Here is a 55,763-nt window from a genome sequence, read left to right as displayed (position 1 = left end):
GCAGAAGGCGTACGCCGAGGGCATGCGCGCCCTGGTCCTGCACACCGCCGCGATCCAGGACGAGATCCAGGTCCTGGAGGCGGCCGGCGAGGACACCGCCGCCGCCGAGGCCCTGAACGACCTCCTCCTGCCGATCGTGAAGGGCTACGGCTCCGAGAAGGGCTACGAGCTGCTCGCCCAGTCGCTCCAGATCTTCGGCGGCTCCGGCTTCCTGCAGGAGTACCCGATCGAGCAGTACATCCGCGACGCCAAGATCGACACGCTGTACGAGGGCACCACCGCGATCCAGGGCCAGGACTACTTCTTCCGGAAGATCGTCCGCAACCAGGGCGCCGCGCTGAACTCCCTCGCCGAGGACATCAAGAAGTTCCTGGCCCTCGGCACCGGCGGCGAGGAGCTGTCCGCCGCCCGCGAGCAGCTCGCCAAGGCCGCCGTCGAGCTGGAGGCCATCGTCGGCCTGATGCTGACCGACCTCGCCGCCACCGAGCAGGACGTCAAGAACATCTACAAGGTGGGCCTCAACACCACCCGCCTCCTGATGGCCTCCGGTGACGTGGTCGTCGGCTACCTGCTGCTGCGCGGTGCCGCCGTCGCCGCGGAGAAGCTGGAGACCGCCTCCGCGAAGGACAAGCCCTTCTACACCGGCAAGATCGCGGCCGCGAAGTTCTTCGCCGCCAACGTGCTGCCGGGCGTCACCGGAGCGCGCAAGCTCGCCGAGGGCGTCGACCTGGACCTGATGGAGCTGGACGAAGCCGCCTTCTAGGGCGTGTCCGCAAAGTCGCGTCGTCCGCCCGAAGGGCGGGCCCGGCGGCGTCTGGTGCGTGCTCTCGGCGTGCCGGGCGCAGACCCTCGTACTGGACGTACTTGGGTCTTCGCCCGGTGCGGCGAGAGTACGTGCCAGGCGTCGCCGGGCAGGCGCGACTTTGCGGACACGACCTAGGCCCCGGCGGCCCCTGTACGGACGGACGGGCACCCGCCCGGCGCCTGTCCGGCCGTTCAGGTGTCCCAAGGTGTCCACCCTTCACATCCCCCTTACGAAGGCCCGTTCCCAACCCCGGGAGCGGGCCTTCGTGCGTCGTTAAGGTGAACCCATGAGTGCACCCACCCGGTTCGACCGCAGCCACACCGACGACCTCATGTCCTTCCTCGCGGCGAGCCCGACGCCGTACCACGCCGTGGCCACCGCCGCCGAGCGGCTGGAGAAGGCCGGGTTCCGTCAGGTCGCCGAGACCGACGCGTGGGAGGGGACCGCCGGCGGGAAGTACGTGCTGCGCGGAGGGGCGATCATCGCCTGGTACGTGCCGGAGGGCGCCGAGCCGCACACCCCGTTCCGGATCATCGGCGCGCACACCGACTCCCCGAACCTGCGGGTCAAGCCGCTGCCCGACACCGGGGCGCACGGCTGGCGGCAGGTCGCCGTGGAGATCTACGGCGGGCCCCTGCTGAACTCCTGGCTCGACCGGGACCTCGGCCTGGCCGGACGCCTGTCGCTGCGGGACGGCTCGACCCGCCTGGTCAACGTGGACCGGCCCCTGCTGCGCGTACCGCAGCTCGCCATCCACCTCGACCGCTCCGTCAGCAGCGAGGGACTCAAGCTCGACAAGCAGCGCCACCTCCAGCCCGTCTGGGGACTCGGCGACGCCCGCGAGGGCGACCTGATCTCCTTCCTGGAGGAGGAGTCGGGGCTGCCCGCGGGCCAGGTCACCGGCTGGGACCTCATGACCCACTCCGTCGAGCCCCCCGCCTACCTGGGCCGCGACAAGGAACTGCTCGCCGGGCCCCGCATGGACAACCTGCTGTCCGTGCACGCGGCCACGGCCGCGCTGGCCGCGGTCGCGACGGCCGGCTCCGCCCTGCCCTACATCCCGGTCCTCGCCGCCTTCGACCACGAGGAGAACGGCTCGCAGAGCGACACGGGCGCCGACGGACCGCTGCTCGGCGGAGTGCTGGAACGTTCTGTCTTCGCCCGCGGCGGTTCCTACGAGGACCGGGCGCGCGCCTTCGCCGGCACCGTCTGCCTGTCCTGCGACACCGGCCACGCGGTGCACCCCAACTACGCCGAGCGGCACGACCCGACGCACCACCCGCGCGCCGGCGGCGGCCCCATCCTCAAGGTCAACGTCAACAACCGCTACGCCACCGACGGTTCGGGCCGCTCCGTGTTCGCCGCCGCCTGCGAGAAGGCCGGCGTGCCGTTCCAGTCCTTCGTCTCCAACAACGCCATGCCCTGCGGCACCACCATCGGCCCCATCACGGCGGCACGGCACGGCATCCGGACGGTCGACATCGGCGTGGCGATCCTGTCCATGCACAGCGCCCGCGAACTCTGCGCCGCGGACGACCCGTTCCTGCTGACGAACGCGCTGGTGGCGTTCCTGGAGGGGTAGTTCTCCGGGCTGTCAGGACAACGGCACGCCGTCGCGAGCGACGGCGTGCCGTTTCGTGTGAGGGATCGCCTCCGCATGTACCGCGAGGTCCCGGGTACCCGGAACGGGTCCGGAACTACTCGGAGTTGCTATTCAAGGAGACGACACCCATGGGCCTGGGCGGATGCATCATCCTGATCGCCGCGGGGGCGATCCTCACGTTCGCGACCGACTGGCACATGCAGGGGGTCAACCTTCATCTGGTCGGCGTGATCCTCATGATCGTCGGACTGATCGGCGTGACGACCTTCAGCAGCATCGCGCGGCGCAGGCGCGTCGTCGTACCGCCGACCGCGACCGTCGTGGACGACGACCGGCGCCGCCGTGACGGGTACACGGACGGCTACGGCGTCTGATCCGGATCAGCCGTCCATGCCGGCAAGGACCAGGGGCAGCCGGTCCGTGCCGGTCTCCGTGAGGCGGAGCGGAACGCCCCAGTCCTGCTGATGGACATGGCAGGCCGGGTACTCGTTGGCCGGATCGTCGTCGCAGGACGCGGCCATCGCCGAGACGTGCAGCACGCCCTCGGGGACGGCCGGGTTCAGCTCGACGTCCCGGGAGAGATCGGTACCGGCGCCCTCGCCCGCGAGCAGCAGCTCGGGCGGGGTGGCGGACACCAGGAGCCGGGTGGACGGGCCGTAGCGGGTGTCCAGCTTCTGTCCGGCCGGCGCCTGGAAGATCACGTCCAGCCGGACGGCTCCGGGGGTGACGTCGGTGGCCGCGCGCTGTGTGCGGTGGGCGACCGACTCCACCCGTACCGCCTCCTCCGGCAGCCGCAGCCGGGTCAGCCGGTGCCGGGCCGACTCCACCACCACGATGTCGTCCCCGACGAGCACGGCGTCGCTGGGCTCCCGCAGGTCCGTGGCCAGCGTGGTCACCTCACCCGTCGCCGGGTCGTACCGGCGCAGCGCGTGGTTGTACGTGTCGCTGACCGCGACCGAACCGTCCGGCAGCGCGGTGACCCCCAGCGGGTGCTGGAGCAGGGCCTGTGCGGCGGCACCGTCGCGGTGCCCGAAGTCGAAGAGCCCCGTGCCGACGGCGGTGTGCACACTCCCGTCCGGGTCCACCCAGCGCAGCGCCGAGGTCTCGGAGTCGGCGAGCCAGAGCCGGTCCTCGGTGGCGGCGAGCCCCGACGGCTGCGCGAACCAGGCCTCGGGACCCGGTCCGTCGACCAGCCCCTCGTTCGTCGTGCCCGCGGTGACCCCGACGGTCCCCGTCCCCGGGTCGTACGCCCAGAGCTGGTGCACACCCGCCATGGCGATCCAGACCTTGCCGCCGAACAGGGCCACGTCCCACGGCGAGGACAGATCGATCTCGCGCGCCGGTCCCGACGTCGGCGAGCCCTGCCACCACTGGCGACCGGTGCCCGCGAGCGTGGTGACCGCGCCGGTCGCGAGATCGACCCGGCGCAGCGCGTGGTTCACGGTGTCGGCGACGACGACCGCGCCCTCGTCCAGCAGCGCGAGCCCCTGCGGCTCGCTGAACCCCGCCTCCTCGGCGCCGCCGTCCACGAGGCCCCGGACACCCGATCCGATGCGCCGGACGACCGTCTCGCCGTCCTCCTCCAGCTCCACGAGCTGATGCCGGGTCGTGTCGCTGACCAGCAGATTGCCGTTCGGCAGGGCGAGCGCCTTGCCGGGGAAGCGCAGAGCGGTCGGCGCGGGCTCGGGCGCCACGTACGGCCCGTCGCCACGGCGCAGGGTCCCCTTCGCCGTGTGCTCGGCCTCCAGCTCCTCCACCAGCCGCTCGATGGCGTGGGCGTGCCCCTCACCGGCGTGCTGCGCGACGACGTATCCCTCGGGGTCGATCACCACGAGCGTCGGCCAGGCCCGTACGGCGTACTGCTTCCAGGTCACGAGCTCCGGGTCGTCGAGCACCGGGTGCTCCACCCCGTAGCGCTCCACCGCGTCGACGACCGCCTGGTGCTCGGCCTCGTGCGCGAACTTAGGCGAGTGCACCCCGACGATCACCACGGTGTCCCGGTGCTTCTCCTCCAACTCCCGCAACTCGTCCAGGACGTGCAGGCAGTTGATGCAGCAGAAGGTCCAGAAGTCGAGGATCAGGACGCGGCCCCGGAAGTCGGCGAGCGCCAGGTCCTTCCCTCCGGTGTTGAGCCACCCGCCCTTTCCGACGAGCTCGGGAGCGCGGACACGGACACGGCGCGGGGCGGGAGACGCGTTCATGTGATCAAGGGTGCCACCCGGGCGTGACGCTCCGGAAATCCCGGACCGGCGCGGCCGGCGGTCAGTCCAGCGCGTGCCCCGTCGTCGCGTCCACGTGGGCGGGGATCTCGTCGTGGCGGTCGCCGACCGTGAGGGTGCCGGTCGGTTCGAAGAGGAGGATCGACGCGCCGGCGGGGGCGTACGGCTTGTGCTCGGTGCCGCGCGGGACGGTGCAGACGGACCCCTTGGGCAGGACGACGGTCCGCTCACCGGCCGGCTCCCTGAGCGTGATGCTCAGTTCGCCCTCCAGGACCAGGAAGAACTCGTCGGTGTGGTCGTGCACGTGCCAGACGTGCTCGCCCTCGACCTTGGCGACGCGGACGTCGTAGTCGTTGACGGTGGTGACGATGCGGGGGCTCCACAGCTCGTCGAAGGAGGCGAGGGCGGAGGAGAGGGAGACGGGTTCGCCGCGTCGGGCGGATGCGCTGGTCATGGATTCATCGTCCGCGCCTGCCGGGGGACCGGCGAGTGCTAGAAATCGCTCATGCCGCAAGGATCCTCGCACCGTGCCGTCCGCCCGGCCCCCTCGGACGGGCGGGGACCGGCGTCTCGGCCCCACCGCGTCGCCGTCATCGTCGACGAGGGCACGAACCCCTTCGAAGTGGGCGTCGCAACCGAGCTGTTCGGGCTCCCCCGGCCCGAACTGGGGCGCCCCGAACCGCTCTACGAGCTGACCCTGTGCACGCCGACGCCCGGCGTCCGGATGAACCACGGGTTCTTCACGCTCGGCGGAGTGCCCGGCCTCGACGCGGCGGACGACGCCGACACCCTCGTGGTCCCGGGCCGTCCCGACAACGTCGTCCCGCGCCGGGCCGTCGTCCTGGACGCCATCCGGCGCGGCCACGCACGCGGCGCCCGGGTGGTGAGCTTCTGCACCGGATCCTTCGCGCTCGCCGAGGCGGGACTGCTCGACGGGCGCCGCGCCACCACGCACTGGCACTGGACGGACGTCTTCCGGGAACTGCACCCGGACGTGCTGCTGGACCCGGACGTGCTGTTCGTGGACGAGGGGGACGTGCTGACGGCGGCGGGCAGCGCGGCCGCGCTCGACCTCGGGCTGCACCTGGTGCGCCGGGACCACGGCGCGGAGATCGCCGACGCCGTGTCGCGCCGGCTGGTGTTCGCCGCACACCGCGACGGGGGCCAGCGCCAGTTCGTACGACAGCCGCTGCCCGACGTGCCCGACGTGTCGCTCGCACCCCTGCTGGCCTGGGCGCAGGAACGGATCGGGGAGCCGGTGACGGTCGGGGACCTCGCCGCGCACGCCGCGGTCAGCCCGGCGACCCTGCACCGCCGCTTCCGCGCCCAGCTCGGCACGACACCGCTGGCCTGGCTGACGGCGCAGCGCGTCGCCCTCGCCTGCCGGCTCATCGAACGCGGCGAGGTCCGGCTCGACGTGGTGGCGGACCGCAGCGGGCTCGGGACGGCGGCGAACCTGCGCGAGCGGGTGCGCCGGGCGACCGGACTCAGCCCGTCGGCCTACCGGCGGCGTTTCGGAACGCCCACCGGGGAACCGGTGACGGCATGAGATACCTCGTACGCGACCGGCTGCTCGGTTTCGGTGACGACTACTGGATCGAGGACGACCACGGCAACAAGGTCTTCCTCGTCGACGGCAAGGCCATGCGGCTGCGGGACACCTTCCAGCTCAAGGACACCCGCGGACGGGTCCTGATCGACATCCACCAGAAGATGCTCGCGCTGCGCGACACGATGATCATCGAGCGGGACGGCGATCCGCTCGCGACCATCAAACGCAAGCGGCTGTCCCTGCTCCGCAATCACTATCGCGTGTCGCTGGTCGACGGCACCGAACTCGACGTCAGCGGCAAGATCCTCGACCGCGAGTTCGCCGTGGACTACGACGACGAACTCCTCGCGCAGATCTCCCGGCGCTGGCTGCACCTGCGGGACACGTACGGCGTCGACGTCGTACGGGAGGACGCCGATCCGGCGCTGCTGATCGCGGTCGCGGTGTGCGTGATCCACCTGGCCGAGAAGGAACGGGGGGACGACTGAGGACACGGCCGGCCGACGGCGGCACGGACGTCCACCGGTCTACGGCGGCACGGGCGTCCTCCGGTCCACGGCGGGGCGGGCGCCGGCCGGTCCCGCCGTGTGGCGGGCGCCGGCCGGTCCGTGGCGGGGCGCGGGTCAGCGGGTGTCGGCGGGTCGGCGGGTGTCAGCGGGTCGGGGTGTCCAGGCCTAGCAGGCGGTCCTTGAGGGCCGGGAACTGCTCGCGGGTCTCCGCGACCTTCGCCGGGTCGAACTCCACGGTGAGGATCTCCTCGCCCGGACCCGCCTCGGCGAGGACCTCGCCCCACGGGTCGACCACGATCGAGTGACCGGCCTGGGGAACTCCCGCGTGCGTACCGGCCGTTCCGCAGGCGAGGACGTACGCCTGGTTCTCGACGGCGCGGGCCTGGGCGAGCAGGGTCCAGTGGGAGCGGCGCCGCTCGGGCCAGCCGGCCGGGAGGACGAAGGTCTGCGCCCCGGCGTCGACGAGTCCGCGGAAGAGTTCGGGGAACCGCAGGTCGTAGCAGGTGGCGACGCCGATGACGGTCTCCGGCAGCCGCACGGTCACCAGCTCCGTGCCCGCGCCCATCAGCACGGCCTCGCCCTTGTCGAAGCCGAAGCGGTGGATCTTGCGGTAGGCGGCGACGCGTTCGCCGGCGGGGGAGTAGACGAGCGAGGTGTTGTAGAGGGGGGCCTCGGTGCCGGGGCCGGTCCCGGAGGCGGCGCGCTCGGGGATCGAGCCGGCGTGCAGCCACACGCCCGCGTCGCTCGCGGCCTTGCTCATCGCATCGTGGGTCGGCCCGTCCAGCGGCTCGGCCTGCGCCCCGAACGCCTCGTAGGCGAAGGCGCCGGTGGTCCACAGCTCGGGGAGCACGACGAGATCGACTCCGGCTTGATCGCGTACCAGGTCGGCCACGCGGTGTCTGCGGTCCGCGACCGATTCGTCGTCGTTTACGTCGATCTGGAGGAGCGAGGCGCGCACACTACCACCGTCCTGGCATTCGAGCCGTCCATACGGGCCTACGATCGTCACACGAAAGCACTGCCGGGGTGCCTCACAGCAGCGTAACTTAGCGTCCCAAGACACCCGCTGCCTGTGAAATGCCCGCGTCCAACCGCCCGAGGGGTCCCGTTCCGTGAGTCTGCATCCGAGTCTTCAGTCCTACGCCGACGCCTGGGCCCACTCGATCGAAGCGATATCCGAGCTGGTGCAGCCGCTTGTGGAGGGCGAGTGGAACCGGCGGACTCCGTGCCCCGGCTGGTCGGTCCGCGACATCGTCTCGCACGTCATCGGGCTGGACTGCGAGATGCTCGGCGACCCGCGGCCGATCCACACGCTTCCCCGCGACCTCTACCACGTGACGAACGAACACCAGCGGTACATGGAGATGCAGGTCGACGTGCGCCGTCACCACACGGCGCCGGAGATGACCTCCGAGCTCGAGTACACGATCATCCGCCGCAACCGGCAGCTCCGGAACGAGTCGCGGCAGCCCGACGCGAAGGTGCGCGGCCCGCTCGGCACCGAGGTCACCCTGGAACACGCCATGCGCAACCGCGCGTTCGACGTGTGGGTGCACGAGCAGGACCTGCGGTACACGCTGGGCCGGCCGGGCAACCTCGACTCCCCCGGCTCACTGATCGTGCGGGACCAGCTCCTGGCCGCGCTGCCGAAGATCGTCGCCAAGGACGCGGGGGCGCCGGCGAACTCCGCGGTCGTCTTCGACGTGCACGGCCCCGTCGAGTTCCTCCGCACCGTCCGCGTGGACGCCGACGGCCGCGGCTCGATAGACGGTTCGCCCTCCCTCGGTCCCGCCGTCAGTCTCGCCCTGGACTGGGAGACCTTCGTCCGGCTGGCCTGTGGCCGCGTCAGCCCCGAGGCCGTGTCCGACCGCATCAAGGCCGAGGGCGACCCGGAACTGACCACGGCGATCCTGCGCAGCCTGGCCGTCACGCCGTAGTGCCGTCACGGCGTGGCCCGTGGGGGTCACGCCGGTACGTGCACCGTCTCCACCCGGCTGGCCACGAGACGCTCCCGCTCCCGGCGGGCCGCCTCCTTGCGCAGCCGGAAGATCTGGCTGAGCCCGAGCGCCTGGAGCACGAACACGCTGGAGAAGGCGATCCGGTAGTCGTCGCCGGTGGCGTCGAGCAGGACACCGATGGCCAGCAGCGTCGTCATCGAGGCGACGAAACCGCCCATGTTGGTGATCCCGGACGCGGTCCCCTGACGCTCCGGCGGGTTGGCCGGGCGCGCGAAGTCGAAGCCGAGCATCGAGGCCGGCCCGCAGAACCCGAGCACCACGCACAGCACGACCAGCAGCCACATCGGCGCGACGCCCGGGTACACCAGCACCGCCGCCCACACGACGGCCGTCGCCGCGACCGTGCCCAGGGCCAGCGGCAGCCGCGCGGTGTGGTGCCGGGCGACGATCTGCCCGTACACCAGCCCGGCGCCCATGTTGGCCAGCACCACGAGTGTCAGCAGCTCACCGGCCGTGGCGCGGGTGAGGCCCTGTGCCTGGACGAGGAACGGCATCCCCCACAGCAGCAGGAACACCATCGCCGGGAACTGGGTGGTGAAGTGCACCCACAGACCCAGCCGGGTGCCGGGCTCCCGCCAGGACGCGAGGATCTGGCGGCGGACGTAGGCGGCGCCCCGGTGCGGGAACGGCTCGGGCCGGTGGCCTTCGGGGTGGTCCCGCAGGAACAGCAGCAGCAGGACGAGGACGACCACACCGGCGGCCGCGCTGCCGGCGAACGCCGCCGTCCAGCCGACGCCGTGCAGCAGCCGCGCGATCACGAGCGTCGAGACGAGGTTGCCCGCCATGCCGACCAGGCCCGCGAGCTGCGCGACGAGCGGTCCGCGCCGGGCGGGGAACCACCGGGTGCCCAGCCGCAGCACGCTGATGAACGTCATCGCGTCGCCGCAGCCCAGCAGGGCGCGCGAGGCGAGCGCCATGCCGTACGACGAGGAGAACGCGAAGCCCAGTTGTCCCGCCGTGAACAGCAGGACGCCGATGGTCAGCACCTTCTTGGTGCCGAGCCGGTCGACGAGGAGCCCGACCGGTATCTGCATGCCCGCGTACACGAGGAGCTGGAGGATGGAGAAGGTGGACAGGGCGGAGGCGCCCACGTGGAAGCGGTTCGCCGCGTCGAGTCCGGCCACCCCCAGGGACGTACGGAAGATGACGGCGACGAAGTAGACCGAGACGCCGATGCCCCAGACGGCGATCGCGCGCCGGCCGCCGGGCGGGTCGCCGGGCAGGGTGGCCGGGGAGCTCATCGGACCTCGCCCCGCGCCAGGTTGGAGAACCAGCTCACGTGCCCGTGGATGAGGCCGACGACCGCGTCGGCGTCACCGGCGCGCAGCGCCTGGAGAATCTGTTCGTGCTCGATCAGCGTCTTGGTGATCCGGTCGGGGTGGGCGTGCATGACGGCGACTCCCATCCGGAGCTGCCGGTCGCGGAGCTGATCGTAGAGCCGGGAGAGGATCTCGTTGCCGCCGCTGCGGACGATCTCGGCGTGGAAACAGCGGTCGGTGACGGCGGCTCCGGCCAGGTCCCCGGCGGCGGCCTGCTCCTTCTGCCGGTCGAGCAGTTCCTCAAGACGGGCCAGGAGCTGCGGCGACGCCGGTACGGCCTTGCGCGCGGCGTGCTCCTCGACGAGCTGGCGGGTCTCGACCACGTCGGCGATCTCCTGGGCGGAGACCGGCAGGACGAGCGCGCCCTTCTTCGGGTAGAGCCTGATCAGCCCTTCGGCCTCCAGGCGGAGGAGCGCCTCACGGACCGGGGTGCGCGACACGCCCACCGCGTCGGCGAGTTCGCCCTCGGTGAGCAGGGCCCCGCCCTCGTAGCGGCGCTCCAGGACCCCGTCCTTGACGTGGGCGTAGACACGGTCGGCTGCCGGGGGCTGCTTCACGGGGGGCCGCGTCGGCGCGGGAGGGGCTGAAGGCATGCGCACATCATAGATACAACACGTACGCATGCCCGGGGGCATTTCAGCATGCGGACCCCAACAGCCGCCGCCTGTAACCCAGGTCACATGAATTTCATGCGTTTGCCGCACATCCCTTTGGGCGACCCGGGAGTCTGAACGTGGGACGGCACTCCCATGTGCTGTTCTCCCAGGGGCATTTCGCGCATACGGAGCGTTCATTTTGATTACCGGCATTAAGGGCACGCGTTTCCGCAGGGCCGCCGCTGTGACCCTCACGACCGGCGCCGTGCTGGCAGCCGGAGCCTTCGGCGCCGCGCCCGCGGGCGCGGTCGCCACCCCCTCGATCGTCGCCAAGGGCGGCTATCTGATGAACAACGGGACCGCCGCGACCGTCTACAAGAAGGCTGCGGACACCCGGCTTTCCACGGGTTCCACCACGAAGATCATGACGGCCAAGGTGGTCCTGGCCCAGGCGAACCTGAACCTGGACGCCAAGGTCACGATCCAGAAGGCCTACAGCGACTACGTGGTCGCCAACAACGCCTCGCAGGCTCACCTGATCGTCGGTGACAAGGTCACCGTCCGTCAGCTCCTCTACGGTCTGATGCTGCCGTCCGGCTGCGACGCCGCCTACGCGCTCGCCGACAAGTTCGGCTCGGGCACCACCCGCGCCGCGCGCGTGAAGTCGTTCATCGGCAAGATGAACGCCGCCGCGACCAGCCTGCACCTGACGAACACGCACTTCGACTCGTTCGACGGCATCGGCAACGGCAACAACTACTCGACGCCGCGCGACCTGACGAAGATCGCCAGCAGCGCCATGAAGAGCACCACGTTCAAGACGATCGTGAAGACCAAGTCGTACACGGCGAAGACCGTGACGAGCAGTGGCACCACGCGCACCATGGCGGCGTGGACCAACACGAACGGGCTGCTCAGCAGCTACAGCGGCACCATCGGCGTGAAGACCGGCTCCGGCCCCGAGGCGAAGTACTGCCTCGTCTTCGCCGCCACCCGCAACGGCAAGACGCTGATCGGGACGGTGCTCGCCTCGACGTCCATCCCGAACCGTGAGGCGGACGCCAAGAAGCTCCTGAACTACGGCTTCGCGAGCTGACACACGCGAAAGGGGCCTGCCGCGCGGTGCGCGCCAGGCCCCTTTTTCGTCGGCGTCCGGGCTCGGACCCCGGCCGGTCGGGCTACGCCCAGGTGATCAGCCGCTTGGGCTGCTCCAGGACGGCCGCCGTGTCGGCGAGGACCTTGGAGCCGAGCTCTCCGTCGACCAGGCGGTGGTCGAAGGACAGCGCCAGCGTGGTGACCTGACGGGGCTTGACCTTGCCCTTGTGGACCCAGGGCTGCGGCTTGATCGCGCCCACCGCGAGGATCGCGGACTCGCCGGGGTTGAGGATCGGCGTGCCCGTGTCGACGCCGAAGACGCCGACGTTGGTGATCGTCACCGTGCCGCCCTGCATCGCGGCCGGCGAGGTCTTGCCCTCACGGGCCGTGGCCACCAGTTCGCCCAGCGACTCCGCGAGCTGCGGAAGCGTCTTGCCGTGGGCGTCCTTGATGTTCGGCACGATCAGACCGCGCGGGGTGGCCGCGGCGATGCCCAGATTCACGTAGTGCTTCCGGACGATCTCCTGGTTGGCCTCGTCCCAGGACGCGTTGACGTCCGGGTTGCGCTTGATCGCGACCAGCAGGGCCTTGGCCACGAGCAGCAGCGGATTGACCCGCAGCCCCTGCATGTCCTTGTCCTGCTTGAGCTCCTCGACCAGCCGCATCGTGCGCGTCACGTCGACCGTCACGAACTCGGTGACGTGCGGCGCGGTGAACGCCGAGCCGACCATCGCGTTGGCCGTGGCCTTGCGGACACCCTTGACCGGGATCCGGGTCTCGCGCGCGCCGTCATAGGACGCGGCCGGGGCCGGGACCTGCGGCTGGACGCGGGCCGGGGCCTGCGGGACCTCGGCGGGGGCCGGGGCCGCCACCGGGGCGGGCGCCTGCGCCGGAGCGGCCGCCGCGTGCACGTCCTCACGCGTGATGACGCCGTCCGGGCCCGTCGGGGTGACCGTCGTCAGGTCGACACCCAGGTCCTTGGCGAGCTTGCGGACCGGGGGCTTGGCGAGCGGCCGCTGCCCGCCGGGCGCGGTGCCGTGGCCGTGGCCGTTGAGCTCGCCCTGGATCGCGGTGGCCGCGTAGAGCGTCTCGGTCTGCTGGACGGGGGCCTCGGCACCCTTGCGGGGGCGCCGCTTGGTGGAGGACTCCGCCACGCCGTACCCCACGAGGACCGGCTTGCGGCCCTCGGGCTTGGCCTCCTCGGCGGGGGCCTCCGCGGGGACGGCGGGAGCGGCGGGGGCCTGCTCGGCGGCCGGGGCCGCCGGAGCGGGCGCCGCGCCACCGGACACGTCCACCGCGATGATCACCTGGCCGACGTCCACCGTCGTGCCCTCGGGGAAGCGGAGCTCGCTCACCACACCGTCGTACGGGATCGGCAGTTCGACCGCGGCCTTGGCGGTCTCGACCTCGCAGACGACCTGCCCGTCGGTGACCTTGTCACCCGGCTGGACGTACCACTTGAGGATCTCCGCCTCGGTGAGTCCCTCGCCCACATCGGGCATCTTGAACTCGCGGAGTCCCGACGCGTTCTCAGTCATCGTCGTCACGACTCTCTCCTAGTACGCCAGCGAGCGGTCGACGGCGTCGAGCACCCGGTCCAGGCCCGGAAGGTACTCCTCCTCCAGGCGGGCCGGCGGGTACGGGGCGTGGTAGCCGCCGACCCGCAGAACGGGCGCCTCCAGGTGGTAGAAGCACCGCTCCGTGATGCGGGCCGCGATCTCCGCGCCCGTGCCCAGGAACACCGGCGCCTCGTGCACGACGACCAGGCGGCGGGTCTTCTCGACCGAGGCCTGGATCGAGTCGAAGTCGATCGGGGACATCGAGCGCAGGTCCAGGACCTCGATCGACTTGCCCTCCTCCTGGGCGGCCGCGGCGGCCTCCAGGCAGACCTTCACCATCGGGCCGTACGCGACCAGGGTGAGGTCGCCGCCCTCGCGCGCCACCCGCGCCTTGTGCAGCGGACCGGGGATGGCGTCCTTGTTGACCTCGGCCTTGTCCCAGTAGCGCCGCTTGGGCTCGAAGAAGATCACCGGGTCGTCGCTCTGGATGGCCTGCTGCATCATCCAGTAGGCGTCTCCCGCGTTCGAGGGAGAGACCACCTTCAGGCCCGCCACGTGCGCGAACAGCGCCTCCGGGGACTCCGAGTGGTGCTCGACCGCGCCGATGCCGCCGCCGTACGGGATGCGGATGACGACGGGGAGCTTGATCTTGCCGAGGGCCCGCGCGTGCATCTTCGCGAGCTGCGTGACGATCTGGTCGTACGCCGGGAAGACGAATCCGTCGAACTGGATCTCCACGACCGGGCGGTAGCCGCGCAGGGCCAGGCCGATCGCGGTGCCGACGATGCCCGACTCGGCGAGCGGGGTGTCGATGACCCGCTCCTCGCCGAAGTCCTTCTGGAGACCGTCGGTGACCCGGAAGACACCGCCGAGCTTGCCGACGTCCTCGCCCATGATGAGGACCTTGGGGTCGGCTTCGAGAGCCGTGCGCAGCGATTCGTTGATCGCCTTGGCCAGCGCCATCTTTTCCGTCGTCATGGCTACTTGCCCTCCCCGGCGTCCGCGAACGACGCCTGGTAGGCGGCGAACTGGGCGCGCTCCTCGTCGACGAGCGCGTGCCCGTCCGCGTACACGTTCTCGAAGATGGCGAAGTGGTCCGGGTCAGGCATGGCCCGCACGACATCGCGCACCCGCTTGCCCAACGTCTCGCTCTCGGCCTCGAGTTCCGCGAAGAATCCCTCGTCCGCGTGGTTCGCGGACTCCAGGTAGGCGCGCAGGCGCAGGATCGGGTCCTTGGCCTCCCACGCCTCGCGCTCCTCGTCGGCCCGGTACTTGGTCGGGTCGTCGGAGGTGGTGTGCGCGCCCATGCGGTAGGTGAAGGCCTCCACCAGGGTGGGGCCCTCGCCGCTGCGGGCCCGCTCCAGCGCCCACTTGGTGACCGCGAGGCAGGCCAGGACGTCGTTGCCGTCGACGCGGACGCCGGGGAAGCCGAAGCCCTGGGCGCGCTGGTAGAGCGGCACGCGCATCTGGCGCTCGGTGGGCTCGGAGATCGCCCACTGGTTGTTCTGGCAGAAGAACACGACCGGCGCGTTGTAGACGGCGCCGAAGTTGAAGGCCTCCATGACGTCGCCCTGGCTGGAGGCGCCGTCACCGAAGTACGCGATCACGGCCGAGTCCGCGCCGTCCTTGGCGATGCCCATGGCGTAGCCGGTGGCGTGCAGCGTCTGCGAGCCGATGACGATCGTGTACAGGTGGAAGTTGTTGCCGTTCGGGTCCCAGCCGCCGTTGTTCACACCCCGGAACATGCCCAGCAGGTTGGTCGGGTCGACCCCGCGGCACCAGGCGACGCCGTGCTCGCGGTAGGTCGGGAAGACGTAGTCGTCGTCGCGGGTGGCGCGGCCGGAGCCGATCTGGGCGGCCTCCTGGCCGAGCATCGAGGCCCACAGGCCCAGCTCGCCCTGGCGCTGCAGGGAGGTGGCCTCCGCGTCGAAGCGGCGGCTCAGGACCATGTCGCGGTAGAGGCCGCGCAGCTCCTCGGGGGTGATGTCGGCGACGTACGGGTCGTACGTGGCGTCCTTGACCCGCTTGCCTTCCGGGGTCAGCAGCTGAACGAGCTCGGGCTCGCCGCCCGTCGCCCCGGGCGACTTCTTGGCGGCCGCGCCGGCGCTCCTGCTCGCGGCGCTCTTGGTACCGGTCGTACTGGCGCTCGCGGCGCTCTTCGTACCGGCGCTGCGTCGCGGCTTGCGCGCGGCAGTGCTCTCCACGGTCACGTGTGCTCCTCCGTCGGTCCGGCCCCCGGGGTTGCCGGAAGGCTGGGGTCCCCCTCGCTCGCGGTTCGAGCTCGGGAGAGCGGCTCGCCTGTTCCGGCACCCGTGCACGGGGTGGGTGCCACTCGGCCGGGAACAGGCGTGACAGGTGCCCCGGCGAGCGCCCTGCAACTGCCACGTTACCCAGTGCTTCACATTTCTGTGAAACCCCTCCTGACCTGCGATTTTGATAGGAAATCCAAGTACTTGGAAACGTGGATTTCCTACTAGATCGAGCAGATCGGAACAGTTGCTGGTCACAGCACTGGTCACAGCCTTGCAGGGGGCCGGAACCCTGGCACGTTATCCCGGCCACCCCGGCCTCGGGAAGACTTCACCTGGCGCAATGCCGAGGGCCGTGTGTGAGACTGACAGGGTGCGTGAAATCGGGAAAATCACGGTATTCCTCCTCGATGACCACGAAGTGGTCCGCCGTGGCGTCCACGAACTCATCTCGGTCGAGGACGACCTCGAGGTGGTGGGGGAAGCGGGTACGGCGGCCGACGCACTGGTACGGATCCCGGCCACCCGTCCGGACGTGGCGGTCCTGGACGTGCGTCTCCCGGACGGCAGCGGCGTGGAGGTCTGCCGCGAGATCCGCTCCGCGGACGAGCACATCAAATGCCTGATGCTGACCTCGTACGCCGACGACGAGGCCCTGTTCGACGCGATCATGGCGGGGGCCTCGGGCTATGTCCTCAAGGCGATCCGCGGCCACGAGCTGCTCACGGCCGTACGGGACGTCGCGGCCGGAAAGTCCCTGCTGGACCCGGTGGCCACCGCGCGCGTCCTGGAGAGGCTGCGGGACGGCGGCACCAAGGACGACAGCCGGCTCTCCCGTCTCACCGACCAGGAACGCAGAATCCTCGACCTGATCGGCGAAGGGCTGACCAATCGCCAGATCGGGGAGCGCCTGCACCTCGCCGAGAAAACGATCAAGAATTACGTGTCGAGCCTGCTGTCCAAACTGGGAATGCAGCGCAGGTCGCAGGCGGCCGCCTATGTGGCCCGCAAACAGGCGGAACAGCGGCATCCTTGAATGATCAGGGGCTCGCGGCCCCTTTTACGGCTCATGGGCTCTTACGGCTGTCAGCTTGTCGGCCCCTTACGGAGAGCCGAAAGCCGCGAGCAGCGAGCGGACCGAAAGAACGCGAGCAGCGAGCGGACCGAAAGAAGCGGACGTGAAGAATCCGCCTCCCGGGTCCGTTCGGACCCGGGAGGAACAGGGAAGATCCGGGGAGGTCAGCCCCCGACCCCCGCGGCGGGGGACTCGGTGCCGCCGCCGGCCGGCTCGCTGGACTGCGGCTCGTCCGTCGGCGTCGCCGGAGTGCTCGGTTCCGTCGTGGTCGGCGCGGTCTTCGTCGGCTCGCCGGTCGGCTCGTCCGTCGGCTGCGGGGTGGTGGGGTTCCCCGTCGGCTCGTACGTCGGGGGGTTGTCCGTGGTGTCGCCGGTGTTGGTCGAGTCGTCCGACGTGTCGTCGCCCGTGGACTGGTCCGTCGAGCTGTCGCTGGGCTGGTCGGTGGAGTCGTCGTGCTTGCTGGAGTGCGAGACGGTCGGCGTCGGCGTGGTGCCGGTCCCCGAACCCGTGCCGTTCCCGGTGTTGTGCAGCGCCAGCGCGACACCACCGGCGATGGCGATCAGCGCGAAGACCGCGAGGATCCACAGCTTGCCGCGGCCGCTGCCCCGGTTGCCGTGCCCCTCGAAGCCGCCGTCGTCACCGGCCCCGTAGGCCGGGATGAGCGGCGCCGGGATCTGCGTGGTGCCGTAGTCGCCGGGGTGCGGCAGCGAGGCCGTGCCGGCGAAACCGGCTCCCTGGCCGTGCCCCTCGTGCATGGTGACCGGGCCGGTGTTCCAGGTGCCGGTGTGGCTGCCCTGGTCGTACAGCATCTGGAGCGCGTACTGGACGAGGCCGCGCATCTCCTCCGCGGTCTGGAACCGGTCGTCCGGGTCCTTCGCGAGGGCGCGCATGACGAGCCCGTCGAGCTCGGGCGGCACCTCGTGCGAGACCTCCGAGGGAGGCAGCGGGATGTCCTGGACGTGCTGGTAGACCACCGACAGCGGGGTCTCGCCGGTGAACGGGGGCCGCAGCGCGAGGAGTTCGTAGAGCAGACAGCCGGTGGCGTACAGGTCGGAACGGTGGTCGACGGCCTTGCCGAGCGCCTGCTCCGGGGAGAGGTACTGCGGGGTGCCCATGACCATGCCGGTCTGGGTCATCGTCGACTGCGCGCCGTGCAGGGCACGCGCGATGCCGAAGTCCATCACCTTGACCGCGCCGGTCTCGGTGATGATCACGTTCGCGGGCTTGATGTCGCGGTGCACGATCCCGTGCTGGTGCGAGTAGGCCAGCGCCTCCAGCACCCCGGAGACGATGATCAGCGCCTGCTCGGGCCCGGGGGCCTCGGCGTTGATCAGCAGATCGCGGATCGTGTGACCCTCGACGATCTCCATGACGATGTACGGCACGACGCCGTGCCCGACCACGTCCTCGCCGGAGTCGTACACGGCCACGACCGCGTGGTGGTTGAGCCCCGCGACCGACTGGGCCTCGCGCGTGAAGCGGGCCTTGGACACCGGGTCCTCGGCCAGATCGGCACGGAGCAGCTTCACCGCCACGGTCCGTCCCAGGCGCACGTCCTCGGCGGCGAACACCTCGGCCATGCCGCCCCGGCCGAGCCGGTGTGTCAGCCGATACCGGCCGTCGCCGACCAGCCCGCCGTTACCCCACATCTCCGGCGCATCTGACATACCGCCGCCAGTCGCCTCGGGGTCGGACGGGCCCTGAGCGCGCTGCTGCTGTGCCATCAGTCCTCGCCGTCGTTTCTGCCCGCGGTCTGCGCGGTGGTTGTTACGGTCTCCGTCGGGCCACGCTACAGGCTCCACGCCGGGCGCCGGTCCGAGATGAGCGTGAGATGGACCGGCCGTGACGTCCGCCGAAGTCCGTCGGTGCACATTCCGTGTACCGGGCGTACGTCACCTGTAACGCTTCCGCGACGCTTCTTTCTCAGACGGTCACGGAACGGGCACCGAGCTTGACGTGTCCGTGCCCTCGGGCAGACTTGGCCCGGAATAAGCCAATCGATCACCGATGCCGCGGGGGACGCAGAAGATGAGTCAGGACGGCGCACAGGGCCGGTACGCGGGGCGCGCGGTCGCCGGCGGCCGCTACCAGTTGCGCGATCTGCTCGGCGAGGGCGGTATGGCCTCGGTGCATCTCGCCTACGACTCGGTGCTCGACCGGCAGGTCGCCATCAAGACGCTGCACACCGAACTCGGCCGGGAACAGGCCTTCCGCGAGCGCTTCCGCCGCGAGGCCCAGTCGGTGGCCAAGCTCACCCACACGAACATCGTCTCGGTGTTCGACACCGGCGAGGACGACCTCGACGGCATGACGACGCCGTACATCGTCATGGAGTACATCGAGGGCAAGCCGCTCGGCTCGGTCCTCGACGCGGACATCCGGCAGTACGGCGCGATGCCCGCCGACAAGGCCCTGAAGATCACCGCGGACGTCCTGGCCGCGCTGGAGATCAGCCACGAGATGGGCCTGGTCCACCGGGACATCAAGCCCGGCAACGTGATGATGACCAAGCGCAACGTCGTCAAGGTCATGGACTTCGGCATCGCCCGCGCCATGCAGTCCGGCGTCACCTCCATGACGCAGACCGGCATGGTCGTCGGCACCCCGCAGTACCTCTCCCCGGAGCAGGCCCTCGGCCGGGGCGTCGACGCCCGGTCCGACCTGTACTCGGTCGGCATCATGCTGTTCCAGCTCGTCACCGGGCGGCTGCCGTTCGAGGCGGACTCCCCGCTGGCGATCGCCTACGCGCACGTCCAGGAGGAGCCGGTCGCGCCCTCCTCGGTCAACCGCTCACTGCCCCCGGCCGTGGACGCGCTGATCGCCCGCGCGCTGAAGAAGAACCCGAACGAGCGCTTCCCGAGCGCCGAGATCATGCGCGACGAGTGCCTCCGGGTCGCCCAGTCGTTCCAGGCCGCCGCCCCGAACATCGTGCCGGGCGCCCAGACGCCGAGCGGTTCGGGCGTCGGTTCCGCCGTCTTCCCGCCGGTCGACCAGGGCACCCCGGCCCCCGGCCCCGTGCAGACGCCGTACCAGCCGAACCCGTACGGCACGCCGGCCCCCTCCCCGGCCTACGGCTACCCGCAGCAGGGCGGCTACCCGACCCCGCCGCAGACCTCCGCGTACTCCGGGCAGCACGGCACCTCCACGCCTCCCCCGTACAACCTCTCGCCCCAGCCCGCGGCCGGCGGCCAGGGCGGCGCCAGGAGCAACAAGGCGGTCGTGATCGGCTCGGTCCTGGTCGCGCTCATCGCGATCGGCGGCCTGATCACGGCGCTCAGCCTGAACGGCGGGAGCGGCGACGACAACAAGGGCGGCGGCGACACCACCGCCAGTTCGTCGACCACCGCGGTCGCGGGCCACAAGGGTCCGGACACGTCGAAGACGATCGACACCGAGAAGTGCACGGACCCGACGGAGTCGTACGACGACCCGAAGAAGATCATGGTCCCGGACTTCCACTTCAAGAACCTCACCTCGGTGAAGTCCTGCTTCCAGGCCGCCGGTTGGCGGATGAAGGAAGTACCCGTGGACGAGAACACCTACGGCGAGGACACGATCATGGACCAGTTCCCCGCCGCCGGAACGGACGTCGACCCCAAGAACATGCCCGAGATCGAGCTCAAGGTGTCCACGGGCAACCCCTCGTAGGGGTCGGCCCCCCGGGGGGCCCGCGCACCTGGTCACCCGGGCGACCGGGGAGTCCGGGCACGGGTGAGGAATCGGGAACGGAATCGGGAACGGGCCCGGCACTTGAGTGCCGGGCCCGCTTCTTGTCGGTGGTGACCGCGCGACGCCGGGGTGACGGGGGCGGTGGCTCGATGACCCGCGCGGTTACAGGTACGGCCCGCCCGAACGGCCACCCGTACGGGGGTCCTCGTCGCCCTCCAGACCGCCGACACCCGGCGGGAGCGCACGGCGCATCTGCTCCAACTGCGCCCTGGCCGCCATCTGCTGGGCGAACAGGGTCGTCTGGATCCCGTGGAAGAGCCCTTCCAGCCAGCCCACCAACTGAGCCTGCGCGATCCGCAGTTCGGCGTCGCTGGGAGTCCCCTCGTCCGTGAACGGCAACGAGAGCCGCTCCAGCTCCTCCACGAGCTCCGGAGCGAGACCGTCCTCCAGCTCCTTCACGGAACTCGCGTGGATCTCCTTGAGGCGGACCCTGCTGGCCTCGTCCAGGGGAGCGGCGCGCACTTCCTCCAGCAGCTGCTTGATCATGCTGCCGATGCGCATCACCTTGGCAGGCTGTTCCACCATCTCCGTCACCGGGATCTCGCGGGAGTCCTCGTCCCCGGTGCCGCCGAGAGCCATTCCGTCCTGTCCGACGACCAGGATCTGAGGGTTCTCCTGCGACCGTTCGTTCCTCGGCATCTCCATGCCGCCATTCTCTCGCACCCACGTACTCCATCACGGTGGTGCCCCCCGTACACGGTGATCCACCACGTAGGTGGGCCCAGTTGGCGAAATCAGGGGGCGTCACGGCCTCTGAAGTGCGCGAATGACGTCACTTTCGGTCGAGATGCCGGGATCACGACGTCATGTGAGGCTGGTTGCGTCGATCACGGCACCCGTCTTGGCGAACCGTTCCGGGAGGGGGTCACCGACGTGACTCCAAGGCTGCGCACCCTGCCCACGGCCGGACTCCTCGCGGCGGCCCTGCTGACCGGCGCCGCCCCCGTCGCCCATGCCGCTCCCGCGGTCTTCGGGAGCCTCTCGTCGACGGCCGCGGCCAGGTCGGGGAGCCCCGCGTCCACCGGCGCCCTCGCATCCACGGCCCTGGGCGGCTCCGGGGGCCTCGCGTCCACCGCCCTGGCCCGTTCCGGGGTCCTCCTCGCGCCCCTCGTCCCGGCCGGTTCCGTGGATCTCGCGCCCACCGCCCGGGCCGGCTACCGGGGCGATGCGGCCGCCGTCTCGCGGGGGCCTTCGGCTCCCGCCGACAGCTCACCAGCCACGCCGCCCGGCCGTGGCAGCGGCTCGCCCGCTCCCTCCGGCGGGGTGACCACCGAGCCCACCCCGTCGACCTCTCCCGTGCCGTCCGCCCCGGGGACCGGATCACCCCGTCCGTCACCCGGACGGACCACCCCGCCCGTTCCGTCCGCGCAGGGGCCCACCGCCTCGGACGCGGCCGGTCCCACGGCCACCGATCCGGCCCGCCCCACCCCCACGGACGACCCCTCCCGCGCGGGCAGCTACGCGGGCGAGGGACGCGACCGTCCCGGCCGCGCGGAGCAGGACACCCCGGACGGGCGGGACAGCCAGAACTCCGACAGCCCCGACCTGCAGGACACGGCCCCCGCCGCTGACACCGCGATCACGGAGCCGAGCCAGGTCCCCGACCCCTCGGGCGACAACGCGGCCCCCGTCCAGCAGAGCGTCGTGGGCCCCGGCTCCACGCCCGACGGGAACCTGGCGATCCTGCCGCTGGGCAGCGGCCTGATCCTCATCGGCCTGGGCCTGGCCCTGGCCTTCCTGGGCCTGCGGGTGCGCAACGGCTGAGCCGGGCCCTGGGAACCGGCCGGTACGCGGCGGCTGAGCCGAGTTCCGCGAACCGGCCGGTACCCAACGGCCGAGCGCGCCCTAGGGGGCGACGAGCAGCACCTTTCCGATGTGGCTGCTCTCCTCCAGGACCCGGTGCGCGCCCGCCGCGTCGCTCATGGGCAGCTCGCGGTCGACGACCGGACGGACATGGCCGGAGTCGATCAGGGGCCACACGTGCTCCCGTACGGCCGCCACGATGGCGGCCTTCTCGCCGAGCGGCCTGGCCCGCAGCGAGGTCGCGCTGATCGCGGCCCGCTTGTTCAGGAGGGCGGCGATGTTCAGCTCCGCCGTGATGCCGCCCTGCATGCCGATGATGGCGAGCCGGCCGTTGACGGCGAGGGCGCGCACGTTCCGGTCGAGGTACTTGGCGCCCATGTTGTCGAGGATGACGTCGGCGCCCGCCCCCTCGGTGGCCTTCTTGATCTCCTCGACGAAGTCCTGCTCGCGGTAGTTGATCAGGACGTCCGCGCCCAGCTCCGCGCAGAAGTCGAGCTTCTCCTTGGTGCCCGCCGTCACCGCGACCTTCGCGCCCACGGCCTTCGCGAGCTGGATCGCCATGGTGCCGATGCCGCTGGAGCCGCCGTGCACGAGCAGGGTCTCGCCGGGGCGCAGGTGGGCGACCATGAAGACGTTCGACCAGACCGTGCACGTCACCTCGGGCAGCGCCGCCGCCTGCCGGACGTCCAGCCCCGCGGGCACGGGCAGCAACTGCCCGGCCGGGACGGCGACCTTCTGGGCGTATCCGCCGCCCGAGAGCAGCGCGCAGACCTCGTCGCCGGCCGACCAGCCGATGACGCCCGGGCCGACCGCGGCGATGCGCCCCGAGCATTCGAGTCCGGGGTAGGGGGAGGCACCGGGCGGCGGGTTGTACAGGCCCTGCCGTTGCAGCAGATCGGCGCGGTTGACGGCACTGGCCACCACCTCGATCAGCACTTCGCCCTCGGCCGGAACCGGATCGGGAACCTCGTCCCACACCAGCGCCTCGGGCCCACCAGGTTCAGGAATCGTGATCGCGTACATGAGAGGGACGCTACTCCTGGGAGGTGCCGCCTAGTCCTGCGGCAGGGGCCGGACGTCCGGCGCCTTCCACGTGGTGCGCGAGACCCGCACGATCGTGATCAGCCGGTCCGTCAGCTCCAGCGTGCCGACGTCCGGATCGTCGTATCCGAGCACGCGATGACCTCGTACGACGCTGACCACCAGGTCGGTGGTGTCGCGGGCGTTCATGCCCACCTCGGCCTTCGTGACGGGCCGCTCCACGATGTCGAGCCCGCTGCCCTGATGGATCAGGTCCTCCATGACCATGCCCGCGGCCGGGCTGAGCACGGACAGTCCGAGCAGCCGGCCGGCCGCGCTGGCGCTGGTGATGACCGCGTCGGCACCGGACTGCCGCAGCAGCGGCGCGTTCTCCTCCTCGCGGACGGCGGCGACGATCTTCGCCCCGCGGTTGAGCTGCCGCGCCGTCAGGGTGACCAGGACCGCCGTGTCGTCCCGCTGGGTGGCGATGATGACCTGCCGTGCCTTGTGCAGCTCGGCACGCATCAGCACATCGCTGCGCGTCGCGTCCCCGATCACTCCCGCGTACCCCTCGGCCGTCGCCGCGTCGACCACCCGGGCACTCGGGTCGACGACCACGACCTGCTCCTTCCTGAGCCCGCTCGCGCAGACGGTCTCGATGGCCGACCGCCCCTTGGTCCCGAACCCGACGACAACGGTGTGCTCCCTCAAGGCCGCCCTCCAGCGGTTCAGTCGCCACTCCTCGCGGGTGCGTTCCGTGAGGACCTCCAGCGTGGTGCCGACCAGGATGATCAGGAACAGCACCCGCAGGGGCGTGATGACCAGGATGTTGATGAGCCGGGCGACGTCACTGGTCGGGGTGATGTCGCCGTATCCGGTGGTGGAGAGGGTGACCGTCGCGTAGTAGAACGCGTCGAGCATGTCGACGCTGCCGTCGGAGTTGTCGGTGTAGCCACCCCGGTCGACCCAGACGATGAGCGCGGTGAGCACGAGCAGCAGCAGCGCCATCGACAGCCGCTTGGCCACCTGCCGGATCGGGCGCTGCACCACCTTCTGCGGCAGCTTCACCTGGTAGGTCACGAGGTGTTCGTCCGCCTGGCGGGCGATCGTGTCGTCACCCGGAAGTTTCACGTGAAACACTCCCCGCTCGCGTCCATGCCCACGGGCACTCCTCGCCCGCCTTCATGCCCCTCAGGCACGCCTCGCCCGGACACACGCCCCTCACGCCCTCGGCCGGTTCAGGCGAAGCACGCGTCGATCCCCGTGACGGCCCAGGGCAGATCGATGAGGTCCAGCTCCTGCCCGGCACGGGCGCCGCCCGGCGGTACGACCGCGAGCGCGTCGGCGGCCGCGATACCGCGCAGCATCGCCGGGCCGTTGTAGTGCAGCGGCGTGGCCCGTTCGCCGCGCAGTGAGACGGGGATGAGCCGGGTGTCGTACGGGTGCCCCTGCACGGCGTCCCCCAGCGGCAGCGTGTACGGCTCCGGGGCCGCGCGCCCGGCCAGCGTGCGCAGCAGCGGCTCGGCCAGCGTGAGCAGGCCGGAGACGGCGGCGAGGGGGTTGCCGGGCAGCCCGACGAGGTGCTGGTTCTCCCGGGTGCGGGCCAGCAGCATCGGGTGTCCCGGCCGCACCTTGACGCCGTCCACCAGCAGTTCGGCGCCGATGCGGCGCAGGGTGGGGTGGACGTGGTCGACGGGGCCGCCGGCCGTGCCGCCGGTGGTGACGATCAGATCGGCCCGGGAGCCGGTGATCGCCTTGTGCAGCGCCTTGGCGTCGTCGCCGAGCCGGCGCACCGCGACGACCTCGGCGCCCAGCGCCCGCAGCCACGGCGGCAGCATCGGACCGAGTGCGTCCCGGATGAGCCCTTCCCTGGGCAGTCCCTCGGTGAGCAGCTCGTCGCCGAGCACGAGAACCTCGACGCGCGGCCGGGGGACGACGGCGAGCGTGTCGTAGCCGGCGGCCGCCGCGAGACCCAGCACGGCGGGGGTGACCAGGGCTCCGAGCGGCAGCAGTTGGTCGCCGCTGCGGCACTCCTGGCCGCGCGGGCGGATGTCCTGCCCGTGCGCGAGCGCCAGGACGCCCCGGGAACGGGCGGGTGAGGACTCCTGCGCGACGCCCGCGTGAAGCCGGCCCTTGTCGTCGAGGCGGCCGTGCTCGCTGCGCAGGACGGCGGTGGCGTCCCGCGGGACCCGTGCCCCGGTGGCGATCCGGACGGCCTCGCCGTCGCTGAGCCGCTCCGGTTCCGCGTGCCCGGCGAGGACGCCGTCCTCCCGCACCTCCCAGGGGCCGGGTCCGGCGACCGCCCAGCCGTCCATGGCGGAGGTGTCGAAGGAGGGGAGGTCGGTGAGCGCGGTCAGGGGTGCGGCGAGGACGAGGCCGAGGGAGGCCTCCAGGGGGACCGGGACGGGGGTGCGGCGGGCCAGGGAGCGGGCGGCCCGCTCGGCGACGGCCCGGGCCTCCGGCCACGGGGTGGCCCGGTGCCGGGTGTGCTTGCCCTCGCCACCGTCCTGCCCGGGCGACGGGACCGCCGCCGGGTCGGCCGCCTGAGGGCCCGGGACGGCGCGCTCCGCCCGGCCGGGCTCGCCGGACGGTCGGGGGCTCGGGCCCTTGACCAGGGCGAGCGCCTCCTCGACGTCGAAGTCGTCGGTGTCCTGGCCGTCCCGGCTGTCCTGGCTGTCCCGGGTGGAGCGGGCGGCGGTCATCCGGCGTCCGGCTCGGTGGCGGTCGGGGAGGCGGGCGGCGTGGCGGCCGGTGGCGTGGCTTCGGGCGCGTCCTCGTCGGCCCAACGCAGCGCGAGCGCGGCGGCCTTGCGGGAGGCTTCGGCGACCGCTTCCGGGCCTCCTCCGGCCAGCGCGGCCGCGTATCCGACGAGGAACGTGGTCAGGGGCGCGGCCGGCCTGGCGACGCCGTGCGCGGCGTCACGGGCCAGGTCGAGCAGCACACCGGTGTCGACGTCCAGGTCGATGCCCAGTTCGTCCTTGACTGCGGAAATCCATTCATCCAGCACGTGCCCATGCTCCCTGATGCGTGCGCGAGCGGCGGCGATGTCGTCCCAGGTGTCGCAGTCGAAGGACGCGACGGGATCGGCGATGCGTGTGAGGTCGAGTGCGGCGACGAGCCGCCGCAGCGGCAGCCCGGTGAGGCTCCCGTGGGCGGCGGCGAGCACGCCCAGCTCGCGGCGCAGCGCGTCGGCGCGGTAGATGGCCACGAGCGGCTGGTCCCGGCCCTCGGGATCGACGAGAAGGGCGCCGTCGAAACGGGTGCCGGGGCGGTCGGCGGGGGTGGCCGGCCGGTCCGGACGGGTTCCGGGCCGCTCCGCGCGGGCGTCTGCCACCTCGTCACGGGCGTCTGCCGTCTCGTCACGGGTGTCGGGCCCCTGCGCGGGGGTGCCGGGCCCGGCACGGTTCGGGTCCGGTGCTTCGGGAAGGGGCGGGGGCTCGGCCGGGCCGGTGGTGCGAAGGGTGTCCAGCAGGCGCCGGACCGTCTTCTCCTCCAGGAACGGCAGGTCGGCCGAGAGCAGGAGGACGTACGGCGCCGTGGTGTGCCGCAGCCCGGCGTCCAGCGCGGCGAGCGGTCCCCCGCCGGGCGGGTCCTCGCGGGCCCACTCCACGGGGCGTGCCGTGGGCCGGGGCCCGGCCACGACCACCGTGCGGGCGGCGTCGGCACAGGCGGCCAGCACCCGGTCCAGCAGGGTCCGGCCACCCACCCGTACGCCGGGCTTGTCCTCGCCGCCGAGCCGCCGGGCGGCCCCGCCCGCGAGCACGACGGCGTCGTACCCGGCATCGGCGCCGGGGGCGCCGCGCGGATCACGGCTGCCCGGCCGCCCGGTCGCGCCCTCGGGCTCGTACGCGGTCATGCCCCCGAGTATGGGCGCCCGGGGGATCGGTGCCACCCCCGGGGCACGGCACGGTCCGGGGGTGACGGGACCCCGCGTTCTACAGGGTCCGCAGCAGCACCGCCGGCTGTTCGACGCAGTCCGCCACGTACCGCAGGAAGCCGCCCGCCGTACCGCCGTCGCAGACACGGTGGTCGAAGGAGAGCGAGAGCTGGACGATCTGACGCACCGCCAACTCGCCTTCGTGCACCCACGGCTTGGGGATGATGCGGCCGACACCGAGCATGGCGGCCTCGGGGTGGTTGATGATCGGTGTCGAGCCGTCGACGCCGAACACTCCGTAGTTGTTGAGCGTGAACGTGCCGCCCGTGAGGTCCGCCGGTGTCAGCGTCCCGGTCCGGGCCGCCTCGGTCAGCCGGCCGAACTCCGCGCTCAGACCCTCCGCGTCCCGGGCGTGCGCGTCCCGCACGACGGGGACGACGAGCCCGCGCTCGGTCTGGGCCGCGAAGCCCAGGTGCACCTGGTCGAACCGGACGATCTCGCGGGCGTCCATGTCGACCGTCGAGTTCAGCTCCGGGAAACGGGCCAGTGCCGCCGTGCAGATCCGGGCCAGCAGCGCCAGCAGGGAGATCTTCGGGTCGCCGGCCGCGTTCATCGCCCGGCGGGCCCGCATGAGCTCCGTCGCGTCGGCGTCCACCCAGCAGGTCGCGTCCGGGATCTCGCGCCGGCTGCGCGAGAGCTTGTCGGCGACGGCGCCGCGCACCCCCTTGAGGGGGACACGGACACCCGCGGGTGTCGCGCCCCGGGAGACGCCGGACGCGCCGGGCACCACCGACGCGATGTCCGCGTACGAGGTCATCCGATCGGTTGGTGCGTCGAACGCGGGCGCCGTGGCGGGCACGGCGGAGCCGGCGGGCGCGGTCTGCGACTCATGGCCGCCGGTCGACCGCAGCCGGCCGGTCGCCGCCGCGCGCAGCGCGTACTCGACGTCGGCGCGCAGGATGAGCCCTTCGGGGCCGGAGCCCTCCAGCTCCCGCAGGTCCACGCCGTTCTCCCGGGCGAGCCGGCGCACGAGCGGCGAGATGACCGGCACGGGTCCGTCGCCCCGCGACGGCGCCACGCCGTCGCTGTCGGCCCGCGGTGTGCCCGCCGTGGACGGCGGCACCGCGCCGACGGGTTCGGGGCGGCTCTGCGCGGGCCGGGCGGCTGACGTGCCGGGGCCGGGCCGGGACGGTGCCCCGGCCGGCGCGGCGGCTCCGCCCGAGGGGCGCACCCTCCGGCGCCGCGCGGGGGGCGCTCCGGTGCCGTACCCCACGAGCACGTTCCCGGAGCCCTCGTCGCTCCGCTCGTCCGTACCGGATCCGCTGTCCTCGGCGGGGGCAGGGGCGCCGACGGCGACGGTCAGCAGGGGTGCCCCGACGGGCAGTTCGGTGCCCTCCTCGCCGAAGCGGGCGGTGACCACACCGCCGTAGGGGCAGGGGACCTCGACCATCGCCTTGGCCGTCTCGACCTCGACGACGAGCTGGTCGACGGCGACGACGTCACCGACTTCCACCAGCCAGCGGACGATCTCCGCCTCGGTGAGTCCCTCCCCGAGGTCGGGGAGCTTGAACTCCAGCACCTGTGCCATCAGCTCTGCGCCTCCCATTGCAGACGTCCCACGGCGTCCAGGATCCGGTCGACGCCGGGCAGGTGGTGCCGCTCCAGCATCGGCGGCGGATACGGGATGTCGAACCCGGCGACGCGCAGCACCGGCGCCTCCAGGTGGTGGAAGCAGCGCTCCGTGACGCGGGCCGCGATCTCCCCGCCCGGTCCTCCGAACCCGCCCGACTCGTGCACGACGACCGCTCGTCCGGTCCGCCGCACCGACGCCGCGACCGTCTCGTCGTCGAACGGCACCATCGAGCGCAGGTCGACGACTTCGAGGTCCCAGCCCTCGGCCCGCGCCGCCTCGGCGGCTTCGAGGCAGACGGGCACGGACGGCCCGTACGTGATCAGCGTGGCGCTGCGGCCCGGGCGCCGCACCACGGCGCGGCCTATCGGCTCAACGGCCGGCGGCTCGTCCGGGTTCCAGGAATCCTTCGACCAGTACAGCCGCTTGGGCTCCAGGAAGACGACCGGGTCGTCCGAGGCGATGGCCTCGCGCAGCAGTCCGTAGGCGTCGGAGACGGTCGCGGGCATGACGACGTGCAGGCCCGGGGTCGCCATGTAGTACGCCTCGGAGGAGTCGCTGTGGTGCTCGACGCCGCCGATGCCGCCGCCGTAGGGGACGCGGATCGTGATGGGCAGGGGCATGGCGCCGCGCGTGCGGTTGCGCATCTTCGCCACGTGCGAGATGAGCTGCTCGAACGCCGGGTAGGCGAACGCGTCGAACTGCATCTCCACGACCGGCCGCAGGCCGTACATGGCCATGCCGACCGCCGCGCCGAGGATGCCCGCCTCGGCGAGGGGGGTGTCCGTGCAGCGGTCGTCGCCGAACTCCTTGGCGAGTCCGTCCGTGACGCGGAAGACGCCGCCGAGGGTGCCGACGTCCTCGCCCAGCACGTGGACGGAGGGGTCGGCGGCCATGGCGTCGCGCAGGGCGCGTCCGAGCGCCTGCGCCATGGTGGCCGGCTTGAGGGCAACCGTGGTCATCGCCCGGCTCCTTCCGGGCCGTGCGGGCCCGCTCCGAGCGTGCCGTCCGCCTCGGCGTCCAGCTCCGCTCTCAGCTGGCTCTCCTGCTCGAGCAGTTGAGGAGTGGGGTGGGCATACACATGGGCGAACAGATCCATGGGGTCGAGCACCGGGTCCTGGTTCATGCGCTCGCGCAGGTCCGCGGCCATCGCCTCGGCACCGTCGCGCACCGCCTGCAGGGCGGCCTCGTCGAGCAGACCGCGCTCGGTCAGCTCGCGCTCCACCAGCGCGACGGGGTCGTGGGCACGCCAGGCCTCGACCTCGGCGTCACCGCGGTAGCGGGTGGCGTCGTCGGCGTTCGTGTGGGCGTCGATGCGGTAGGTCACGGCCTCGACGAGGGTGGGGCCGCCGCCAGCGCGGGCGTGGGCGATGGCCTCGCTCAGGACCTGGTGCACGGCCACCGCGTCGTTCCCGTCGACCAGGCGGCCCGGCATCCCGTAGCCGACGGCCTTGTGGGCCAGCGACGGGGCGGCGGTCTGCTTGGCGAGCGGGACGGAGATGGCGAAGCCGTTGTTCTGCACGAGGAAGACGACGGGCGCCTGCCACACGGCGGCGAAGTTCAGCGCCTCGTGGAAGTCGCCCTCGCTGGTGCCGCCGTCGCCGACCAGGGCGAGCGCGACCACGTCGTCGCCCTTGAGGCGGGCGGCGTGCGCGAGGCCCACGGCGTGCGGGAGCTGGGTCGCGAGGGGGGTGCACAGGGGCGCGACGCGGTGCTCGTGCGGGTCGTACCCGGTGTGCCAGTCGCCGCGCAGGAGCGTGAGGGCCTGGACGGGGTCGAGACCGCGGGCGACGGCGGCGAGGGTGTCGCGGTAGCTCGGGAAGAGCCAGTCGCGCTCCTCCAGCACGAGCGCGGCGGCGACCTCGCAGGCCTCCTGTCCGGTGCTGGACGGGTACACGGCGAGACGGCCCTGCTTGGTGAGCGCGGTGGCCTGGACGTTGTACCGGCGGCCACGGACCAGTTCCGTGTGCAGACGGCGCAGCAGGGCCGGATCGACCTTGGCGGCCGCGTCGGTGCCGAGGACGCGGTGGGGCAGCGCGTCGGGCAGCAACGGCGCGGGGTCGGTGCGGGGCTGCCAGGCGGGCGGCGGCGTGGGCCGGTAGGCCCCTCGCTGCTCCATGACCGTCATGACGGCACCTCCTCGTGGGAGCGGCTTCGGACGCATCACGGGTGTGATGCGCCTCACCTACCGATTGTTCGGTCGTCGGCACATTTTGGCTACAGGCGGCGCCAGGCTGTGGACAAACGGTTCCGCGCGGCCTGAGATGGACGCAGTACGTCCATGGTAGGGAGGCGGGGGGACATGGCACCTGAACAAATGGCCGAGCCGCCGGAGGCCGGACCCTCCGTGCCGCCCGCCCGTCCGCTCGACGCGATCGACCAGGACATCCTGCACATGCTGCAGGCGGACGGCCGTGCCTCCATACGCTCCGTGGCCGAACGGGTGCATGTCTCGAGGGCCAACGCCTACGCGCGGATCAACCGGCTCATCGAGGACGGTGTGATCCGCGGCTTCGGGGCCCGCGTCGACCACGAACGCGCGGGTCAGGGCACGTCGGCGTACATCACCCTCAAGATCGTGCAGAACTCCTGGCGCACGGTGCGGGAGCGGCTCAGGGTGCTGCCCGGGGCCTCGCACATCGCCCTGGTGGGCGGCGACTTCGACGTGCTCCTGCTGGTGCACACGCCGGACAACCGGGCGCTGCGCGAGCTGGTGCTCACCCGGCTCCAGGCCATCCCGGAGGTGCTCAGCAGCAGGACGCTGCTGGTCTTCGAGGAGGAGGACCTGGAGCCGGAGGCCTGACCTCCGGCGGCATCGGCCCGCGCCGCCGACCAAGACCGGCCCGGGTCGCGCCGGCCCCGCGGCCCCGCAGGCCGGCTCAGGGCTCCTGCCGGAGACCTCCGAAGACCAGCACCACCACGGCGTCGGCCACCTCGCGGGCGCCCATGCCCCGCGCGTCGGGGCGGTACCACTCCACGAGTGAGTTGATCATCCCGAAGACCAGCCGGGTCGCGAGCCGGACCTCGACGTCGCCGCGTACGTCCCCGTCCGCGGCCGCCGCCTTCAGGAGCTCGGCGACCCTGTGGTCGAAGTCGCGGCGCCGCTCCAGGGCCCACCGTTCGGTGTCCGTGTTGCCGCGCACCCGCAGGAGCAGCGTCACGTAGGGCAGTTCGGAGGTGAGCACCTCGACCATGCGCCGCACCACGTACTCCAGGCGCTCCACGGCCCGTCCCACGCGCGCGTGCTCCTCGTCGAGGATCTCGAAGAGGCCGTCCAGCGCCCGGCTCACCGCGCGCCGCAGCAGCTCCTCCTTGCCGGAGACATGGTGGTAGATCGACGACTTGGAGATGCCGGCGGCCTTGGAGAGGTGCTCCATGGAGGTGCCGTCGTAGCCGCGGTCGTTGAAGACCTGGACGGCGACGGAGAGCAGGGTCTCGGGGGTGTACGTGTCCCGTTTGGCGGTGGTCACGAGGTGCCCTCCCGCTTCTCCGTGGCGTAGGCGTGGCGGTAGAGCGCCAGCGACGGCGCGTAGCGCCCGGAAGGGTCGCGCGTGTGGAGTTCGTCCAGGACGTCGTACGACCAGTCGGCGCCGAGCCTGCGGCTCCACTCGAAGGGGCCGAGGGGGTAGTTGACGCCGAGGCGCATCGCGGTGTCGATGTCCTCCTCGGTGGCCACGCCCTTGGCGACCGCGTCGTGGGCGAGGTCGACGATCCGGGCCACCGTGCGGGCGACGATCATGCCGGGGCAGTCGCCGATCACGCTGACGTCCTTGCCCAGCGCCTGGAAGAGGCCGATGGCCTCCGAGAGCGTCTGGGCGGCGGTGTCCTGGGACGTCGACAGGGCGATGCGGGTGGCCTTGCGGTAGTCGAGCGCGAGGTCGAAGTAGACGACGTCGCGGAACTCGACGGAGGTCTGGCCGTCGGCGAGGACCAGTTGGCCGCCGCTCGGCAGCACCAGGCGGGTGCCGTGGTCCTCCTCGTCCTCACGGACCCGGATGCCCGCCTCGCGGATCAGGGCGAGGACGTCGGCGGCGGGGCCCAGGTCGCCCTCGGCGATGACGTACGCGGGCGGCTGCTCCTTCTCCGCGGTGTGCGGTTCGGACCGCTCGGCGTCGTCCGCGTAGTCGTACCAGCCGTGTCCCGTCTTGCGGCCGAGCCGGCCCGACTCGACGAGCCGCCGCTGGGCGAGCGAGGGCGTGAAACGCACGTCCTGGAAGAAGGAACGCCACACCGAGTGCGTCACGGACTCGTTGACGTCCTGGCCGATCAGGTCGGTGAGTTCGAAGGCGCCCATCCGGAACCCGCCGGACTCGCGCAGCACCGCGTCGATGGTGGCGGGGTCGGCGGCCTGGGACTCGAGGACCGCGAAGGCCTCGGCGTAGAAGGGCCGCGCGATGCGGTTGACGATGAACCCGGGCGTGTCCGCGCAGGCGACGGGCGTCTTGCCCCACGCGCGGGCCGTCTCGTACGCGCGCGTGGCCGAGGTGACGTCCGTCGCGAACCCGGAGACCACCTCCACGAGCGGCAGCAGCGGCGCCGGGTTGAAGAAGTGCAGCCCGACCAGACGGCCCGGATTGCGCAGCGTGCCGCCGATGGCCGTGACGGACAGCGAGGAGGTGTTGGTGGCGAGCAGGCAGTCCTCCCCGACGATGTCCTCCAGCTCGCCGAACAGCCGCTGCTTGACGTCGAGTTCTTCGAGCACCGCCTCCACGACGAGCACACAGTCCGCGAGGTCGGTGAGGCTCTCGGCCGGCTGGAGCCGGGCGCGCGCGGCGTCCCGTTCGGCGCCGGTGAGCCGGTCCTTCGCGACGAGCCGGTCGAGCCGGGCGCCGATCGCTTCGGCCGCCGCCGCGGCACGCCCGGGAGCGGCGTCGTAGAGCCGCACGGGATGGCCGGCCACCAGCGCGACCTGGGCGATGCCCTGGCCCATGGTGCCGGTGCCGACGACTGCCACGGGGCTGCTGAGGTCGAGTGCTGTCATGTGCGCGATCCTCCCGCACGACGTTTTCCACAGATGCGGCGGACCCCCTTGTCCCGACCGATCGTTCGGTTACTCTAACTCTGACTGTCCATTCCTGCCCAGCTCGCGAGCTCGACGAGGAGCTCTTGAGACAAGGAGTTGGTCCTTGATGGCCGCCGAACTCACCGCGCACCAGTTGATCGCCAAGCACCGGCCGACCCTGGATCAGGCGCTGGAAGCGATCCGCACGCGCGCGTACTGGTCCCCGCATCCCGAGCACCCCAAGGCGTACGGCGAGCACGGCAGCCTGGGCATGGCCGAGGGCAAGGCCGCCTTCGACGCCCTCCTGGGCACCCGCTTCGACCTGGACCAGCCCGGCACGGACGACTGGGTCGGGGGCGAGGTGTCGCCGTACGGCATCGAGCTCGGCGTCACCTACCCGCACGCGGACATCGACACGCTGCTGCCCGCCATGCGCGCGGGACAGCGCGCCTGGCGCGACGCGGGCGCGGAGATCCGCGCGGTGGTCTGTCTGGAGATCCTCAAGCGGATCAGCGACCGCACGCACGAACTCGCGCACGCGGTCATGCACACCAGCGGCCAGGCCTTCATGATGGCGTTCCAGGCGGGCGGCCCGCACGCGCAGGACCGCGGCCTGGAGGCGGTGGCCTACGCCTACGTGGAGCAGGTCCGCACCCCCGACACCGCGGAGTGGAGCAAGCCCCAGGGCAAGCGCGACCCGCTCACGCTCACCAAGCAGTTCACGGCCGTCCCGCGCGGCATCGCGCTGATGATCGGCTGCAACACCTTCCCGACGTGGAACGGCTATCCGGGTCTGTTCGCCTCCCTGGCGACGGGCAACGCGGTCCTGGTGAAGCCCCACCCGCGCGCGGTGCTCCCGCTCGCGCTCACCGTGCGGATCGCGCGCGAGGTGCTCGCCGAGGCGGGCTTCGACCCGAACCTGGTCGCGCTCGCCGCCGAGCGTCCCGGCGAGGGCATCGCGAAGACGCTGGCCACCCGCCCCGAGATCCGCATCGTCGACTACACCGGCTCCACCGCCTTCGGCGACTGGCTGGAGGCCAACGCCCGCCAGGCGCAGGTCTACACGGAGAAGGCCGGCGTCAACACGGTGATCGTCGAGTCGACCGCCGACTACAAGGGGATGCTGTCCAACCTGGCGTTCTCCCTGTCGCTCTACAGCGGCCAGATGTGCACCACCCCGCAGAACCTGCTGATCCCCCGCGACGGCGTCTCCACGGACGAGGGCCACAAGTCCTACGACGAGGTCGTGGCCGATCTCGCGAAGTCGGTCGGCGGACTCCTCGGCGACGACGCCCGCGCGAACGCGCTGCTCGGCGCCATCGTGAACCCCGACGTCAAGGCCCGGCTGGAGGCCGCCGCCGGTCTCGGCGAGGTGGCGCTGCCCTCGCGGCAGATCGACAACCCCGAGTTCCCGGGTGCCGTCGTGCGCTCACCGCTGATCGTGAAGCTCGACGGCGCGCGCAAGTTCTGGGAGAACGCCGGGAGCGACGACGAGGCCGCCTACCTGAGCGAGTGCTTCGGTCCGGTCTCCTTCGCCGTCGCGGTCGACTCGGCCGCGGAGGCCGTGGAGCTCCTGCGGCACACCACGCGGGACAAGGGCGCGATGACCGTCGGCGCGTACACCACCGACGAGGCCTTCGAGCGCGAGGTGCAGGAGGCCTGCCTGGAGGAGTGCGCGCAGCTCTCCCTGAACCTCACGGGCGGGGTCTACGTCAACCAGACGGCCGCGTTCTCGGACTTCCACGGCTCCGGCGGCAACGCCGCGGCCAACGCGGCCCTGTGCGACGGAGCGTTCGTCGCGAACCGCTTCCGGGTGATCGAGGTACGCCGGGAGGCGTGAGCCCCGTAGCCCCGCGGGCGGCTCAAACCGGTGCGCCCCCGGTGGCGCTCCAGTGGAACAGCGTCATGGCCACACTGGTCGCGAGGTTGTAGCTGGAGACCTGGGGGCGCATCGGCAGCGAGACCAGATGGTCGGCCCGGGAGCGCAGTTCGGCGGACAGCCCGCTGCGCTCCGAGCCGAAGGCGAGCAGGGCGTCGTCGGGAAGCTTCGTCCCCCGGATGTCCTCGCCCTCGGGATCAAGCGCGAAGACCGGGCCCGCCGGCAGTTCGTCCACGCTCAGCCGCTCCACGGCGGTCGCGAAGTGAAGGCCCGCCCCGCCGCGTACGACCGTGGGGTGCCAGGGGTCGAGCGTGCCCGTGGTGACCACACCGGTCGCGCCGAAGCCCGCCGCGAGCCGGATCACCGCCCCGGCGTTGCCGAGATTGCGGGGGTTGTCGAGGACGACCACGGGCGTGGTGCGCGGCGCGCGGGCCAGCGACTCCAGGTTGGCGGCGCGTGAGGGACGTACGGCGAGAGCCGCCACCGAGGTGGGATGCGGGCGCGCCACGAGTGACGTGAACGCGGGCTCGGGCACCTCGGTCAGCAGCTCGTCGAGAGCGCCGCGCACGTCGGGGGCCAGGTCGCCGGCCAGTTCGAGGACCGCCGACCGGTCGGTCGTGACGGCGACCGGGATCCGCGCCCCGAAACGCACCGCGTGCTTGAGGGCGTGGAAGCCGTCGAGCAGGACGGAGTCGTCGCAGAGCTGGCGCCAGACACGTACCGGGTCGTTCATGCCGTGAAGCCTACGTGCGTCTGCTCGGGCTCCTCCGGAGTGCTCGGTTCCGGCTCCCGGGGCCCCGGGAGCCGGAACCGGCCGCCGCCGGGAAACAGCCGGTCCCGCGCGCGCGTCACCCGTCCGCCCAGGTGGCGCAGGAAGGACGTGGGCAGGAACACGGAGTCCGCGGCGATCATCGCGAGCGAGAAGAACGGCAGCCCGAGGACCACGGCGATCACCGCGTGCTCGGTCATCATGACCGCCAGCAGGACGTTCTTGACCCGCCGGTTGAACAGGGTGAAGGGGAAGGCGACCTGTGCGACGACCGTCCCGTACGTCACCAGCATCACGATCGTGCCGTGCGCGGACATCAGGTCGGACAGCGCCGGCCACGGCGAGAAGGACTGCAGGTGGAGCGGGTAGTAGACGGCGGTGCCGTCCTGCCAGCGCGAGCCCTGGATCTTGTACCAGCCCGCCGTCGCGTAGATCAGGCACGCCTCGGCCATGATGATCATCAGAGCGGCGTTGTGCACGAGGTTGGCGACGACGTCCAGCAGGACGCGCGGTTCCGTGGTGCGGGCGTGGCGGCCGACCGCCCACCACAGCCCCTGCGCCGCCCACAGCCCCCAGAAGACCGTGAGCCAGCCGCCCAGGAAACCCCCGTCGATCCGTCCGGCGCCCGTCGCCACCGCCAGCGCGAGCCCGAGCACCGCCCACAGCACCGGGCCCGCCCGGTCCGGCCCGGTCCACTCGCCCCCCGCGCGGGCTGCGTGGGCGAGGCGGTCCCGTCGCGCGTCGAGGGACCACACCTGGGCGCAGCGCGTGAACACGAGGTAGATCGCCATCAGGTGGAGGACGTTGTCCCCGCCGTCCCCGATGAAGACACTGCGGTTCTGCAGGGACAGCACGCCGATCATGAAGACCACGGACACCGCGCGGGTCCGCCATCCCACCAGCAGCAGGGCGGCGGAGAGGACCGCGAGGGCGTAGACGGTCTCGAACCACAGCCGGCTGTCGGACCACAACAGGACCGTGAAGGCGTGGTTGCTCGCGACGAGCTGCCGGGCGAGGTCCCAGCTCCAGGGCGCGTCGGGCCCGTACATCTCCTGACGATGGGGGTACTCGCGCAGCAGGAACAGCAGCCAGGTGACGGCGAAGCCGATACGGATCACGGCGCTCTGGTACGGACCGAGGGCGGACTCGGTGACCCGGGCGATGCCGCGCGCGAGCGCGGGAGCGATGCGGTTCATCGGGCACTCGCCTCCGTCGGGCCGTCCGCGCTGTCCCCGGCGGGCACGGCCCACCAGGGCAGCTCACGGACGACGGGCCGGTCGGACACCTTCTCGTCGCTCCACCGTGGAGGCGGCACGTCGGTGGTGAGGGAACGGAACTGGAGGCGTTCGACGACGGCGCCCTCGCCGCCCGCCCGCTCACGGTGCAGGCGCAGGACGCCGATACGGCGCAGATAGTGCTCCGACAGCTCGCCGCGCAGGCCCACGGGTCGGTTCTCGCCGTCGTGCGTGCCGAGGTAGAAGTCCCAGGCCCGGCGCAGTTCGTTCTGCTGGGTGTGGCTCGGCAGCGGATTGCCGTCGATGGCCAGTCCGTCGAGCGCGGACAGGTCGTACCAGCCGGTCTCGCGGCTGGTGCCGTCCTCGGACCGGACCAGGGCGCGGACCTGGACCGCGATGTCCTGCTGCAAGGGGTTGGGGGCGAAGAGCTTCCAGTTCTGCTCGAACTCGGGGTAGATCCAGTCGTCGATCGCGCGGCCGTGCTGCTTCGTCACCGTGTTGGACGGCGCGACATGCAGGAACACCATGCCGAGGTGCGCGCAGGCGACGACGGCCACGACCGCCAGGGCCAGGGCGGCGGCGATCTGCGAGCGCAACGACAGCGCCGCGAGTCCCACGGGAACCCCGCCCTCCGGGCAGTCGGCTTCCCCGGGGGACCCGAGGGGGGCCGTCGTACCGGAAACGGGCCCGTCGAGGACCGGCGTCGCGGACGTGGGCTCCTCAGGAGGCGCGGCGGCGACGGGCTCGGACGGGGGCTCCTGCGGGAGCACGGGTGCGCTCGTCGAGGGCACGGGCTGCTGCGGGAGCGAGGGGGCGACGGGCGGGGACGGGGGCTCCTGCGAGGCCGGGGAAGCGGCCGCGTCCGATTCCGGGCTCTCGGGCTCCGCGACGGGGGCCGTCGCGTCCTCCTCGGCCGCACCGGTCTCGGGGCCCGAAGCCTCGGGCGCCGGGCGGGGCGCCGGCGCGTCGGCCGGCCGCGGGCCGGGCACCGGCCTGTCGCCGCTGACACCGGACGCGCCCTCCTCGGGCGCGGCCGAGCCCGGCTCGCGCTCAGAGCCCTCGTGCCTCGCGTCCATCCCGCCCCGATCCACGATCCCGGATCCGACTGCCGGCCGCCGGACTGCGGGCACCGTACCGCCACGTCGTTCCGCACCACGACGTGCGCAAGCGAACCGTACTCAGAGCGGGACCTCCGGCACAGCCCCATCTGTCACAACGGGCACTCCGACGCCCGCGAGTCATCCACAGCGGTTGACACCGCCCGACGCTCGACCGACCATTGTTGCGAATGGACCGAACGATCGGTCGGTCGGGAGCGAGAGGTCGAGGGGGACCGCATGGCGACAGCATCAGCGCACCACACGGCCCGCACACAAGCGGACGAAGCCGCCGGCGAAGCGGCGCGCACAGCGGCGTACGAAGTCGTCTTCGACGCCGCGGTGGCGGCCGACGAACGCATCGAGCCCCGCGACTGGATGCCCGACGCCTACCGCTCCACCCTGGTCCGCCAGATCGCGCAGCACGCCCACTCCGAGATCATCGGCATGCAGCCCGAGGCCAACTGGATCACGCGCGCGCCCTCCCTGCGCCGCAAGGCGATCCTGATGGCGAAGGTCCAGGACGAGGCAGGCCACGGGCTCTACCTGTACAGCGCGGCCGAGACGCTCGGCGTCGGCCGCGACGAACTGCTGGACAAGCTGCACTCCGGCCGCCAGAAGTATTCGTCGATCTTCAACTACCCGACGCTGACATGGGCGGACGTCGGCGCCATCGGCTGGCTCGTGGACGGTGCGGCGATCACCAACCAGGTCCCCCTGTGCCGCTGCTCGTACGGTCCGTACGCGCGCGCCATGATCCGCGTGTGCAAGGAGGAGTCCTTCCACCAACGCCAGGGGTACGAACTGCTGCTGGCCCTGAGCCAGGGCACCCCCGAACAGCACGCGATGGCACAGGACGCCGTCGACCGCTGGTGGTGGCCCTCCCTGATGATGTTCGGCCCGCCCGACGACGAGTCCTCGCACTCCGCCCAGTCGATGGCGTGGAAGATCAAGCGCCATTCGAACGACGAGCTGCGCCAGCGCTTCGTCGACATCGCCGTCCCCCAGGCCGAGTCCCTCGGCCTGACCCTGCCCGACCCCGACCTCGTGTGGAACGAGGAGCGCGGACACCACGACTTCGGCGCCATCGACTGGACGGAGTTCTGGGACGTCCTCAAGGGCAACGGCCCGTGCAACGACCAGCGGATCACCCAGCGCCGGCGCGCCCACGAAGAGGGCGCCTGGGTACGGGACGCGGCCGCGGCGTACGCGGCCAAGCACACCAGCGGGACCGTCGGCTCGACGAGCACGACCGGTGAGACAGGAGCGACCCGAGCATGACGAACACCGACTGGCCGCTGTGGGAGGTCTTCGTGCGCTCGCGCCGGGGACTGTCGCACACCCACGCCGGCAGCCTGCACGCGCCGGACGCCGAACTGGCCCTGCGCAACGCCCGCGATCTGTACACCCGCCGCGGCGAGGGCGTCTCGATCTGGGTCGTCCCCTCGGCCGCCGTCACGGCCTCCTCGCCCGACGAGAAGGACCCGTTCTTCGAGCCGTCCGCGGACAAGCCCTACCGCCACCCGACCTTCTACGAGATCCCGGAAGGGGTGAAGCACCTGTGACTCTCACCGTGAACACCGCGGCCGCCCTGGCCCTCGCCGACGACGCCCTGGTGCTCTCGCACCGGCTGGGGGAGTGGGCCGGCCACGCGCCCGTCCTCGAAGAGGAAGTCGCCCTGGCCAACATCGCGCTGGACCTGCTCGGCCAGGCCCGGGTCCTGCTGTCCATGGCCGGCGACGAGGACGAGCTGGCCTACCTCCGCGAGGAGCGCGCCTTCCGCAACCTCCAGCTCGTCGAGCAGCCGAACGGCGACTTCGCGCACACCATCGCCCGGCAGCTCTACTTCTCCACCTACCAGCGGCTTCTCTACGCGCACCTGGCTTCCGGGGAGAGCGAGTTCGCTCCCCTCGCCGCCAAGGCCGTCAAAGAGGTCGCCTACCACCAGGACCACGCCGAGCAGTGGACCCTGCGCCTCGGCGACGGCACGGACGAGAGCCACGAGCGCATGAGCGTGGCCTGCCAGGCGCTGTGGCGCTTCACCGGCGAGATGTTCCAGCCGCTCGACGGCGTCGACATCGACGGGGACGACCTCCGGGCCGCCTGGACCGAGTCCGTGGAGGCCACGCTGCGCCGGGCCACCCTGACCGTCCCCGAAGGCCCGCAGACCGGGGCCTGGGCGGCCGGTGCCGGACGACAGGGTCTGCACACCGAGTCCTTCGGCCGGATGCTCGCCGAGATGCAGCACCTGCACCGCAGCCACCCGGGGGCGTCATGGTGACGACCACCGCCCTGGAGGAGGAGCTGCGCAGGCTGGCCGGCTCCGTGCTCGACCCCGAACTGCCCGTTCTCACCCTGGACGACCTCGGCGTCCTGCGCGCCGTCCACGTCCGTGGCGAGGACAGCGTCGAGGTCGAACTGACCCCGACCTACACCGGCTGCCCGGCCGTCGAGGCCATGTCCACGGACATCGAGCGGGTGCTCCACGAACACGGCATCCGCGAGGTGTCCGTGCGCACCGTGCTCAGCCCCGCCTGGTCGACCGACGACATCTCGGACGAAGGCCGCCGCAAACTGCGGGAGTTCGGGATAGCGCCGCCGCGCGGCGACCGTCCCGCCGGACCGGTGGCCCTCGATCTGGGCCCGACACGCACGGTCACCGGCGAGCTGGAGCCCGTCCGCTGCCCTGCCTGCGGATCGGCCGACACCGAACTGCTCAGCCGCTTCTCCTCCACCGCGTGCAAGGCACTGCGCCGCTGCCTGTCCTGCCGCGAACCGTTCGACCACTTCAAGGAGCTGTGATGGCCCGCTTCCACCCGCTCACGGTGGCCGCGGTCGACCGGATCACCGACGACTCCGTGGCCCTGACGTTCGCGGTCCCCGCGGACCTGCGCGAGGACTACCGGCACGCCGCAGGCCAGCACCTGGCCCTGCGCCGCACGGCCGACGGCACGGAGATCCGCCGCACGTACTCCATCTGCTCGCCGGCGCCCTCCCCCGACGGCGAGGCGCCGCGCACCCTGAAGGTCGGCGTGCGCCTGGTCGACGGAGGCGCGTTCTCGACGTACGCGCTCAAGGAGATCGCCGTCGGCGACGTGGTGGAGGTGATGGTCCCGGCGGGACGCTTCACGCTGGAGCCCTCGCCCGGCCTGTACGCGGCGGTGGTGGGCGGCAGCGGGATCACCCCGGTGCTGTCGATCGTCTCCACGCTGCTGGCGCGGGAGCCGGAATCGAGCTTCTGCCTGATCCGCAGCGACCGTACGTCGGCCTCGACGATGTTCCTGGAGGACGTCGCCGACCTCAAGGACCGCTATCCGCAGCGGTTCCAGCTCGTGACCGTCCTCTCCCGCGAGGAGCAGCAGGCCGGGCTGCCGTCCGGCCGCCTCGACCAGGAGCGGCTCACCGCGCTGCTTCCCGCGCTGCTGCCCGTGGACCGGGTGGCGGGATGGTTCCTGTGCGGGCCGATGGGGCTCGTCCAGGGCGCCGAGCGCACACTTCGCACGCTCGGGGTGTCCCGGACCCGCATCCACGAGGAGATCTTCCACGTGGACGCCGGCACGACGGCTCCTTCCGCCGTACCGGCTCCCGCGCACAGCACGGTCACCGCACGGCTCGACGGACGCGGCGGTACCTGGCCCGTCCAGGACGGCGAGTCGCTGCTGGACGCGGTCCTGCGCAACCGTCCTGACGCCCCGTACGCCTGCAAGGGCGGCGTGTGCGGTACCTGCCGGGCGTTCCTCGTCTCGGGCGAGGTGCGGATGGACCGCAACTTCGCGCTGGAACCGGAGGAGACGGAGGCCGGGTACGTACTGGCCTGTCAGTCCCACCCCGCCACGGAGAAGGTCGAGTTGGACTTCGACCGCTGAGCCCGCGGCACCCACGGCACCCGCCGCACTCGCCGCACCTGCCGGGAAGGAGTGGCCGATCGTAGGCCGTTCCCTTCTTGTAGAACCTGTTCTATCTTGACGCACCGTCAGATCAGGCTGTCCGTCTGATCGTTGGTCCGGTGCGTGCGCGGGAGGACGGGATCGTGGACTTCACCTTCACCGAGGAGCAGCAGGCGGCGGCCGAAGCGGCGCGGGGGGTGTTCGCCGGGGTGGCCCCCGACGGCGTGCCCAGTCCCGCGCTCACCGCGGGCGCCGTCGCCGAGGACTTCGACCGGCCCCTGTGGGCGAGGCTCGCCGACGCCGACCTGCTGAGCCTGCTGCTCGACGAGGAGGCCGGCGGTGCGGGCCTGGACGCGATCGCGCTGTGTCTCGTGCTGCGGGAGTCGGCGAAGGTGCTGGCACGGGTGCCGCTGCTGGAGAACAGCGCCGCGGCCGCGGCCGTACGGCGCTACGGAGCCGAGGAGTTGAGGGCGGAGCTGCCGGCGCGGGCGGGCCGGGGCGAACTGGTGCTGACCGTCGCCGCCAACGGCAGGACCGGCCACGACCCGGCCGAACGCGCCGTGACCGCACGGCGGGACGGCACCGGATGGATCCTGGACGGCGTGCAGACGGCGGTCCCCTGGGCCCTGGACGCCGACTTCGTCGTCGTGCCCGCGCACACGGACACCGACCGGACCGTCCTCGCGCTGGTTCCCCGCGACCACGAGGGCGCCGTGCTCGCCGAGCAGATCTCCACGAACGGCGAGCGGCTCGGCGAACTGCGCCTGGATTCCGCCCGGATCACCGACCGGCATGTCGTCGACGCCCCGGGGGCCTGGGAGTGGCTGCGCGACCTGCTGGCCACCGGCACCTGTGCGCTGGCGCTGGGGCTCGGGGAGGAGGTGCTCCGGATGACGAGCCAGTACACGAGCAAGCGGGAGCAGTTCGGGTTCCCCGTGGCCACGTTCCAGGCGGTCGCCGTCCAGGCCGCCGACCGCTACATCGACCTGCGCGCCATGGAGGCGACGCTCTGGCAGGCCGCGTGGCGCATCGGCACGGGAGCCGACGGCGCGCTCCCCGCCGCGGGTGACGTGGCCGTCGCCAAGATCTGGGCGTCCGAAGGGGTCCGGCGGGTCGTGCAGACCGCCCAGCACCTGCACGGCGGGTTCGGCGCCGACACCGAGTACGCGCTGCACCGGTACCACGCCTGGGCCAAGCACCTGGAGCTGTCCCTCGGCCCGGCCGCGGCGCACGAGGAAGCCCTGGGCGACCTGCTGGCGGCCCACACCCTGGGCTGACAGCGCCGCTCAGGCCTCCATCCGTTCCCGTTCCCGTCCCCGTCCCTCTCCCCGGACAGGCCGTTCGCGGGCAGGTTGGGCGGGTCCGGCTAGAGCACGAAGCCGGGCTCGCCCTTGGTGTTCACGACCGGGCGGCCGACGGCCTCCCAGCTCTGCATGCCGCCGTCGACGTTCGCGGCGTCGATGCCCTGCTGGACCAGGTACATGGTGACCTGGGCCGAACGCCCGCCGGAGCGGCAGATGACGTTGACCCGGCCGTCCTGCGGAGCCGCCTCGGTCAGCTCGCCGAACCGGGCGACGAAGTCGCTCATGGGGATGTGCAGGGCGCCCTCGGCGTGACCTGCCTCCCACTCGTCGTCCTCCCGGACGTCCAGCAGGAAGTCGTCGACCTCGAGATTGCCGACCCCGACCGTGGGCACACCAGCTCCGAAACTCATGCCTCCGACGCTACCCGACGGCTCGGACGAACCTCAGGGAGCCTGGGCGATCAGCGTCGCCAGCTCGTGCTCGCGCTCGCCGACCTGCGTGAGCAGTTGTTCGGCGATCTCCTCCAGGAGACGGTCCGGGTCTTCCGGGGCCAGCTTGAGCATGGCGCCGATGGCGCTCTCCTCCAGCTCGCGGGCGACGAGGGTGAGCATCTCCTTGCGCTGGGAGAGCCATTCGAGGCGGGCGTAGAGCTCCTCGCTGCGGCTCGGCTTCCACTCCTCGGGCGCGGGGCCGGCGGCCCACTCCGCGGCCAGCTCCCGCAGCAACGCCTCGTCGCCCCTGGCGTACGCGGTGTTCACGCGGGCGATGAACTCGTCACGCCGCTTGCGCTCGTCGTCGTCCTGCGCGAGATCCGGGTGGGCCTTGCGGACCAGCTCGCGGAAGAGCTTGCGGGCCTCCTCGCTGGGACGCACGCGCTGCGGGGGCCGTACGGGCTGGTCCGTGAGCATGGCCACGGCCTCGGGGAAGAGGCCGTCCGAGTCCATCCAGCCGTGGAACAGCTCCTCGACCCCGGGCATGGGCATGACCCGCGCCCGGGCCTCGTGCGCCTTGAATATGTCCTCCGGGTCACCGGTGAGCGCGGCACGCGCCTCGGCGATCTGGGCGTCCAGTTCGTCGAGCCGGGAGTACATGGGGCCGAGCTTCTGGTGGTGCAGCCGGGAGAAATTGTCGACCTCGACGCGGAAGGTCTCCACGGCGATCTCGAACTCGATCAACGCCTGCTCGGCCGCTCGCACGGCCCGCTCCAGGCGCGCCTCGGGCCGGTCCTCCCCGCCCGGAGCCGGGCTCTGGACCTCCGCAGCCGGGCCCTGGCCGTCCGCGGCCGGGCTCTGGCCGTCATCGGCCCGAGCCTCGCCCTGCTCCTGGGGCTGCCCCTCGCCTTCCGGGGCACCGGAGTGTTCCCGGCCCTCCTCGAAGGCGGGCTCGGACTGGCTCTGATCGGCTTCCGGGGTCGTCACCCGACCAGCGTAGGCCACACTCCCCCGGGGCTCACTGTCTTCCCCGCCCCTACAGCCACCTGACCGGCCACAACGACCCCAATGACCCCAACCACCCCGATCATCCCAACCACCGAAACCCGCACCCGTGCCCTCACCGGCCCCGGACCGGCACCAGACCGTGGCCGGCACCAGACCCCGACCGGCACCGAACCCTGGCCGGCACCGGCACCGGCACCCGACCACGCGGACCCAGACACCGGCGCGGACACTGACATCGGCCCCGCAGGGCCACCGGCCCCACAGCGCCACCGGCCCCGCGGCGCCAACCGACCCGGCGCCGGCGCCGGCCGTCGTCCTCCCCGGTCACACTCCCGGTTCGGAGGCGATCCGTCCGCTGCGGATCGCCGCCGTCAGGGCGGCATGGTCCGCCTCCGTGCGGTCCGCGTAGGCGACGGAGAAGGAGGCGACGGCCTCGTCCAGCTCCTCGTTCTTGCCGCAGTACCCGGCTATCAGGCGCGGGTCGACGCTGTGGCTGTGGGCGCGGGCCAGCAGGGCGCCGGTCATCCGGCCGTAGTCGTCGATGTGGTCGGCGGCCAGCGCGGCGGGATCGACACTGCCCTTGCGGTTGCGGAACTGGCGCACCTGGTAGGGCAGACCGTCGACCGAGGTCCAGCCGAGAAGGATGTCGCTGACGACCTGCATGCGCTTCTGGCCGAGGACGACCCGGCGGCCCTCGTGCGCCACCTCGGGTACGGGATGCCCGATGGTCGCCAGATGCGGGAGCAGCGCCGAGGCACGGGCCTCCTTGACCTGGAGGACCAGGGCTTCGCCGCGGTGGTCCAGGAGCAGCACGACGTACGAGCGGGTGCCGACGCTGCCGGTGCCGACGACGCGGAAGGCGACGTCGTGCACCGCGTGACGGGCGAGCAGGGGGAGGCGGTCCTCGGAGAGCGTCGTCAGATAGTGCTCCAGGGAGGCCGCGACCGCGGCCGCCTCCGCGTCGGGGACGCGGCGCAGCACGGGTGCCGCGTCGACGAAGCGACGGCCGCCGCCGTCCACGGCCTCGGTCGACCTGGCCGCGAACCGGCCGCTGGTGTTGGCCCGCGCCTTCTCGGAGACACGCTCCAGCGTGCCGAGAAGGTCGTGGGCGTCGGTGTGGGAGACGAGTTCCTCGTCGGCGATGGCGTTCCAGGCGTCCAGGACCGGCAGCTTGGCCAGCAGGCGCATGGTGCGGCGGTACGCGCCCACGCAGTCGCGCGCGGCCGCGCGGCAGGTGTCCTCGTCGGCGCCGGCCTCCCGGCCCGCGAGCACGAGCGAGGTGGCGAGCCGCTTGAGGTCCCACTCCCAGGGGCCGTACACGGTCTCGTCGAAGTCGTTCAGATCGATGACCAGACCGCCGCGCGCGTCCCCGTACAGACCGAAGTTCGCCGCGTGGGCGTCGCCGCAGATCTGGGCGCTCACGCCGGTCATCGGGGTGCGGGCGAGGTCGTACGCCATGAGGCCGGCACTGCCGCGCAGGAACGCGAAGGGGGTGGCCGCCATCCGGCCGACCCGTATCGGGGTGAGCCCGGTGATCCGGCCCCGGTTGGACTCCTCGACCGCGGTCACGGCGTCCGGCCGGTCGGCGTCCATCAGGAGCTCGGCGTGCGCCGCACGCGGGACCCGCCCGCGCAGGGCCTTCCCCTCTTCCTTGGGCGAACCCTTCACCGGCCAGGCGGCGAACCCCGCAACCGCGAACCCGCGGACCCCGAACGCCTCGGCCGCCGGCCCGCCCTCGGCCGCCACCGGCAGTCCATCAGGCGAAGAACCCCGCCCGGACTCCGGCACGGACGCGCCCGCGCCCTGCCCGGCACCGATCTCCTGGCTCAGCGGACCCGCCTGCTCGACGAGCCCGGCCCGTCCCGCCGGCGCCGTCCGCCGCTCCGCCCCCGCTGTACCGACCTCTGTACCGACCTCGGCCATCTCGACCGCCTCCCCCGCACACGAACATCAACTCGTGCTGACCGTACAGCCGGTCGCGAAAACACGTCAGACCCTGTGGACAACTCCGCCGACGCCCGGGAGACAGCCGCGCTCCCCGCCGCGCTCCCCGCCGGGCGCACCGCACGACCGGCGCTGCTGCGCGGCGCCCTCCGGCCCGGAGGCACGCGGCACCCTCCGGCCCGGCGGAACCAGGCTCTAGAGCCCTCGGCAGGCCCCGCCCTCCGGCAGGTACCGCTCGGCCCAGGAACCCAGTTCCTTGAGGGCCGGCTCCAGCGCCGCGCCCGCTTCCGTCAGGGCGTAGGAGACCCGCAGCGGCGGCCCTTCGTCGACGTTCCGCACGACCAGACCGGCCGCGCCGAGTTCCGTGAGCCGGTCCGAGAGCATCCGCTCGCTGATGCCGGGGATGGCTCTCCGCAGGTCGGCGAAGTGGACCGGGTGCTGCATCAGGACGGCGACGACGAGGCCCGTCCATCGCTTTCCGAGCAGCGTGAAGACACGGGTCATGCCGTCGTCGACCTTCTGGCACGGCCCCGCGTCGTGGCTTCCCGGTACTGGCATGGCTCCAGGGTACTGCGTCTCCACAAGGGGATGAAAAAAAGTAAGTGACTGTGTTATCTCTAGTTAGGCACGAAAGAGAAGCCCGCCAGGGCGACTCGATTCCCTGCGACAGCTCTGCCCCGATCCGGTTCACACCCCCACCCGGGCCCGGTCCGTCCGGGACCCCGGAGCCCCGCGAGGGACCGAAGCACCCCGGCCCCCGGCGCCCCACCAGGCGCCGGCCCCCGCACGCCACCCGAGGCCTCGACGCCCCACACGGCGCCGACCGCCACGCCCCACCCGGCGCCGACGTCATCACCCCATACATCCCTTTTGCCTGGAGATCATCATGGCCACCCTCCTCCACATCGACTCGTCCGCCACCCCGGGCGGCGCCTCCGTCTCGCGCACCGTGACGGACGCCTTCCGCACGGCCTGGCAGGAGCAGCACCCCGACGGCACGGTGATCTACCGCGACCTCGCCGTGGACCCTGTGCCGCACATCACGGCCGAGGCCCACTCCGCCGGCTTCGCCGCCCCGGACACCCACACCCCCGGGCAGGCCGAGGCCTTCGCCGCACGCGTGAAGCTGATCGAGGAGGTGGAGAACGCGGACGCGATCCTGATCGGCGCCCCCATGTACAACTTCTCCATCCCTTCGACCCTGAAGGCATGGCTGGACAACGTCATCCTCATCGGGCGCACCGCCATGACGGAGGACTCGGCGATCAAGGGCACCCCGGTCACGGTCGTCGCCAGCCGTGGCGGCTCGTACGCGGCGGGCACTCCGCGCGAGGGCTTCGAGTACGTGCAGAACTACCTGAAGGCCGTGCTGGGCGACATGCTCGCCCTCGACGTCGAATTCATCGTCCCGGAGCTCACCATGGCCCCGCACAACCCGGCGATGGCCGACCTGGTCCCGCTCTTCGAGGCGTCCCGGAGCAAGGCCCTGGACGAGGCGGCCGCCCGCGCCAAGAAGGTCGCGGCGCACCTCGCCGCCTGATCACGGCACCCGGCGACCGCCACCGCGCCCACCGGACGCGGCACGGCGGTACGCCGGCGCACAGCCCCGCAGGGCCGGACACCCGCCCCGCGGGGCTCCGCCGTGTCCAGGCCCCTTCGGATCCGCGAGCACCTTCCACGGGCTGCGGGCCCACAGGCACCCTTCATGGGCTTCGGATCCGCGGGCATCCTTCACGGCCTTCGGATCCGCGGGCATCCTTCACGGCCTTCGGATCCGCGGGCATCCTTCACGGCCTTCGGATCCGCGGGCATCCTTCACCGGCTTCGGGTCGGCGAGCACCCTTCACGGCCGTCGGGCCCGCGACCCCGTGCACCGGCCGCCGCCCCGGCCAACTCCCGGACGATTCCCCACCACTTGCGTGAGAGCATCGTCACACTTCAGAGCGCTCCCGGCCGTCCGCGCGACCCGCGACGACCCGCACCACCCGGCGCGCGACATCGCGCGAGCACCGAGGAGGGTCGGCGGAAGCAGCCCGGGAGGGGCGCGGCGGAAGCGTCCCGGACAACGTGAAAGCCCCTCAGGTCATCGACCTGAGGGGCTTTCAGCTGGTGCGCGAGGGGGGAGTTGAACCCCCACGCCCTTTCGGGCACTGGAACCTGAATCCAGCGCGTCTGCCTATTCCGCCACCCGCGCATTGGGTGTGTCTTCCGTCTCCCGCTTTCGCCGCGGGCGCCTTCCGACATGCAGAAGATTAGCACGCTGTCAGGGGTGGAATCACATCCCTTTCCCCCGCCCCTCCCACCCGCGCACCGGCCGCCGCACACCCCCGGACCTCCACGGCCCCCACGGGCCCGGTGCCCTTGCCCCGCCCGGCCTCCCGGCCCCGGCGGCTCGGCATCCGGCGCCGGCCGCCTCGTCACCGGCGCCCCGGCGGGCGTCACACGTTTCAGACAGAACCGGTTCACGTATCAACCTCGTACCGGTCCGGCGCATCTCCCCAGGAGTCGGACGGGCTGCACAGTCAGGTGCGGGACACTGGTCCTGGGGCGCCTCTACGATCCATGGCAGAAGCAGTGCCGGGAAGAGTTCGAAGAGGGGCCTCTCAGGGAACTTCGGGAGGGGACTTCGGAAGGTGTCGACAACCCGTCGACCGTGCCGACAGGGGGAACCAGCCGATTTCCCGACGCGTGGATACGATCAGTAAGCAGTACCAGCAAGGCCGGGTAGGCCGGCTGGTCCAGCAGGGCCGGAAAGACGACAGCAAGCTGTACCAGGACGGCAACGACGGAGGAGGTGCCCCATGGGAGTCCTGAAGAAGTTCGAGCAGCGTCTCGAAGGTCTGGTCAACGGCACCTTCGCCAAGGTGTTCAAGTCCGAGGTCCAGCCCGTGGAGATCGCCGGAGCGCTGCAGCGCGAGTGCGACAACAACGCCACGATCTGGAACCGCGACCGGACCGTCGTCCCGAACGACTTCATCGTCGAACTGAGCACGCCCGACTTCGAGCGCCTCAGCCCCTACTCCGGACAGCTCGGCGACGAGCTCGCCGGAATGGTCCGCGACTACGCCAAGCAGCAGCGTTACACCTTCATGGGCCCCATCAAGGTCCACCTGGAGAAGGCCGACGACCTCGACACCGGTCTGTACCGGGTCCGCAGCCGTACGCTCGCCTCCTCCGCCAATCAGCAGTCTCCCGAGCGCGCCCCCGCGGGCCCCGCCCCGGCGGGCCCCCGCGGAGCCCAGGGCGGCTACGGCTACCCGCCCTCGGCCGCTCCCCCCATGCCGTCCGCGCCGCCGCCCGGCGGCCGTCCGGGCGTGGCACCCATGGGTGCCCGGCCCCCGGCCGGCCCGGCGGCGGGTGGCCGTATGCGGCACTGGGTCGAGATCAATGGCTCACGCCATCAGATCTCCCGCCCGACGCTGGTGCTGGGCCGCAGCACTGAAGCCGACGTGCGGATCGACGACCCCGGCGTATCGCGCCGGCACTGTGAGATCCGGACCGGAACGCCCTCGACGATCCAGGATCTCGGGTCCACCAACGGCATCGTGGTGGACGGGCAGCACACCACCCGCGCTACGCTCCGCGACGGCTCGCGGATCGTCGTGGGCAGCACCACCATCATTTACCGGCAAGCCGAAGGGTGAAGCGGGGGCAATGTCAGAGCTGACCCTCACGGTCATGCGGCTGGGTTTCCTGGCCGTACTGTGGCTGTTCGTGATCGTGGCCGTGCAGGTCATCCGCAGCGACCTGTTCGGAACGCGTGTCACACAGCGCGGCTCGCGCAGGGACGCCGCGAGGCCCCAGCAGGCCGCGCGACAGGCCGCGCCTCCGCAGCAGCGCCAGCAGCAGGCGCCCGCCGCCGGCGGCCGGCAGCGCCGTGGCGCACCATCCAAGCTGGTCGTCTCGGAGGGCACCCTCACGGGCACCACCGTGGCGCTCCAGGGCCAGACCATCACCCTGGGCCGGGCGCACGACAGCACCATCGTGCTGGACGACGACTACGCTTCCAGCCGGCATGCCAGGATCTACCCCGACCGGGACGGCCAGTGGATCGTCGAGGACCTCGGCTCCACCAACGGCACGTATCTCGACCGGAGCCGGCTGACGACCCCGACGCCCGTTCCGCTGGGCGCGCCGATCCGCATCGGCAAGACCGTCATCGAGCTGCGGAAGTAGTACGACAATGAGCGAGCGGAGCGAGCACGCAGCGGCGGTCCACACAAGGGACCCCGGCGCGCTCCCGACCGGAGGGTGGGCACCGTGCGGATGTACCCGGAGCCGACGGGCGAGGTGCGCATGAGTCTGTCACTGCGCTTCGCCGCCGGATCGCACAAAGGCATGATCCGCGAGGGCAACGAGGACTCGGGCTACGCCGGTCCCCGTCTGCTCGCGATCGCCGACGGGATGGGCGGCCAGGCCGCCGGTGAGGTCGCCAGCTCCGAGGTGATCTCCACCATCGTCGCGCTCGACGACGACGTCCCCGGATCCGACATCCTCACCTCGCTCGGCACCGCCGTGCAGCGTGCCAACGACCAGCTCCGGCTGATGGTCGAGGAGGACCCGCAGCTCGAGGGCATGGGCACCACGCTCACCGCCCTGCTGTGGACCGGCCAGCGGCTCGGTCTCGTCCACGTCGGCGACTCCCGCGCGTACCTGCTGCGGGACGGCGTGCTCACGCAGATCACCCAGGACCACACCTGGGTGCAGCGCCTCGTCGACGAGGGCCGCATCACCGAGGAAGAGGCCACCACCCACCCGCAGCGCTCCCTGCTGATGCGCGCGCTGGGCAGTGGCGACCACGTCGAACCCGACCTCTCGATCCGCGAGGTCCGCGCCGGCGACCGGTACCTGATCTGCTCCGACGGCCTCAGCGGCGTCGTCTCCCACCAGACGATGGAAGACACCCTCGCCAGCTACCAGGGCCCGCAGGAGACCGTGCAGGAGCTCATCCAGCTCGCGCTGCGCGGCGGCGGCCCGGACAACATCACCGTCATCGTGGCCGACGTCCTCGACATCGACTCCGGTGACACGCTCGCGGCCCAGCTCTCCGACACCCCGGTCGTGGTCGGCGCGGTCGCCGAGAACCAGCACCAGCTCCACGACAACGGCGCCATGCAGACGCCCGCCGGCCGTGCCTCCGGCCTCGGCCGGCCCGTGCCCGGACAGGGCGGCGGCGGCGAGTTCGGCCCGCCCGGCAGCGGCGACACCACCGGCTACGTCTCCACGAACAGCTTCGGGGACTACACCGACGAGGACTTCGTCAAGCCGCGCTCCGGACGCAGGTGGCTCAAGAGATCCTTCTACGTCGTCCTGACGCTCGCCGTCATCGGCGGCGGCCTGTACGGCGGCTACCGCTGGACGCAGACGCAGTACTACGTCGGCGCCGAGGACGACCACGTCGCCCTCTACCGCGGCATCAGCCAGGACCTGGCCTGGGTCTCGCTCTCGAAGGTGGAGAAGAACCACCCCGAGATCGAACTCAAGTACCTGCCGCCGTACCAGCAGAAGCAGGTCAAGGCGACCATCACCGAAGGCGGCCTGGCCGACGCGCAGGCGAAGATCGACGAGCTCGCCGTGCAGGCGTCCGCCTGCCGCAAGGACGCCCAGCGCCGTACCGCCGAGAGCCAGAACAGCGCGAAGCCCAGCTCCGCCAAGGCCGACGGGACCACGGGAACCACAAAGACCTCTCTGACGTCCAAGGCCACGTCCAGCCCGAGCCCGACCCCGTCGAGCTCGGCACCCTCGTCCTCCAAGTCCACGACCGCACCCACTCCCACACCCGGCCCCAGCCTCTCCGACGAGGAGCAGAAGCTGGTCTCGCTGTGCGGTAAGCAGTAAGAAGCCGTGAGGGGCCCTGTCACACGATGAGCAGTAGTACGAACACGCCGACGCACCACACGTCCACGATCGGATCGATCGGCACACCCAGCCGACGCAACACCGAACTGGCCTTGCTGGTGTTCGCCGTTGTCATCCCGGTGTTCGCCTACGCCAACGTGGGCCTCGCGATCGACGACAAGGTGCCCACGGGCCTGCTGAGCTACGGCCTCGGCCTCGGCCTGCTGGCCGGCGTCGCCCACCTCGCGGTGCGCAAGTTCGCGCCGTACGCGGACCCGCTGCTGCTGCCGCTGGCCACGCTCCTCAACGGGCTCGGCCTGGTGATCATCTGGCGGCTCGACCAGTCCAAGCTGCTCCAGTCGATCAACCAGGCGGGCAACGCGGCACCGCGCCAGCTCCTGTACACGGCGCTGGCCATCGCCCTGTTCGTCGCCGTGCTGTTCTTTCTGAAGGACCACCGCGTCCTGCAGCGCTACACGTACATCTCCATGGTCGGCGCGCTGGTCCTGCTGCTGCTGCCGCTGGTCCCGGGCCTGGGTGCCAACATCTACGGCGCCAAGATCTGGATCTCGGTCGCCGGGTTCTCCATCCAGCCCGGTGAGTTCGCGAAGATCGTCCTCGCGATCTTCTTCGCCGGTTACCTGATGGTGAAGCGCGACGCGCTCGCCCTGGCCAGCCGCCGCTTCATGGGCCTGTACCTCCCGCGCGGCCGCGACCTCGGCCCGATCCTCGTGGTCTGGTTCATCTCGATCCTGATCCTGGTGTTCGAGACCGACCTCGGTACGTCGCTGCTGTTCTTCGGAATGTTCATCATCATGCTGTACGTCGCCACCGAGCGGACGAGCTGGATCGTCTTCGGTCTGCTGATGTCGGCGGGCGGCGCGGTCGGCGTGGCCACCTTCGAGCCGCACATCCAGACGCGTGTCCAGGCCTGGCTCGACCCGATGCACGAGTACCTGCTCAGCCAGTCCGGGGTCCAGGACGGCATCATCCACTCCGAGCAGGCCATGCAGGCGCTGTGGGCGTTCGGCTCCGGCGGCACCCTGGGCACCGGCCTCGGCCAGGGCCACTCCGAGCTCATCCGCTTCGCCGCCAACTCCGACTTCATCCTCGCCACGTTCGGCGAGGAACTGGGTCTCGCCGGAGTCATGGCGATCCTGGTGCTCTACGGCCTGATCGTCGAGCGCGGCATCCGCACGGCACTCGCGGCCCGCGACCCGTTCGGCAAGCTCCTCGCGGTCGGCCTCTCCGGCGCCTTCGCCCTCCAGGTCTTCGTGGTCGCCGGCGGCGTCATGGGCCTGATCCCGCTGACCGGTATGACCATGCCGTTCCTGGCCTCCGGTGGTTCCTCCGTCATCGCCAACTGGGCGCTCGTCGGCGTACTGATCCGCATCAGCGACACCGCCCGCCGCCCGGCGCCCGCGCCCGCCCCCAGCCCCGACGCCGAGATGACCCAGGTGGTCCGCCCGTGAACAAGCCCCTGCGCCGGATCGCGATCTTCTGCGGGCTCCTCGTCCTCGCGCTGCTCCTCCGCGACAACTACGTCCAGTACGTCCAGGCGGACACCCTGCGAACCGACGCGCACAACCGCCGCGTCGCCATCGAGCGGTACGCCACCCCGCGCGGCGACATCATCGTCGACGGCAACCCCATCACCGATTCCACCGAGACGAAGAAGAACGGCATCAACGACTTCGTCTGGAAGCGCACCTACAAGGACGGCGCCATGTGGGCGCCGGTGACGGGGTACGCCTCGCAGGCCTTCGACGCCTCCCAGCTCGAGAAGCTGGACGACGGCATCCTCACCGGCAACGACGACCGGCTCTTCTTCCGCAACACCCTCGACATGATCACGGGCAAGCCGAAGCAGGGCGGCAACGTCGTCACCACCCTCAACGCCGCCGCGCAGAAGGCCGCCTACAAGGGCCTGCTGAGCCGGGGCAAGGGCGCCGTCGCCGCGATCAACCCGCAGACCGGCGCGATCCTGGCGCTGGCCTCCACCCCGTCGTACGACCCCTCGTCCTTCGCCGGAAACACCAACAGCGACGCGAAGGCCTGGAACAAGCTCCAGAAGAAGAACAACCCCGACGACCCGATGCTCAACCGGGCGCTGCGCGAGACCTACCCGCCGGGCTCCACCTTCAAGGTGGTCACCGCGGCCGCGGCGCTGGAGAACGGCCTGTACAAGTCGGCGGAGGAGCACACCGACACCCCGCTGCCCTACATCCTGAAGGGCACCAGGACCGAGCTGAAGAACGAGGGGAACATCCCCTGCAAGAACGCCACGATGCGCGACGCGCTCAAGGTGTCCTGCAACACGGTCTTCGGCAAGATCGGCGCCGACCTCGGCAAGGACAAGATGCAGGCCGAGGCCGAGAAGTTCGGCTTCAACTCCGAGCAGCTCACCCCGGTGCGCTCCAACGCCTCCGTCTTCCCCAAGAAGATGGACGACGCCCAGACCGCGCTCAGCTCCATCGGCCAGTTCGAGACGGCCGCCACCCCGCTGCAGATGGCGATGGTGGCCTCCGCCGTGGCCAACCAGGGCACGCTCATGAAGCCCTACATGGTCGACAAGCTGCAGGCGCCCAACCTGGACGTCATCTCGCAGACCGAGCCGGAGAAGATGAGCCAGCCGCTCTCCGAGGGCAACGCCCAGATCCTGCAGTCGATGATGGAGACGGTCGTCAAGGAGGGCACGGGCACCAAGGCGC

At 71.7% G+C, this 55,763-nt stretch carries 50 protein-coding genes and 1 tRNA gene (2 of these 51 running past the window's edge); 24 read left to right on the top strand and 27 right to left on the bottom strand.

The window, feature by feature from the left end; all coding sequences use genetic code 11:
- From ACZ4TO_RS24130 to ACZ4TO_RS24120, 3 genes are all read left to right on the top strand, one after another.
- A protein-coding gene (locus ACZ4TO_RS24130; RefSeq protein ID WP_382783501.1) for an acyl-CoA dehydrogenase crosses the window boundary here: on the top strand, nucleotides 1-763 show its 3' end. The gene continues 1,064 nt to the left of window position 1, outside the view; the window shows 763 of its 1,827 coding nt (coding positions 1,065-1,827); its start codon lies beyond the left edge, outside the window; the stop codon is at nucleotides 761-763.
- A gap of 328 nt (nucleotides 764-1,091) precedes the next feature.
- Nucleotides 1,092-2,387 carry a M18 family aminopeptidase gene (locus ACZ4TO_RS24125; protein ID WP_382783498.1) on the top strand — a complete coding sequence of 432 codons (1,296 nt, stop codon included), beginning with the start codon at nucleotides 1,092-1,094 and terminating at the stop codon, nucleotides 2,385-2,387.
- Between the two features lie 149 nt (nucleotides 2,388-2,536).
- Nucleotides 2,537-2,782, top strand: a complete 246-nt coding sequence (locus tag ACZ4TO_RS24120; RefSeq protein WP_355765090.1) for a DUF6458 family protein — start codon at nucleotides 2,537-2,539, stop codon at nucleotides 2,780-2,782.
- A gap of 6 nt (nucleotides 2,783-2,788) precedes the next feature.
- Here ACZ4TO_RS24120 and ACZ4TO_RS24115 read toward each other — a convergent pair whose 3' ends face one another.
- Complete coding sequence (locus ACZ4TO_RS24115) at nucleotides 2,789-4,609, bottom strand: NHL domain-containing thioredoxin family protein (protein WP_468025172.1); 1,821 nt, start codon at nucleotides 4,607-4,609, stop codon at nucleotides 2,789-2,791.
- 61 nt (nucleotides 4,610-4,670) lie between these two features.
- Nucleotides 4,671-5,081, bottom strand: a complete 411-nt coding sequence (locus ACZ4TO_RS24110) for a cupin domain-containing protein (RefSeq protein WP_468025171.1) — start codon at nucleotides 5,079-5,081, stop codon at nucleotides 4,671-4,673.
- 51 nt (nucleotides 5,082-5,132) lie between these two features.
- Here ACZ4TO_RS24110 and ACZ4TO_RS24105 point away from each other — a divergent pair, with 51 nt between their 5' ends.
- The gene (locus ACZ4TO_RS24105; RefSeq protein WP_468025170.1) at nucleotides 5,133-6,176 is read left to right on the top strand and encodes a GlxA family transcriptional regulator; all 1,044 of its coding nucleotides are present in this window, start codon (nucleotides 5,133-5,135) and stop codon (nucleotides 6,174-6,176) included.
- Nucleotides 6,173-6,667, top strand: a complete 495-nt coding sequence (locus ACZ4TO_RS24100) for an LURP-one-related/scramblase family protein (RefSeq protein WP_382783485.1) — start codon at nucleotides 6,173-6,175, stop codon at nucleotides 6,665-6,667. The genes ACZ4TO_RS24105 and ACZ4TO_RS24100 overlap by 4 nt, the downstream gene beginning before the upstream one ends.
- A 163-nt stretch (nucleotides 6,668-6,830) precedes the next feature.
- On the opposite strand, the gene ACZ4TO_RS24095 is transcribed toward ACZ4TO_RS24100, so the two are convergent.
- Entirely contained in the window at nucleotides 6,831-7,646 is an 816-nt protein-coding gene (locus ACZ4TO_RS24095; protein WP_382783483.1) for a carbon-nitrogen family hydrolase, read from the bottom strand.
- A 154-nt stretch (nucleotides 7,647-7,800) separates the two neighbouring features.
- On the opposite strand from ACZ4TO_RS24095, the gene ACZ4TO_RS24090 reads away from it, so the two are divergent.
- Entirely contained in the window at nucleotides 7,801-8,625 is an 825-nt protein-coding gene (locus ACZ4TO_RS24090; protein WP_382783480.1) for a maleylpyruvate isomerase family mycothiol-dependent enzyme, read from the top strand.
- Between the two features lie 26 nt (nucleotides 8,626-8,651).
- On the opposite strand, the gene ACZ4TO_RS24085 is transcribed toward ACZ4TO_RS24090, so the two are convergent.
- Complete coding sequence (locus tag ACZ4TO_RS24085; RefSeq protein ID WP_468025169.1) at nucleotides 8,652-9,947, bottom strand: MFS transporter; 1,296 nt, start codon at nucleotides 9,945-9,947, stop codon at nucleotides 8,652-8,654.
- A complete protein-coding gene (locus tag ACZ4TO_RS24080; protein WP_382783475.1) occupies nucleotides 9,944-10,618 on the bottom strand; it encodes a GntR family transcriptional regulator in 675 nt (224 codons plus the stop codon). Before ACZ4TO_RS24080 ends, ACZ4TO_RS24085 begins: the two co-directional genes overlap by 4 nt.
- Before the next feature lie 202 nt (nucleotides 10,619-10,820).
- On the opposite strand from ACZ4TO_RS24080, the gene ACZ4TO_RS24075 reads away from it, so the two are divergent.
- Nucleotides 10,821-11,717, top strand: coding sequence for a D-alanyl-D-alanine carboxypeptidase family protein (locus ACZ4TO_RS24075; protein WP_467846266.1), 897 nt, complete (start codon nucleotides 10,821-10,823; stop codon nucleotides 11,715-11,717).
- Between the two features lie 82 nt (nucleotides 11,718-11,799).
- Here ACZ4TO_RS24075 and ACZ4TO_RS24070 read toward each other — a convergent pair whose 3' ends face one another.
- The 3 genes from ACZ4TO_RS24070 to pdhA (ACZ4TO_RS24060) are packed head-to-tail and all read right to left on the bottom strand — an operon-like array spanning nucleotide 11,800 to nucleotide 15,485.
- The gene (locus ACZ4TO_RS24070; protein WP_468025168.1) at nucleotides 11,800-13,263 is read right to left on the bottom strand and encodes a dihydrolipoamide acetyltransferase family protein; all 1,464 of its coding nucleotides are present in this window, start codon (nucleotides 13,261-13,263) and stop codon (nucleotides 11,800-11,802) included.
- A 9-nt stretch (nucleotides 13,264-13,272) separates the two neighbouring features.
- Complete coding sequence (locus ACZ4TO_RS24065) at nucleotides 13,273-14,253, bottom strand: alpha-ketoacid dehydrogenase subunit beta (protein ID WP_382783466.1); 981 nt, start codon at nucleotides 14,251-14,253, stop codon at nucleotides 13,273-13,275.
- Nucleotides 14,254-14,255: 2 nt separating this feature from the next.
- A complete protein-coding gene (gene pdhA / locus ACZ4TO_RS24060; RefSeq protein WP_382783463.1) occupies nucleotides 14,256-15,485 on the bottom strand; it encodes a pyruvate dehydrogenase (acetyl-transferring) E1 component subunit alpha in 1,230 nt (409 codons plus the stop codon).
- 412 nt (nucleotides 15,486-15,897) lie between these two features.
- Between pdhA (ACZ4TO_RS24060) and ACZ4TO_RS24055 the strand changes: the two genes are divergently transcribed.
- Nucleotides 15,898-16,560 (top strand): response regulator, encoded by a 663-nt coding sequence (locus ACZ4TO_RS24055; protein ID WP_468025167.1) that lies wholly within the window; start codon nucleotides 15,898-15,900, stop codon nucleotides 16,558-16,560.
- A 203-nt stretch (nucleotides 16,561-16,763) separates the two neighbouring features.
- Here the strand turns inward: ACZ4TO_RS24055 and ACZ4TO_RS24050 are convergent, their stop codons facing one another.
- Nucleotides 16,764-18,323 (bottom strand): protein kinase domain-containing protein, encoded by a 1,560-nt coding sequence (locus tag ACZ4TO_RS24050; RefSeq protein WP_382783458.1) that lies wholly within the window; start codon nucleotides 18,321-18,323, stop codon nucleotides 16,764-16,766.
- A 304-nt stretch (nucleotides 18,324-18,627) separates the two neighbouring features.
- Here ACZ4TO_RS24050 and ACZ4TO_RS24045 point away from each other — a divergent pair, with 304 nt between their 5' ends.
- A complete protein-coding gene (locus tag ACZ4TO_RS24045; RefSeq protein ID WP_382783454.1) occupies nucleotides 18,628-20,247 on the top strand; it encodes a protein kinase domain-containing protein in 1,620 nt (539 codons plus the stop codon).
- Between the two features lie 183 nt (nucleotides 20,248-20,430).
- On the opposite strand, the gene ACZ4TO_RS24040 is transcribed toward ACZ4TO_RS24045, so the two are convergent.
- A complete protein-coding gene (locus ACZ4TO_RS24040; protein WP_382783451.1) occupies nucleotides 20,431-20,973 on the bottom strand; it encodes a bacterial proteasome activator family protein in 543 nt (180 codons plus the stop codon).
- A gap of 228 nt (nucleotides 20,974-21,201) precedes the next feature.
- Here ACZ4TO_RS24040 and ACZ4TO_RS24035 point away from each other — a divergent pair, with 228 nt between their 5' ends.
- Complete coding sequence (locus ACZ4TO_RS24035) at nucleotides 21,202-22,092, top strand: hypothetical protein (RefSeq protein WP_468025166.1); 891 nt, start codon at nucleotides 21,202-21,204, stop codon at nucleotides 22,090-22,092.
- A gap of 81 nt (nucleotides 22,093-22,173) precedes the next feature.
- Here the strand turns inward: ACZ4TO_RS24035 and ACZ4TO_RS24030 are convergent, their stop codons facing one another.
- The 7 genes from ACZ4TO_RS24030 to pdhA (ACZ4TO_RS24000) form a co-directional block, all read right to left on the bottom strand.
- A complete protein-coding gene (locus tag ACZ4TO_RS24030) occupies nucleotides 22,174-23,154 on the bottom strand; it encodes an NAD(P)H-quinone oxidoreductase (protein ID WP_382783445.1) in 981 nt (326 codons plus the stop codon).
- A 30-nt stretch (nucleotides 23,155-23,184) separates the two neighbouring features.
- Nucleotides 23,185-24,282: a potassium channel family protein gene (locus ACZ4TO_RS24025; protein ID WP_382783442.1), complete on the bottom strand. Its 1,098-nt coding sequence runs from the start codon at nucleotides 24,280-24,282 to the stop codon at nucleotides 23,185-23,187.
- A gap of 107 nt (nucleotides 24,283-24,389) precedes the next feature.
- Complete coding sequence (locus tag ACZ4TO_RS24020) at nucleotides 24,390-25,853, bottom strand: molybdopterin molybdotransferase MoeA (RefSeq protein ID WP_468025165.1); 1,464 nt, start codon at nucleotides 25,851-25,853, stop codon at nucleotides 24,390-24,392.
- On the bottom strand, nucleotides 25,850-27,007 hold the full coding sequence (locus ACZ4TO_RS24015; RefSeq protein WP_468025164.1) for an NTP transferase domain-containing protein: 1,158 nt from the start codon (nucleotides 27,005-27,007) through the stop codon (nucleotides 25,850-25,852). Before ACZ4TO_RS24015 ends, ACZ4TO_RS24020 begins: the two co-directional genes overlap by 4 nt.
- 79 nt (nucleotides 27,008-27,086) lie before the next feature.
- Nucleotides 27,087-28,616 (bottom strand): dihydrolipoamide acetyltransferase family protein, encoded by a 1,530-nt coding sequence (locus ACZ4TO_RS24010; RefSeq protein WP_468025311.1) that lies wholly within the window; start codon nucleotides 28,614-28,616, stop codon nucleotides 27,087-27,089.
- On the bottom strand, nucleotides 28,616-29,620 hold the full coding sequence (locus ACZ4TO_RS24005) for an alpha-ketoacid dehydrogenase subunit beta (RefSeq protein WP_382783432.1): 1,005 nt from the start codon (nucleotides 29,618-29,620) through the stop codon (nucleotides 28,616-28,618). Before ACZ4TO_RS24005 ends, ACZ4TO_RS24010 begins: the two co-directional genes overlap by 1 nt.
- Complete coding sequence (gene pdhA, locus ACZ4TO_RS24000; RefSeq protein ID WP_385042780.1) at nucleotides 29,617-30,786, bottom strand: pyruvate dehydrogenase (acetyl-transferring) E1 component subunit alpha; 1,170 nt, start codon at nucleotides 30,784-30,786, stop codon at nucleotides 29,617-29,619. The genes ACZ4TO_RS24005 and pdhA (ACZ4TO_RS24000) overlap by 4 nt, the downstream gene beginning before the upstream one ends.
- 174 nt (nucleotides 30,787-30,960) lie before the next feature.
- Between pdhA (ACZ4TO_RS24000) and ACZ4TO_RS23995 the strand changes: the two genes are divergently transcribed.
- On the top strand, nucleotides 30,961-31,461 hold the full coding sequence (locus tag ACZ4TO_RS23995; protein WP_382783426.1) for an Lrp/AsnC family transcriptional regulator: 501 nt from the start codon (nucleotides 30,961-30,963) through the stop codon (nucleotides 31,459-31,461).
- Between the two features lie 76 nt (nucleotides 31,462-31,537).
- Here ACZ4TO_RS23995 and ACZ4TO_RS23990 read toward each other — a convergent pair whose 3' ends face one another.
- On the bottom strand, nucleotides 31,538-32,128 hold the full coding sequence (locus tag ACZ4TO_RS23990; protein ID WP_385042782.1) for a TetR/AcrR family transcriptional regulator: 591 nt from the start codon (nucleotides 32,126-32,128) through the stop codon (nucleotides 31,538-31,540).
- A complete protein-coding gene (locus tag ACZ4TO_RS23985) occupies nucleotides 32,125-33,639 on the bottom strand; it encodes a 3-hydroxyacyl-CoA dehydrogenase (protein WP_382783420.1) in 1,515 nt (504 codons plus the stop codon). The genes ACZ4TO_RS23990 and ACZ4TO_RS23985 overlap by 4 nt, the downstream gene beginning before the upstream one ends.
- Nucleotides 33,640-33,787: 148 nt before the next feature.
- On the opposite strand from ACZ4TO_RS23985, the gene paaN reads away from it, so the two are divergent.
- Nucleotides 33,788-35,500 carry a phenylacetic acid degradation protein PaaN gene (gene paaN, locus ACZ4TO_RS23980; RefSeq protein WP_385042784.1) on the top strand — a complete coding sequence of 571 codons (1,713 nt, stop codon included), beginning with the start codon at nucleotides 33,788-33,790 and terminating at the stop codon, nucleotides 35,498-35,500.
- A 22-nt stretch (nucleotides 35,501-35,522) separates the two neighbouring features.
- Here paaN and ACZ4TO_RS23975 read toward each other — a convergent pair whose 3' ends face one another.
- The 3 genes from ACZ4TO_RS23975 to ACZ4TO_RS23965 are packed head-to-tail and all read right to left on the bottom strand — an operon-like array spanning nucleotide 35,523 to nucleotide 38,619.
- A complete protein-coding gene (locus ACZ4TO_RS23975) occupies nucleotides 35,523-36,272 on the bottom strand; it encodes a TrmH family RNA methyltransferase (RefSeq protein WP_468025163.1) in 750 nt (249 codons plus the stop codon).
- Nucleotides 36,269-37,504 carry an HTTM domain-containing protein gene (locus tag ACZ4TO_RS23970; protein WP_468025162.1) on the bottom strand — a complete coding sequence of 412 codons (1,236 nt, stop codon included), beginning with the start codon at nucleotides 37,502-37,504 and terminating at the stop codon, nucleotides 36,269-36,271. The genes ACZ4TO_RS23975 and ACZ4TO_RS23970 overlap by 4 nt, the downstream gene beginning before the upstream one ends.
- Nucleotides 37,501-38,619: a DUF5819 family protein gene (locus tag ACZ4TO_RS23965; RefSeq protein ID WP_468025161.1), complete on the bottom strand. Its 1,119-nt coding sequence runs from the start codon at nucleotides 38,617-38,619 to the stop codon at nucleotides 37,501-37,503. The genes ACZ4TO_RS23970 and ACZ4TO_RS23965 overlap by 4 nt, the downstream gene beginning before the upstream one ends.
- Nucleotides 38,620-38,880: 261 nt before the next feature.
- Between ACZ4TO_RS23965 and paaA the strand changes: the two genes are divergently transcribed.
- The 6 genes from paaA to ACZ4TO_RS23935 all read left to right on the top strand — a co-directional run bounded on the left by paaA (nucleotide 38,881) and on the right by ACZ4TO_RS23935 (nucleotide 43,804).
- Complete coding sequence (gene paaA / locus ACZ4TO_RS23960) at nucleotides 38,881-39,921, top strand: 1,2-phenylacetyl-CoA epoxidase subunit PaaA (RefSeq protein ID WP_468025160.1); 1,041 nt, start codon at nucleotides 38,881-38,883, stop codon at nucleotides 39,919-39,921.
- Nucleotides 39,918-40,205, top strand: a complete 288-nt coding sequence (paaB, locus tag ACZ4TO_RS23955) for a 1,2-phenylacetyl-CoA epoxidase subunit PaaB (protein ID WP_164372737.1) — start codon at nucleotides 39,918-39,920, stop codon at nucleotides 40,203-40,205. The genes paaA and paaB overlap by 4 nt, the downstream gene beginning before the upstream one ends.
- A complete protein-coding gene (gene paaC, locus ACZ4TO_RS23950) occupies nucleotides 40,202-40,921 on the top strand; it encodes a 1,2-phenylacetyl-CoA epoxidase subunit PaaC (protein ID WP_468025159.1) in 720 nt (239 codons plus the stop codon). The genes paaB and paaC overlap by 4 nt, the downstream gene beginning before the upstream one ends.
- Nucleotides 40,915-41,442, top strand: a complete 528-nt coding sequence (gene paaD, locus ACZ4TO_RS23945; RefSeq protein WP_382783398.1) for a 1,2-phenylacetyl-CoA epoxidase subunit PaaD — start codon at nucleotides 40,915-40,917, stop codon at nucleotides 41,440-41,442. Before paaC ends, paaD begins: the two co-directional genes overlap by 7 nt.
- A complete protein-coding gene (gene paaE / locus ACZ4TO_RS23940; RefSeq protein WP_468025158.1) occupies nucleotides 41,442-42,506 on the top strand; it encodes a 1,2-phenylacetyl-CoA epoxidase subunit PaaE in 1,065 nt (354 codons plus the stop codon). The genes paaD and paaE overlap by 1 nt, the downstream gene beginning before the upstream one ends.
- A gap of 164 nt (nucleotides 42,507-42,670) precedes the next feature.
- Nucleotides 42,671-43,804, top strand: coding sequence for an acyl-CoA dehydrogenase family protein (locus ACZ4TO_RS23935; protein ID WP_382784251.1), 1,134 nt, complete (start codon nucleotides 42,671-42,673; stop codon nucleotides 43,802-43,804).
- 89 nt (nucleotides 43,805-43,893) lie between these two features.
- Here the strand turns inward: ACZ4TO_RS23935 and ACZ4TO_RS23930 are convergent, their stop codons facing one another.
- The 4 genes from ACZ4TO_RS23930 to ACZ4TO_RS23915 all read right to left on the bottom strand — a co-directional run bounded on the left by ACZ4TO_RS23930 (nucleotide 43,894) and on the right by ACZ4TO_RS23915 (nucleotide 47,772).
- A complete protein-coding gene (locus tag ACZ4TO_RS23930) occupies nucleotides 43,894-44,241 on the bottom strand; it encodes a rhodanese-like domain-containing protein (RefSeq protein WP_382783392.1) in 348 nt (115 codons plus the stop codon).
- 33 nt (nucleotides 44,242-44,274) lie between these two features.
- Nucleotides 44,275-45,249, bottom strand: coding sequence for a hypothetical protein (locus ACZ4TO_RS23925; RefSeq protein WP_468025157.1), 975 nt, complete (start codon nucleotides 45,247-45,249; stop codon nucleotides 44,275-44,277).
- Nucleotides 45,250-45,594: 345 nt separating this feature from the next.
- Nucleotides 45,595-47,193, bottom strand: a complete 1,599-nt coding sequence (locus ACZ4TO_RS23920) for a DUF2252 domain-containing protein (protein WP_468025156.1) — start codon at nucleotides 47,191-47,193, stop codon at nucleotides 45,595-45,597.
- Between the two features lie 216 nt (nucleotides 47,194-47,409).
- On the bottom strand, nucleotides 47,410-47,772 hold the full coding sequence (locus ACZ4TO_RS23915) for a winged helix-turn-helix transcriptional regulator (protein ID WP_382783384.1): 363 nt from the start codon (nucleotides 47,770-47,772) through the stop codon (nucleotides 47,410-47,412).
- Between the two features lie 328 nt (nucleotides 47,773-48,100).
- On the opposite strand from ACZ4TO_RS23915, the gene ACZ4TO_RS23910 reads away from it, so the two are divergent.
- On the top strand, nucleotides 48,101-48,754 hold the full coding sequence (locus tag ACZ4TO_RS23910) for an FMN-dependent NADH-azoreductase (RefSeq protein ID WP_382783381.1): 654 nt from the start codon (nucleotides 48,101-48,103) through the stop codon (nucleotides 48,752-48,754).
- Nucleotides 48,755-49,321: 567 nt separating this feature from the next.
- Here ACZ4TO_RS23910 and ACZ4TO_RS23905 read toward each other — a convergent pair.
- Nucleotides 49,322-49,408: transfer RNA gene (locus ACZ4TO_RS23905), tRNA-Leu, on the bottom strand.
- Nucleotides 49,409-50,015: 607 nt separating this feature from the next.
- On the opposite strand from ACZ4TO_RS23905, the gene ACZ4TO_RS23900 reads away from it, so the two are divergent.
- The 5 genes from ACZ4TO_RS23900 to ACZ4TO_RS23880 form a co-directional block, all read left to right on the top strand.
- Entirely contained in the window at nucleotides 50,016-50,858 is an 843-nt protein-coding gene (locus tag ACZ4TO_RS23900; RefSeq protein WP_382783377.1) for an FhaA domain-containing protein, read from the top strand.
- A gap of 10 nt (nucleotides 50,859-50,868) precedes the next feature.
- A complete protein-coding gene (locus ACZ4TO_RS23895) occupies nucleotides 50,869-51,390 on the top strand; it encodes an FHA domain-containing protein FhaB/FipA (protein WP_355762002.1) in 522 nt (173 codons plus the stop codon).
- A 90-nt stretch (nucleotides 51,391-51,480) separates the two neighbouring features.
- Nucleotides 51,481-53,052: a Stp1/IreP family PP2C-type Ser/Thr phosphatase gene (locus ACZ4TO_RS23890; RefSeq protein ID WP_468025310.1), complete on the top strand. Its 1,572-nt coding sequence runs from the start codon at nucleotides 51,481-51,483 to the stop codon at nucleotides 53,050-53,052.
- A 26-nt stretch (nucleotides 53,053-53,078) separates the two neighbouring features.
- Complete coding sequence (locus ACZ4TO_RS23885; RefSeq protein ID WP_382783373.1) at nucleotides 53,079-54,524, top strand: FtsW/RodA/SpoVE family cell cycle protein; 1,446 nt, start codon at nucleotides 53,079-53,081, stop codon at nucleotides 54,522-54,524.
- Nucleotides 54,521-55,763, top strand: partial view of a peptidoglycan D,D-transpeptidase FtsI family protein gene (locus ACZ4TO_RS23880; RefSeq protein ID WP_382783370.1) — the 5' portion only. Its footprint extends 239 nt past the window's final position; only the first 1,243 of its 1,482 coding nucleotides appear in the window; its start codon is at nucleotides 54,521-54,523; the stop codon falls past the right edge of the window. The genes ACZ4TO_RS23885 and ACZ4TO_RS23880 overlap by 4 nt, the downstream gene beginning before the upstream one ends.

The organism is Streptomyces sp. NPDC028298 (genome assembly GCF_055565895.1).
The sequence above is the reverse complement of the archived record's forward strand: the minus strand, read 5'-3'. Positions and strand labels throughout refer to the sequence as shown.

What these genes read in the sequence shown, in the direction of transcription:
- ACZ4TO_RS24125 (WP_382783498.1), top strand. Translation starts at nt 1,092, where the DNA reads ATGAGTGCACCCACCCGGTTCGACCGCAGCCACACCGACGACCTCATG.
- ACZ4TO_RS24120 (WP_355765090.1), top strand. Translation starts at nt 2,537, where the DNA reads ATGGGCCTGGGCGGATGCATCATCCTGATCGCCGCGGGGGCGATCCTC.
- ACZ4TO_RS24115 (WP_468025172.1), bottom strand. Translation starts at nt 4,609, where the DNA reads ATGAACGCGTCTCCCGCCCCGCGCCGTGTCCGTGTCCGCGCTCCCGAG.
- ACZ4TO_RS24110 (WP_468025171.1), bottom strand. Translation starts at nt 5,081, where the DNA reads ATGACCAGCGCATCCGCCCGACGCGGCGAACCCGTCTCCCTCTCCTCC.
- ACZ4TO_RS24105 (WP_468025170.1), top strand. Translation starts at nt 5,133, where the DNA reads ATGCCGCAAGGATCCTCGCACCGTGCCGTCCGCCCGGCCCCCTCGGAC.
- ACZ4TO_RS24100 (WP_382783485.1), top strand. Translation starts at nt 6,173, where the DNA reads ATGAGATACCTCGTACGCGACCGGCTGCTCGGTTTCGGTGACGACTAC.
- ACZ4TO_RS24085 (WP_468025169.1), bottom strand. Translation starts at nt 9,947, where the DNA reads ATGAGCTCCCCGGCCACCCTGCCCGGCGACCCGCCCGGCGGCCGGCGC.
- ACZ4TO_RS24080 (WP_382783475.1), bottom strand. Translation starts at nt 10,618, where the DNA reads ATGCCTTCAGCCCCTCCCGCGCCGACGCGGCCCCCCGTGAAGCAGCCC.
- ACZ4TO_RS24065 (WP_382783466.1), bottom strand. Translation starts at nt 14,253, where the DNA reads ATGACGACGGAAAAGATGGCGCTGGCCAAGGCGATCAACGAATCGCTG.
- ACZ4TO_RS24050 (WP_382783458.1), bottom strand. Translation starts at nt 18,323, where the DNA reads ATGGCACAGCAGCAGCGCGCTCAGGGCCCGTCCGACCCCGAGGCGACT.
- ACZ4TO_RS24045 (WP_382783454.1), top strand. Translation starts at nt 18,628, where the DNA reads ATGAGTCAGGACGGCGCACAGGGCCGGTACGCGGGGCGCGCGGTCGCC.
- ACZ4TO_RS24040 (WP_382783451.1), bottom strand. Translation starts at nt 20,973, where the DNA reads ATGGAGATGCCGAGGAACGAACGGTCGCAGGAGAACCCTCAGATCCTG.
- ACZ4TO_RS24030 (WP_382783445.1), bottom strand. Translation starts at nt 23,154, where the DNA reads ATGTACGCGATCACGATTCCTGAACCTGGTGGGCCCGAGGCGCTGGTG.
- ACZ4TO_RS24020 (WP_468025165.1), bottom strand. Translation starts at nt 25,853, where the DNA reads ATGACCGCCGCCCGCTCCACCCGGGACAGCCAGGACAGCCGGGACGGC.
- ACZ4TO_RS24015 (WP_468025164.1), bottom strand. Translation starts at nt 27,007, where the DNA reads ATGACCGCGTACGAGCCCGAGGGCGCGACCGGGCGGCCGGGCAGCCGT.
- ACZ4TO_RS24010 (WP_468025311.1), bottom strand. Translation starts at nt 28,616, where the DNA reads ATGGCACAGGTGCTGGAGTTCAAGCTCCCCGACCTCGGGGAGGGACTC.
- ACZ4TO_RS24005 (WP_382783432.1), bottom strand. Translation starts at nt 29,620, where the DNA reads ATGACCACGGTTGCCCTCAAGCCGGCCACCATGGCGCAGGCGCTCGGA.
- pdhA (WP_385042780.1), bottom strand. Translation starts at nt 30,786, where the DNA reads ATGACGGTCATGGAGCAGCGAGGGGCCTACCGGCCCACGCCGCCGCCC.
- ACZ4TO_RS23995 (WP_382783426.1), top strand. Translation starts at nt 30,961, where the DNA reads ATGGCACCTGAACAAATGGCCGAGCCGCCGGAGGCCGGACCCTCCGTG.
- ACZ4TO_RS23985 (WP_382783420.1), bottom strand. Translation starts at nt 33,639, where the DNA reads ATGACAGCACTCGACCTCAGCAGCCCCGTGGCAGTCGTCGGCACCGGC.
- paaN (WP_385042784.1), top strand. Translation starts at nt 33,788, where the DNA reads ATGGCCGCCGAACTCACCGCGCACCAGTTGATCGCCAAGCACCGGCCG.
- ACZ4TO_RS23975 (WP_468025163.1), bottom strand. Translation starts at nt 36,272, where the DNA reads ATGAACGACCCGGTACGTGTCTGGCGCCAGCTCTGCGACGACTCCGTC.
- ACZ4TO_RS23970 (WP_468025162.1), bottom strand. Translation starts at nt 37,504, where the DNA reads ATGAACCGCATCGCTCCCGCGCTCGCGCGCGGCATCGCCCGGGTCACC.
- ACZ4TO_RS23965 (WP_468025161.1), bottom strand. Translation starts at nt 38,619, where the DNA reads ATGGACGCGAGGCACGAGGGCTCTGAGCGCGAGCCGGGCTCGGCCGCG.
- paaA (WP_468025160.1), top strand. Translation starts at nt 38,881, where the DNA reads ATGGCGACAGCATCAGCGCACCACACGGCCCGCACACAAGCGGACGAA.
- paaB (WP_164372737.1), top strand. Translation starts at nt 39,918, where the DNA reads ATGACGAACACCGACTGGCCGCTGTGGGAGGTCTTCGTGCGCTCGCGC.
- paaD (WP_382783398.1), top strand. Translation starts at nt 40,915, where the DNA reads ATGGTGACGACCACCGCCCTGGAGGAGGAGCTGCGCAGGCTGGCCGGC.
- paaE (WP_468025158.1), top strand. Translation starts at nt 41,442, where the DNA reads ATGGCCCGCTTCCACCCGCTCACGGTGGCCGCGGTCGACCGGATCACC.
- ACZ4TO_RS23930 (WP_382783392.1), bottom strand. Translation starts at nt 44,241, where the DNA reads ATGAGTTTCGGAGCTGGTGTGCCCACGGTCGGGGTCGGCAATCTCGAG.
- ACZ4TO_RS23920 (WP_468025156.1), bottom strand. Translation starts at nt 47,193, where the DNA reads ATGGCCGAGGTCGGTACAGAGGTCGGTACAGCGGGGGCGGAGCGGCGG.
- ACZ4TO_RS23915 (WP_382783384.1), bottom strand. Translation starts at nt 47,772, where the DNA reads ATGCCAGTACCGGGAAGCCACGACGCGGGGCCGTGCCAGAAGGTCGAC.
- ACZ4TO_RS23910 (WP_382783381.1), top strand. Translation starts at nt 48,101, where the DNA reads ATGGCCACCCTCCTCCACATCGACTCGTCCGCCACCCCGGGCGGCGCC.
- ACZ4TO_RS23900 (WP_382783377.1), top strand. Translation starts at nt 50,016, where the DNA reads ATGGGAGTCCTGAAGAAGTTCGAGCAGCGTCTCGAAGGTCTGGTCAAC.
- ACZ4TO_RS23895 (WP_355762002.1), top strand. Translation starts at nt 50,869, where the DNA reads ATGTCAGAGCTGACCCTCACGGTCATGCGGCTGGGTTTCCTGGCCGTA.
- ACZ4TO_RS23890 (WP_468025310.1), top strand. Translation starts at nt 51,481, where the DNA reads ATGTACCCGGAGCCGACGGGCGAGGTGCGCATGAGTCTGTCACTGCGC.
- ACZ4TO_RS23885 (WP_382783373.1), top strand. Translation starts at nt 53,079, where the DNA reads ATGAGCAGTAGTACGAACACGCCGACGCACCACACGTCCACGATCGGA.